This window comes from Streptomyces sp. 796.1 (genome assembly GCF_047525675.1).
Classification (GTDB): Bacteria; Actinomycetota; Actinomycetes; order Streptomycetales; family Streptomycetaceae; genus Streptomyces.
This window is the reverse complement of sequence record NZ_JBLIWA010000011.1, coordinates 1-57,220: the sequence shown is the minus strand read 5'-3', so window position 1 is coordinate 57,220 and position 57,220 is coordinate 1. Positions and strand designations below refer to the sequence as shown.

Annotated in this window: 47 protein-coding genes and 2 pseudogenes (1 of these 49 cut by a window edge); 18 read left to right on the top strand and 31 right to left on the bottom strand. The window is 72.9% G+C overall.

Translation table 11 applies throughout. The features are described 5' to 3' along the window. The 5 genes from ACMA1D_RS09880 to ACMA1D_RS09860 all read left to right on the top strand — a co-directional run. On the top strand, positions 1–275 hold the final stretch of the coding sequence (locus ACMA1D_RS09880) for a DJ-1/PfpI family protein (protein WP_414723499.1). It extends 436 nt beyond the left edge of the window; only the last 275 of its 711 coding nucleotides appear in the window; its start codon lies beyond the left edge, outside the window; the stop codon is at positions 273–275. 203 nt (positions 276–478) lie between these two features. Further along, positions 479–946, top strand: coding sequence for a MarR family winged helix-turn-helix transcriptional regulator (locus tag ACMA1D_RS09875; RefSeq protein WP_414723498.1), 468 nt, complete (start codon positions 479–481; stop codon positions 944–946). After that, positions 943–1,266 (top strand): hypothetical protein, encoded by a 324-nt coding sequence (locus ACMA1D_RS09870; protein WP_414723497.1) that lies wholly within the window; start codon positions 943–945, stop codon positions 1,264–1,266. The genes ACMA1D_RS09875 and ACMA1D_RS09870 overlap by 4 nt, the downstream gene beginning before the upstream one ends. Beyond that, on the top strand, positions 1,254–1,547 hold the full coding sequence (locus ACMA1D_RS09865; protein ID WP_414723496.1) for a hypothetical protein: 294 nt from the start codon (positions 1,254–1,256) through the stop codon (positions 1,545–1,547). The genes ACMA1D_RS09870 and ACMA1D_RS09865 overlap by 13 nt, the downstream gene beginning before the upstream one ends. A 127-nt stretch (positions 1,548–1,674) precedes the next feature. Beyond that, the gene (locus ACMA1D_RS09860) at positions 1,675–3,183 is read left to right on the top strand and encodes a PLP-dependent aminotransferase family protein (protein ID WP_414723495.1); all 1,509 of its coding nucleotides are present in this window, start codon (positions 1,675–1,677) and stop codon (positions 3,181–3,183) included. Between the two features lie 7 nt (positions 3,184–3,190). On the opposite strand, the gene ACMA1D_RS09855 is transcribed toward ACMA1D_RS09860, so the two are convergent. The 10 genes from ACMA1D_RS09855 to ACMA1D_RS09810 form a co-directional block, all read right to left on the bottom strand. Next, positions 3,191–4,675 (bottom strand): UbiD family decarboxylase domain-containing protein, encoded by a 1,485-nt coding sequence (locus ACMA1D_RS09855; protein ID WP_414723494.1) that lies wholly within the window; start codon positions 4,673–4,675, stop codon positions 3,191–3,193. After that, positions 4,672–5,076 (bottom strand): chorismate mutase, encoded by a 405-nt coding sequence (locus ACMA1D_RS09850; protein WP_414723493.1) that lies wholly within the window; start codon positions 5,074–5,076, stop codon positions 4,672–4,674. The genes ACMA1D_RS09855 and ACMA1D_RS09850 overlap by 4 nt, the downstream gene beginning before the upstream one ends. Continuing rightward, positions 5,073–5,417, bottom strand: coding sequence for a cupin domain-containing protein (locus ACMA1D_RS09845; RefSeq protein WP_414723492.1), 345 nt, complete (start codon positions 5,415–5,417; stop codon positions 5,073–5,075). The genes ACMA1D_RS09850 and ACMA1D_RS09845 overlap by 4 nt, the downstream gene beginning before the upstream one ends. A gap of 82 nt (positions 5,418–5,499) precedes the next feature. After that, positions 5,500–6,255 carry a flavodoxin family protein gene (locus ACMA1D_RS09840; protein ID WP_414723491.1) on the bottom strand — a complete coding sequence of 252 codons (756 nt, stop codon included), beginning with the start codon at positions 6,253–6,255 and terminating at the stop codon, positions 5,500–5,502. Positions 6,256–6,322: 67 nt separating this feature from the next. After that, entirely contained in the window at positions 6,323–7,627 is a 1,305-nt protein-coding gene (locus tag ACMA1D_RS09835) for a TrpB-like pyridoxal phosphate-dependent enzyme (RefSeq protein ID WP_414723490.1), read from the bottom strand. 277 nt (positions 7,628–7,904) lie between these two features. Beyond that, positions 7,905–9,155, bottom strand: coding sequence for an MFS transporter (locus ACMA1D_RS09830; RefSeq protein WP_414723489.1), 1,251 nt, complete (start codon positions 9,153–9,155; stop codon positions 7,905–7,907). Positions 9,156–9,158: 3 nt separating this feature from the next. Further along, complete coding sequence (locus ACMA1D_RS09825) at positions 9,159–10,376, bottom strand: ATP-grasp domain-containing protein (RefSeq protein ID WP_414723488.1); 1,218 nt, start codon at positions 10,374–10,376, stop codon at positions 9,159–9,161. A gap of 49 nt (positions 10,377–10,425) precedes the next feature. After that, on the bottom strand, positions 10,426–11,229 hold the full coding sequence (locus tag ACMA1D_RS09820; RefSeq protein ID WP_414723487.1) for a B3/4 domain-containing protein: 804 nt from the start codon (positions 11,227–11,229) through the stop codon (positions 10,426–10,428). 365 nt (positions 11,230–11,594) lie between these two features. Next, a complete protein-coding gene (locus ACMA1D_RS09815) occupies positions 11,595–12,242 on the bottom strand; it encodes an anthranilate synthase component II (protein WP_414723486.1) in 648 nt (215 codons plus the stop codon). Then, positions 12,239–14,020: an anthranilate synthase component I family protein gene (locus tag ACMA1D_RS09810; RefSeq protein ID WP_414723485.1), complete on the bottom strand. Its 1,782-nt coding sequence runs from the start codon at positions 14,018–14,020 to the stop codon at positions 12,239–12,241. The genes ACMA1D_RS09815 and ACMA1D_RS09810 overlap by 4 nt, the downstream gene beginning before the upstream one ends. 258 nt (positions 14,021–14,278) lie before the next feature. Here ACMA1D_RS09810 and ACMA1D_RS09805 point away from each other — a divergent pair, with 258 nt between their 5' ends. Then, positions 14,279–15,694, top strand: a complete 1,416-nt coding sequence (locus tag ACMA1D_RS09805; protein WP_414723562.1) for a PLP-dependent aminotransferase family protein — start codon at positions 14,279–14,281, stop codon at positions 15,692–15,694. A gap of 490 nt (positions 15,695–16,184) precedes the next feature. Continuing rightward, complete coding sequence (locus ACMA1D_RS09800) at positions 16,185–16,475, top strand: DUF6087 family protein (RefSeq protein ID WP_414723484.1); 291 nt, start codon at positions 16,185–16,187, stop codon at positions 16,473–16,475. A gap of 256 nt (positions 16,476–16,731) precedes the next feature. On the opposite strand, the gene ACMA1D_RS09795 is transcribed toward ACMA1D_RS09800, so the two are convergent. The 4 genes from ACMA1D_RS09795 to ACMA1D_RS09780 form a co-directional block, all read right to left on the bottom strand. Next, entirely contained in the window at positions 16,732–17,991 is a 1,260-nt protein-coding gene (locus ACMA1D_RS09795; RefSeq protein ID WP_414723483.1) for a Ca2+-dependent phosphoinositide-specific phospholipase C, read from the bottom strand. Positions 17,992–18,145: 154 nt separating this feature from the next. Further along, the gene (locus ACMA1D_RS09790) at positions 18,146–18,778 is read right to left on the bottom strand and encodes a hypothetical protein (RefSeq protein WP_414723482.1); all 633 of its coding nucleotides are present in this window, start codon (positions 18,776–18,778) and stop codon (positions 18,146–18,148) included. A gap of 359 nt (positions 18,779–19,137) precedes the next feature. Beyond that, complete coding sequence (locus tag ACMA1D_RS09785; RefSeq protein WP_414723481.1) at positions 19,138–19,821, bottom strand: TetR/AcrR family transcriptional regulator; 684 nt, start codon at positions 19,819–19,821, stop codon at positions 19,138–19,140. 2 nt (positions 19,822–19,823) lie between these two features. After that, entirely contained in the window at positions 19,824–20,522 is a 699-nt protein-coding gene (locus ACMA1D_RS09780) for a hypothetical protein (RefSeq protein ID WP_414723480.1), read from the bottom strand. Between the two features lie 629 nt (positions 20,523–21,151). Between ACMA1D_RS09780 and ACMA1D_RS09775 the strand changes: the two genes are divergently transcribed. Next, positions 21,152–21,352 carry a hypothetical protein gene (locus ACMA1D_RS09775; RefSeq protein WP_414723479.1) on the top strand — a complete coding sequence of 67 codons (201 nt, stop codon included), beginning with the start codon at positions 21,152–21,154 and terminating at the stop codon, positions 21,350–21,352. A 409-nt stretch (positions 21,353–21,761) separates the two neighbouring features. Then, complete coding sequence (locus ACMA1D_RS09770) at positions 21,762–23,900, top strand: ATP-binding protein (RefSeq protein ID WP_414723478.1); 2,139 nt, start codon at positions 21,762–21,764, stop codon at positions 23,898–23,900. Here the strand turns inward: ACMA1D_RS09770 and ACMA1D_RS09765 are convergent. From ACMA1D_RS09765 to ACMA1D_RS09735, 7 genes and pseudogenes are all read right to left on the bottom strand, one after another. Continuing rightward, on the bottom strand, positions 23,827–25,596 hold the full coding sequence (locus ACMA1D_RS09765; RefSeq protein WP_414723477.1) for a hypothetical protein: 1,770 nt from the start codon (positions 25,594–25,596) through the stop codon (positions 23,827–23,829). The genes ACMA1D_RS09770 and ACMA1D_RS09765 overlap by 74 nt on opposite strands. Positions 25,597–25,866: 270 nt before the next feature. Beyond that, entirely contained in the window at positions 25,867–27,297 is a 1,431-nt protein-coding gene (locus ACMA1D_RS09760; protein ID WP_414723476.1) for an MFS transporter, read from the bottom strand. A 2-nt stretch (positions 27,298–27,299) separates the two neighbouring features. Then, the gene (locus ACMA1D_RS09755; protein WP_414723475.1) at positions 27,300–28,031 is read right to left on the bottom strand and encodes a GNAT family N-acetyltransferase; all 732 of its coding nucleotides are present in this window, start codon (positions 28,029–28,031) and stop codon (positions 27,300–27,302) included. Between the two features lie 218 nt (positions 28,032–28,249). Continuing rightward, positions 28,250–29,428 (bottom strand): annotated as a pseudogene (locus tag ACMA1D_RS09750) (type III PLP-dependent enzyme); the annotation flags it as partial. Positions 29,429–29,452: 24 nt separating this feature from the next. Next, entirely contained in the window at positions 29,453–30,763 is a 1,311-nt protein-coding gene (locus ACMA1D_RS09745; protein WP_414723474.1) for a DUF6271 family protein, read from the bottom strand. Positions 30,764–30,777: 14 nt separating this feature from the next. Continuing rightward, positions 30,778–31,809 (bottom strand): phytanoyl-CoA dioxygenase family protein, encoded by a 1,032-nt coding sequence (locus ACMA1D_RS09740; RefSeq protein ID WP_414723473.1) that lies wholly within the window; start codon positions 31,807–31,809, stop codon positions 30,778–30,780. 992 nt (positions 31,810–32,801) lie between these two features. After that, positions 32,802–34,313 carry a glycoside hydrolase family 3 protein gene (locus tag ACMA1D_RS09735; RefSeq protein ID WP_414723472.1) on the bottom strand — a complete coding sequence of 504 codons (1,512 nt, stop codon included), beginning with the start codon at positions 34,311–34,313 and terminating at the stop codon, positions 32,802–32,804. A gap of 884 nt (positions 34,314–35,197) precedes the next feature. Between ACMA1D_RS09735 and ACMA1D_RS09730 the strand changes: the two genes are divergently transcribed. The 5 genes from ACMA1D_RS09730 (at position 35,198) to ACMA1D_RS09710 (ending at position 41,752) form a co-directional block, all read left to right on the top strand. Then, positions 35,198–35,662 carry an SgcJ/EcaC family oxidoreductase gene (locus ACMA1D_RS09730; protein ID WP_414723471.1) on the top strand — a complete coding sequence of 155 codons (465 nt, stop codon included), beginning with the start codon at positions 35,198–35,200 and terminating at the stop codon, positions 35,660–35,662. Between the two features lie 630 nt (positions 35,663–36,292). Then, on the top strand, positions 36,293–37,084 hold the full coding sequence (locus tag ACMA1D_RS09725) for a DUF4232 domain-containing protein (protein WP_414723470.1): 792 nt from the start codon (positions 36,293–36,295) through the stop codon (positions 37,082–37,084). Positions 37,085–37,513: 429 nt separating this feature from the next. Next, complete coding sequence (locus ACMA1D_RS09720; RefSeq protein ID WP_414723469.1) at positions 37,514–39,739, top strand: MMPL family transporter; 2,226 nt, start codon at positions 37,514–37,516, stop codon at positions 39,737–39,739. Between the two features lie 5 nt (positions 39,740–39,744). Continuing rightward, positions 39,745–40,950: a sensor histidine kinase gene (locus tag ACMA1D_RS09715; protein ID WP_414723468.1), complete on the top strand. Its 1,206-nt coding sequence runs from the start codon at positions 39,745–39,747 to the stop codon at positions 40,948–40,950. A gap of 91 nt (positions 40,951–41,041) precedes the next feature. Further along, complete coding sequence (locus tag ACMA1D_RS09710; protein WP_414723467.1) at positions 41,042–41,752, top strand: response regulator; 711 nt, start codon at positions 41,042–41,044, stop codon at positions 41,750–41,752. A 1,567-nt stretch (positions 41,753–43,319) separates the two neighbouring features. Here ACMA1D_RS09710 and ACMA1D_RS09705 read toward each other — a convergent pair. Continuing rightward, a pseudogene (locus ACMA1D_RS09705) lies at positions 43,320–44,076 on the bottom strand (serine/threonine-protein kinase); the annotation flags it as partial. 555 nt (positions 44,077–44,631) lie between these two features. Here ACMA1D_RS09705 and ACMA1D_RS09700 point away from each other — a divergent pair. Both ACMA1D_RS09700 and ACMA1D_RS09695 read left to right on the top strand, forming a co-directional pair. Continuing rightward, a complete protein-coding gene (locus ACMA1D_RS09700) occupies positions 44,632–46,014 on the top strand; it encodes a PP2C family protein-serine/threonine phosphatase (RefSeq protein ID WP_414723466.1) in 1,383 nt (460 codons plus the stop codon). 202 nt (positions 46,015–46,216) lie between these two features. Then, positions 46,217–47,551, top strand: coding sequence for a serine hydrolase domain-containing protein (locus ACMA1D_RS09695; protein WP_414723465.1), 1,335 nt, complete (start codon positions 46,217–46,219; stop codon positions 47,549–47,551). Between the two features lie 800 nt (positions 47,552–48,351). Here the strand turns inward: ACMA1D_RS09695 and ACMA1D_RS09690 are convergent. Beyond that, the gene (locus ACMA1D_RS09690; protein ID WP_414723464.1) at positions 48,352–48,528 is read right to left on the bottom strand and encodes a hypothetical protein; all 177 of its coding nucleotides are present in this window, start codon (positions 48,526–48,528) and stop codon (positions 48,352–48,354) included. 779 nt (positions 48,529–49,307) lie between these two features. Continuing rightward, positions 49,308–50,324, bottom strand: a complete 1,017-nt coding sequence (locus tag ACMA1D_RS09685) for an AraC family transcriptional regulator (RefSeq protein ID WP_414723463.1) — start codon at positions 50,322–50,324, stop codon at positions 49,308–49,310. A 93-nt stretch (positions 50,325–50,417) separates the two neighbouring features. Here ACMA1D_RS09685 and ACMA1D_RS09680 point away from each other — a divergent pair, with 93 nt between their 5' ends. Then, positions 50,418–51,359 carry an NAD(P)H-binding protein gene (locus tag ACMA1D_RS09680; RefSeq protein WP_414723462.1) on the top strand — a complete coding sequence of 314 codons (942 nt, stop codon included), beginning with the start codon at positions 50,418–50,420 and terminating at the stop codon, positions 51,357–51,359. Positions 51,360–51,454: 95 nt separating this feature from the next. On the opposite strand, the gene ACMA1D_RS09675 is transcribed toward ACMA1D_RS09680, so the two are convergent. The 5 genes from ACMA1D_RS09675 to ACMA1D_RS09655 all read right to left on the bottom strand — a co-directional run bounded on the left by ACMA1D_RS09675 (position 51,455) and on the right by ACMA1D_RS09655 (position 55,263). Continuing rightward, the gene (locus ACMA1D_RS09675) at positions 51,455–52,489 is read right to left on the bottom strand and encodes a methyltransferase domain-containing protein (protein WP_414723461.1); all 1,035 of its coding nucleotides are present in this window, start codon (positions 52,487–52,489) and stop codon (positions 51,455–51,457) included. A 140-nt stretch (positions 52,490–52,629) separates the two neighbouring features. After that, a complete protein-coding gene (gene tgmB, locus ACMA1D_RS09670) occupies positions 52,630–53,595 on the bottom strand; it encodes an ATP-grasp ribosomal peptide maturase (protein ID WP_414723460.1) in 966 nt (321 codons plus the stop codon). A gap of 7 nt (positions 53,596–53,602) precedes the next feature. Beyond that, on the bottom strand, positions 53,603–53,899 hold the full coding sequence (tgmA, locus tag ACMA1D_RS09665; protein ID WP_414723459.1) for a putative ATP-grasp-modified RiPP: 297 nt from the start codon (positions 53,897–53,899) through the stop codon (positions 53,603–53,605). Positions 53,900–54,214: 315 nt separating this feature from the next. Further along, positions 54,215–54,415, bottom strand: coding sequence for a DUF397 domain-containing protein (locus ACMA1D_RS09660; protein ID WP_414723458.1), 201 nt, complete (start codon positions 54,413–54,415; stop codon positions 54,215–54,217). 11 nt (positions 54,416–54,426) lie between these two features. Then, complete coding sequence (locus ACMA1D_RS09655; protein ID WP_414723457.1) at positions 54,427–55,263, bottom strand: helix-turn-helix domain-containing protein; 837 nt, start codon at positions 55,261–55,263, stop codon at positions 54,427–54,429. Between the two features lie 235 nt (positions 55,264–55,498). On the opposite strand from ACMA1D_RS09655, the gene ACMA1D_RS09650 reads away from it, so the two are divergent. Beyond that, the gene (locus tag ACMA1D_RS09650; RefSeq protein WP_414723456.1) at positions 55,499–55,945 is read left to right on the top strand and encodes an ATP-binding protein; all 447 of its coding nucleotides are present in this window, start codon (positions 55,499–55,501) and stop codon (positions 55,943–55,945) included. 112 nt (positions 55,946–56,057) lie between these two features. On the opposite strand, the gene ACMA1D_RS09645 is transcribed toward ACMA1D_RS09650, so the two are convergent. Together ACMA1D_RS09645 and ACMA1D_RS09640 are read right to left on the bottom strand one after the other, a co-directional pair. Next, on the bottom strand, positions 56,058–56,567 hold the full coding sequence (locus ACMA1D_RS09645) for a DUF6879 family protein (RefSeq protein WP_414723455.1): 510 nt from the start codon (positions 56,565–56,567) through the stop codon (positions 56,058–56,060). A gap of 47 nt (positions 56,568–56,614) precedes the next feature. Next, a partial coding sequence (locus ACMA1D_RS09640) for a GNAT family N-acetyltransferase (RefSeq protein ID WP_414723454.1) occupies positions 56,615–57,220 on the bottom strand: 606 nt, incomplete at its 5' end.

Here is a 57,220-nt window from a genome sequence, read left to right as displayed (position 1 = left end):
AGGACCGGAATCGGATCACCTCGGGCCCGGCGACCGGAAGTTTCGAGATCGGGCTGCGCCTGATCCAGGCGCTCTTCGGCGACGACGCCGCACGGGAGATGGAGTTGCTGGTGGAGTACGCGCCGCAGCCCCTCTTCGGCGTCGGAACCCCCGAACTCGCAGGACCCGAACTCACCGACCGGGTAAGGGCGATAGCGCCCGAAGAGCGGGTGCCGTACGACGAGGTGGCGGAGCGGGCGGCGAGGCGGCTCGGCATACGCGCCGAATCCGCCTGATCGACATGGCCGGCCTGACCGGCCGAGCCGGTGCAAGAGGCCCAGCCGATGCAGCCGGCCCCACCGGTCTCATCGGCTGGATCCGGCTGATTCGGCTGAGCCCGTCGATCCGGCTAATCCGGCTATTCCGTACGTGATGGCCCCTTGGCTGCAAGACTGGTGGGGAATTCCAGCCGTCCTGCACGCCATCAAGGAGAGCCGCAGTGAACACAGCGCCCGAGATGCCGTGGTCGACGGTGATGCTGTTGATCAGCGCTGGACACCACCTGCAACGCCAGATCGAATCCGACCTCGCCGACATCGGCCTGTCCTTACGCCAGTTGGGCGCGCTCGGCCACATAGCGGGCAACCCCGAACTCTCCTACAGCGACCTGGCCCGCCGCGCCGGAATCACCACCCAGAGCATGCGCGCCACCATTCTCATGCTGGAGGAACAGGGCGCCGTTCGCTGTGACCTCGCCGGTCAGGGCCGCCGCGCCCACCTCGAACTCACCCAGGACGGCGAGCGCCTCCTCGCCGAGGCCCGCCGCATGATCTCGCTGCGCGACCGCACCTTCGCCGAGGGCCTCGAAGCCGAGGAGGAGGCGGCTTTGCACGCCGCCCTGCACCGGGGGTGCAGGACCCGGCGGGAGCGGGGGGTTCGTGGGTGGGGTGAGGGGGACGCACGATGAGCGAGGTGGGGACGCCCGGCGGGCAGCAGGACGGCACCTTCACTCTGTCGCGTACGGGGTCGGGTGCGTACTTCGCGCGTACGGCGCAGTCCTATTCCTGGTCCGGCACGGTGGGTGCCTGGGGCGCCGTCGAGTTGCTGTACCCGACGGAGCGCAGCGTGGGGGCTAGCGGGGTGAGCGTGCGGGCCACGGTGGCAGGACCGCAGCTGGCGGAGTGCTCGTACTTCGGACTGCTGTACGGTGGCCGCCCCTCGCTGACCGACGGCGAACTGTGGGTAGCGGGCGGCCTCGCAACCTGTCGCGGCGGGTGTGGGGGCTGACCCGGCGCTCCCGGGCCTTGCGGATCGAGGTGTTGGGGCGCGACTACGTGTACGTCGAACTCGGCCGCAGGCGCCGCCACGAGCTGCGCCGGGACGGGGCGCGGGTGCGGATGACGCGGTCGAGTTGGCACCTTCCGAAGTCCGTCGGCGGCACTTGGCACGGTCCGGTGGACGCGGTGGACATCGGTCTTGCGATCCTGTTCGAGGCCGTCAACACCCGCAGTCTGTCGGGGTGGGGTGCGGTGGCCTCCGGCCCAGGGCGCTTGCTGAGCAGGGTCTAGTAGGCGGGGGAAGCGTAGTGCTGTCGACGGCGGACCCCGGCCCGGCACACACCCCCGTGACACACTCGACCCCCACCCCGGGGCCCGTCCGGGGCCGCTCCGTGGGTGGTGGGGGCTGGGGGAGGCCGTGGGTTCTTCTGCGTTGTTGATCGTGTTGGAGCGGGGGAGCGGTGTCCCCTTGCAGCAGCAGGTGTGCGATCAGGTCACCGCGCTGGTGCGGGCGGGGCAGTTGCGGCCGGGGGACGGGGTGCCGGCCTCGCGGGAGTTGGCCGCGCAGCTCGACGTGTCGCGGACCGTGATCACCCGGGCGTACGAACTGCTGCGGGCGCGTGGGGTGTTGACCGCGCGGCGTGGTTCGGGCACGCGGGTGGCGGCGCGGGCGGACCAGGTGGCGGACGGGGCGGGTGGGAAGCCCGTCGCACTGCCGGTCCTCGCGCCGCAGCCGCCGCGGGACACCGACGGCACCGACGCGCTGTGGCAGCCGTGGGAGCCGCCGCCCGCCGGGCGGGCCGGAACCGCGTTGGACTTCCGGCACGGGACGCCCGCCCTCGCGGCGTTCCCGGTGGCCCGCTGGCGGCAGTCGCTGCACGACGCGTACGGGCGCGCGGACGTGGACGCGCTCGGGTACGGGCCGGCCGAGGGGGCGCCCGCGCTGCGGCGGGAGATCGCAGCCCTGGTGCGGCGCAGCCGGGCGCTGGACGCCTCGCCGGACCGGGTGGTGGTGACCGGCGGCGCCACCCAGGCCCTGGACATCCTGGTGCGGGCGCTGGTCGCGCCCGGTGACGTGGTGGTCATCGAGGACCCGAGCCACACCGTGTTGCGGCAGGTCTTCGGCTGTTCGGCCGCCTCCGTGGTGCCGGTGCCGGTGGACGGCGAGGGACTGCGGGTGGCCGACATCGACGGCTGCGTGCGGGCCAGGGGGCTCGATCCGGGGCGGGTGAAGCTGGTGTACGTGACGCCGTCGCACCAGTTCCCGACCGGCGTCATCCTCTCCGAAGGGCGCCGCCGCGCGCTGCTGGCCTGGGCGTACGCGCACGGGGCGACGGTGCTTGAGGACGACTACCACAACGAGTTCACCTTCTCCGCGGAGCGGCTGCCCGCGCTCGCCGCCGAGCGGCACCGGGACACCGTGGTGTACGTGGGCAGCTTCAGCAAGACGCTCTTCCCCGCGCTGCGCATCGGGTACGCGGTGCTGCCGGCGCACCTGGTGCGGCCCTTCCTCGGCATCAAGTGGATCACCGACCGGCTGACGCCGACGGTCGCCCAGGAGGCGCTGGCCGACTTCATCGCCACCGGCGCGTACGCCCGCCACATCAGCCGCATGACGCGGCTGTACCGGCAGCGCAGGGGGCGCCTCCTGGAGGCGCTGTACGAGCACTTCGGGGCCGAGGTGCGGATCTCGGGGGAGGCGGCGGGGCTGCACGTCCTGGTCTCCCTGCTCGGTGCGTGCGGGGTGTCGGAGGAGGAGATCGTGCGCCGCGCCGCCGCCCGCGGCGTACGGATATACCCCGCCTCCGGATATTTCGTCCAGGGCCCGCCGGCCGAGCCGACGTTCCTGATGGGGTACGCGGCGCTGTCCGTCGCCCGGATCACCGAGGGGGTGGCGCTGCTGGCCGCGGCGGTGCGGGAGGGGTGAGGGGTGGTTACCGGGTGGGTCGGGTGCTGGGGGTGGGCGGCGGTTGTCGGGGCGGGTGGGGCGCGGGCGGGTGGGTGAAGTGGGGGCGGCGGAAGCGGGGGCGGTGGGCGTGCGGGATCGTGCAGTCGAAGTGGGTCTTGGCGGTGTGGCCTTCGGCGGAGAGGGCGGCGGAGTAGGCGGGGGACTGGGTCGGGTCGAGCGGGAAGCCGGGGCGGTCGGGCAGCACCGTGATGTCCTGGTCGGCCTGGAGCCTGGTGGTCATCGCCCACCACAGGTCCGCGTCCGACTCCAGGTCGACGTCGTCGTCGACCGAGACCACCAGCTTGGCCATCCGGAACTCTTCGAGCACCGCGAGCGCGGCCGGCTGGATCGCCGCGTCGTCCGCGGCCGTGCGGTCCGAGCGCCACTGGAGCACCACCATGAGCTGGCCGCCGCCTGCCGTGTGGCAGTGCACGCCCGCGATCGGCGCGCCCCGGTCGCGCAGCCGGGCCAGGACCGCGGCTTCCATGCCGTACCCGAGGAGGATCGACTGTTCGTGCCCGGGGCCCGAGCAGGTCTGGAGGATGGCGCCGTCGCGGGCGGTGATGCCGGTGATCCGTACGGTCGGCAGGGCGGGGTGGGCCCGCCCCTGGTAGCCGAGGAACTCCGGGGTCGCCGCCGGGCCGCGCGGGTTCTCCGGGACCGGCTCCGGCCGCAACTCGCCCTCCAGGACGTACTCGGCGTGCGCGATGCACTCCGCGTCCACGGTCAGGCAGTCGGCGAGCTCGACGGGCGCGCCGGCGAGGCCACCGGCCACCGCCAACTCGTCCGTGCCGCGCGGCACCAGCGAGGTCGGGCAGCAGGAGGCGAGCAGTACGGCGGGGGCCAGGCCCAGGTGGATGGCGACCGGCAGCGGCCGGCCGGCGCGCTGGGCCGCCTGGTGGGCGGCTTCCAGGTCGCGGCCCGGCACCATCCACAGGGTGAGCAGGTCGGGCCCCTGGACGCACATCCGGTGGATGGAGAGGTTGCGCACCCCCGTCTCGGGGTCGGTGGCGAGCACCGCGCCGAGGGTCAGGTACGGTCCCGCGTCCTCGTCGGTGAGGACCGGGAAGGGCAGTGCGGTCAGGTCGGGGGCGAGCCGGATGCGGCGCGGGGCGGCCGGGCCCGACGGGGGCGCGGGGACCGGCGGTACGGGCGCCGCCACCGCTTCCAGCAGGCGGTACGGGAGTTTGGCCGGGGTGGTGTCGAGGAGGGCCGCGGCGCGTTCGCGGGTGCCGTAGAGGCCGATGAGGACGGCTCGCGGCGGCTGGCCGGCGGCGGGTGGGGTGACGCGTTCGAAGAGGATGGCGGGGCCGGGGCCGGTGGGCGGCGGGGCCGGGGTGCCGGCCCACCGGGCGTACCGGGAGGAGACCCCGAACGCGGCCGGGACCTCCTCCCGCTCCCGTACCAACTGGCCGGGCCGTGCGTCCAGCCCGGCCAGTGCGGTGCGGAGGTCCGCGAGGCGGCTCCTCACGCCGCGCCCTCCCGGGCGGGTTGCGCGGTGCCCGCGGCCTCGGCGGCGGGTCCGGTGCCGGCGGGCTCGATGCCAGCGGGTTCGGCGTCCGGTTCCGGGCCGAGGAGGCCCGCGGCCTTCCGCTCGGCGAGCCGGACGAGTTGGAGCTCGGTCAGCTCGTGGATGAGGGCGCGGTACGTGCCTTCGGCGACGCCGGGCGGCATGCCGTGCTCCGTCGCGATCCGCCGCACCTTGTCGATCACCTGCTCCACCCGGCCGGGGGAGCGGACGGTCGCCTCGTCGCGCTTGTGCTCGGTCAGCTCCATGACGATGGCCGTGCGCTGCGCGAGCAACTCGATGATCTGCCGGTCGAGCCCGTCGATGGAGCCGCGCAGGGCCTCGATGCGTTCCATGCCGGTCATGCCGCGGGCACCTCGTCGATCACGTACACGACGGTGGGTTCGTCGTTGGAGCCCTGCGAGCGGTGGCGTTCGTCGCCCGGGATGATGAAGCCCATGCCGGGGCGGCAGGCGACGGAGCGGTTGTCGAAGTGGATGGTGAACTCGCCCTGGAGCACGTAGCCCTGGTGTCCGCGCTCACACCATTCGTGTTCGTCGAATCCGGCCGGCAGCTCCATCAGCCGGACCCGCAGCCCACCGGTGTAGGCGATCTTCACGCGCCCGTCGGCGCCGGGCTTGTGCCACTTCTCCCAGGGGATCTGGTCGAAGTCGATGCCGACGAGGGTGGCGGGTGTGGTCGTCATGTCTGACACGCTCCTGGGTTGCTCGGTGGGTTGTTCAGTGGGTTGCTCTGTGAGTGGGTGGGCTGGCGGGGTGTTGGGTTGCTCAGTGGATTGCCCGGTGGGTGGGTTGCCGGGTGGGTGTGGGTTGCTCGCCCCGCACCGGCTGCTGCTCGATCTGCGCGGCGCCCTGCCTCCCGCGCGTGCCGCGTTCGACCCGTTCGTTGCGGTCGTCCAGCGGGAGGATCGGGCTGCCGCCGGCGGCGCGGGCGGCGCGCAGCAGCAGCGCCATGTCGATCATGCGGTGGGCCATCCGCTCCAGCGCGTCCAGCCCCTCGGCGTCGTTGAGCCCGGGCTCGCGCGAGGTGTTGCGCAGCAGCGCCGGGAACCCGCTGCCGACCAGGATCATGCGGTTGAGCAGCAGGTTGTCGACGAGTTGGTTGTGTACGGAGGCGTCGCTGTAGCGGCGTCCTGTGACGATGATGCCGCCGACCTTGTTGGCGAGCGGGCGGTCGAAGCGCAGGAAGCCGACGCCGGCCCGTTCGATGAAGATCTGCATCAGGTGGGCGAGGCCGAAGCCGTGGACGGGGACGGCGTAGATGATGCCGTCGGCCTGGCGCATCTTCTCCACGATGCCGGGCATGTCGTCCGCGAGCGCGCACGGCGTGGGCCGGCTGTTGCAGTCGCCGCACGGGCTGCACGGCGAGATGCGGTGGTCCCGCAGGTAGACGGTGTGGAATGCGGCGCCGCGGCTCCGTACCAGGTCACCCGCGTACGCGAGTGCCAGATCGGTGTTGCCGCCGGCCCGCTCTGACCCCGAGATGCCGAGGATGACCGGTCGTGCTCCCCCTACTCCGTGCATGACGAACCCCCCTTGAATCACAGGCTGTTCCGGGGCCGACCGGGTGGCCAGCCCCGTCGTGCGCCGATCAGTCGGTGAGCTTCCCTGCGAAGTAGTCGATGTACGCCTGCATGTCGAAGTGGCCGTGGCCGGAGAGGGAGAACAGGATGCTCTTCGCCTCGCCGGACTCCTTGCAGGCCAGCGCCTCGTCGATGGCGACGCGTACGGCGTGTGTGGACTCCGGCGCCGGCACGATGCCCTCGTGCCGGGCGAAGGTCACCCCGGCCTCGAAACAGGCGGTCTGCGGGATGGCCCGGGCCTGGAGGTAGTCGAGTTCCTTCAGGGCGCTGATGATCGGCGACATGCCGTGGTAGCGGAGGCCGCCGGCGTGGATGCTGGGCGGTACGAAGTCGTGCCCGAGGGTGTGCATCCGGGTCAGCGGCGTCATGCCCGCGGTGTCGCCGAAGTCGTAGTCGTAGCTGCCCTGGGTGAGGGTCGGGCAGGAGGCGGGTTCGACGGCGATGGCCTGCACGGCGCGCCCGCCGCGCAACTGCTCGCCGATGAAGGGCAGCGCGAGCCCGCCGAAGTTCGAGCCGCCGCCGGCCGCGCCGATGACCACGTCCGGGTAGTCCTCGGCCAGCTCCATCTGGAGCTGCGCCTCCTGGCCGATGATCGTCTGGTGCAGCAGTACGTGGTTGAGCACCGAGCCCAGCGCGTACTTGGCGCTGCCGCCGCTGGCCACCGCGGCCTCCACCGCCTCCGAGATGGCCAGGCCCAGGCTGCCGGGGGAGTCCGGGTCGGCGGCGAGCGCGGCCCGGCCGGCCTCGGTCAGGGTGCTGGGGCTGGCCGTGACGCTGGCGCCGAAGGTCTCCATCAGGCCGCGCCGGTAGGGCTTCTGCTGGTAGCTGACCTTGACCATGTAGACCTCGCAGACGAGGTCGAAGTACTGGCAGGCCAGGGCGAGCGAGCTGCCCCACTGGCCGGCGCCGGTCTCGGTGGTGAGCCGCTGCACGCCGGCCCGCTTGTTGTAGTACGCCTGCGGGACGGCGGTGTTGGGCTTGTGGCTGCCGGCCGGGCTGACGCCCTCGTTCTTGAAGTAGATGCGGGCCGGGGTGTCCAGCGCGCGCTCCAGGCGGCGGGCCCGCACCAGCGGGCTCGGCCGCCACTGGCGGTACACGTCGAGCACCGCGCCGGGGATGTCCACGGTGGCGTCGGTGGTGAGCTCCTGGGCGATGAGCTCGGGCGGGAACAGCGGCTCCAGATCGGCCGCGGTGATCGGCTCCCGCGTTCCCGGGTGCAGCATCGGGTCCAGCGGCTTCGGCAGGTCGGCGACGATGTTGTACCAGGTGGTGGGCGTGCGGTCCTCGGACAGCAGGAACTTCGTCTGGTTCATGAGCACTTTCCTGTGAGTGGGTGGGGCGGATCGTGCGGATGGTGCGGATCGTTCGGGTGGGGCGGCTTGGGTGGTGCGGGGCGTACGGGTGGTGCTGGTCGCACCTGGGTGGTGCGGGGCGTACGGGCTGTGCGGGTGGTTCCGGTGGGCCCCGTCGGCAGCACTTGCCGTGCTGCCGACGGGGCGCCCCGCGCGAGGGCACGGGTGGGGACGGAGGCCGGGGCCGCGCTCCCGCGTCGTACCGTCGTGCGCGTGTGATGGTGCGGCCGTGGAGCGGTCAGGTGCCGGGACTCAGGGCGTCGCTCACCTGTGTGGGTGACGTGGGCGGGGTGGGCGGCTTCGGTGGCGTGTCTGCCGTCGGCCGCGGCCTGATCCGCAGCAGCGCGTACCCGACCATGCCGACCAGCGGCGTGACCAGCAGCACCGTGAAGACGGGCTCGTGGCCGTGGGCGGACCACAGGGCGCCGAGGCCGGCGGGGACGGCGAGTCGGGCGAGGCCGAGGACGAAGCCGTTGAGCGCCATGAAGCCGCCCACCCGGTCCTCGCTCACGTGGTCCGCGATGTAGGTGGGCACCACGACCGAGACGATGATCTCGCCGAGCGTCCACACCGCTGTGGACAACAAGATGGCCGGCAGCGAGAACGCGAAGACGATCACCGCGAGCCCCGCCGCCCACAGCGCCCCGGCCACCTGGAGCAGCAGCTTGGTGCCGTACCCGCCGAGCTGTTTCTCCAGCACGAGCCCGAGGCTGACCACGACCACGCTGTTGATCGTGTACACGATGCCGACCATGCTCGCCGAGTCGTCCAGCACGGTCGTCACGGCCAGCGGCAGCGCGTACTCCAGGCCGATCAGCGGCACCACGTAGCAGAACGAGATCAGTACGAGCAGCAGCACGTGGCCGTGGCCCAGCGGCCCGGTGGAGCGGCCGGCGGTGCGGCCCGCGCCGCCCTCCCTGCGGTCCCGCGGCACCCAGATCGCGATCATCGCGGCGCAGGCGAGGCCGGCCGCGATGTTGCCGGCGAACATCACGGAGTACGAGTACGCCGCGGCGACACCGCCGAGCAGCGGCCCGACACCCATGCCCAGGTTGTTGCCGACGTAGCTGATCGTGTAGGCGAAGGGGCGCTGTTCGGGCGTGGTCAGGTCGGCGACCAGGGTGTTGGACGCCGGGTTGAACATGCCCATCCCGACCAGCGCCACGAACAGCAGCCCCGCGTACGTCCACGGCGGCCCGTCGAGGACGGCCAGCCCCAGGTAGCCGGCCGCGTTCAGCAGCAGCGCGGCCAGCAGTGCGGTGCGCCGCCCGCGCCGGTCGCACACCGGGCCGCTGAGCAGGCTGCCGACCAGGAGTCCGGTGCTGCCCACCGAGATGAGCAGGCCGGCCTCGCCGGGCCCGAGCCCCTTGCCGCGCACCAGGTAGAGCGCGAGCAGCGGGAAGACGAACATGCCGGCCCGGTTGACGAAGGAGGCCAGGAACAACACCCGCAGTGCGAGCGGGAGTTCCTTGAACCGCGTCCACCACATGGCTCAGACCTGCTCGGTCGTCACGCGGAAGGAGTCGCGCACGGTCTTGAAGCGGGCCCGCACGTCGTCGAAGTCGCTGCCCTCGCACACGTACCAGCCGAGCACGTCGTTGGAGCGGGTCGGCGGCGCCAGCACGTCGCCGACCTCCTTCCACACGTCCGCGTCCAGGACCGCGTCCAGCGCGGTGAGCTCGGCCGGCGTGGTGATGGCGGTGATCGTGCCGTACGCGCCGGACGCCAGGTACTCGGTGCCGATCTCCGGGCCGAGGCGGGCCGCCGGGCGGTGCTGCGGGTCGAGTTCCAGGCGGCACCACTCGCCGGCCAGGTTGATGCCGCGGCCGGCCTCGATGGCCGGCACGATGGAGCCGCCGCCGGCCCGCGCGCCGGCCTCGCCGAAGACCACCTCGCCGTCGTCGAGCAGGAAGAACTCGGCGTGCACCACGCCGGTGTCCAGGCCGAAGCCGCGCAGCACGACCGTGTTGAGCGCCACGATGCGCTGTTCGGCCGGGGTCAGGTGGTGCTTGCGGGAGATGGTGCCGCCGGGCTCGTCGCGGTAGTCGAGCACCGAGTACGTGTACTGCGAGAGCTGCTCGAAGACCGGATCGCCGCCCTGGAAGAGCGAGTCGACGTGGTATTCGGTGCCGCGGATGAACTCCTCGACCCGGTATTCGTGCCGGTCGTCGCCCATCTCGGACCAGACCCGGTCGAGCTCGGCCCGGTCCTCGACCCGGTAGGTGTTGCCGCAGGCCCAGCCCGCGTACGGCTTGATGACCAGCGGGTAGCCGGCCGTCTCGGCGAACTCGGCGACCGCGCCCACCGTGTCCGGCCGGCAGGACCTGGCCACCCGCACGCCGAGCTCCTCGGCCCTGCGGTGCATGACGTTCTTGTCGCGGAAGTTGAGTGCCTGGTCGGGAGTGAGGCCAGGGATGTCGTGGTCGCGGCGGCAGCGGCTGGCGGGCAGCACGTCGCCCTCGAAGAGCGGGAAGATCCGCTCGATGCGGTGCTCGGCGACGATCGCGGCGACGGCGGCGCGCACCGCCGCCGTGTCGTCCAAGTCGGCGTAGTAGCAGGGGAATTCGTCGGCCTCGGGGGCGGACTCGCCGCGCGGCAGCAGGACGACGGTGTCGACGCCGAGTTCGGCGGCGGCGCCGGCGACGCTGCGGAACTGGGCGGTGTAGCGGCCGGCGGCGGGCCGGTAGACGACGAGGATGGAACGGTTCATGCGGGGCTCCTCACACGGGTGGGCGCGGCCTTTGGGGCAAGGCGCGCGGTCAGCCGACCGCGTCCTTCGGGGCGTCCTGTGGGGCGCCCTTCCGGGTGTCCTGCGGGGTGTCGAACAGCACCCCAAACGACGCGGTCCGATCCAGCACCAGCGGTTGCCCCGGGGCGCCGCCGAGGTCGGTGAGCGCCTTGGTGAGCAGGCCGAGCGCCTGCTCGACGGCGGCGCGCCCGTCCTCGTGCGCGGACTCCACGGTGAGCACGATCCGGCGCCGCCCCACGTCCGTCCCCACCACCGCGCCCTGCCGCCAGTTCCAGCGGCGGGAGTGCGCGCGGCCCTGCCGGTCGGCGTAGACGACCTCGCCGGGCTCCGGCCGCTCGGGCGCGTCGGGCGCGCCCAGCGGCAGGTACGTCTCGTCGCCGTGGGCGAGCCGCACGTCGAGCCGGTCCGCGATGTCGTCCACGGTGCAGGCGGCCACCGGCAGGTGGCTACCGAGCGAGATGGCGTTGCAGAGGTCCACCAGGGAGTTGATGCGCGGCAGCCGGTCCCCCTTGGCCACCCTGCGCAGGACCGATTCGGCGGCGCAGGGGAAGCGGTTGGGGTTGACGTCCACGGCGCGGTAGGCCTCCCGCCAGGCGGCGATGGCCGGCAGCGCGGCCACGTCCGCCTTGCTGAGCTGCGCGGCGTGCAGCGCGTCCTCGGCGGCCGTGAGCCGGTCGGCCACCGCCGGCACGGACCGTACGACCTCGACCTGCGGTACGGCGATCAGCCCGAGCACGTAGCCGGGCACGCGCTCGGTGAGCTGCGGGTCGATGGCGACGGTGAGCGGGCCGGTGGCGGTGGCAGTGCTGTCCATGGGGCGGTGTTCCTTCTTCTTCCGGGTCGGTGACGGGCCGGGCCCCGGGCCGGTGCCCGGGTCCGGTACGCGGGGCCCGGCCGGCCGGTGGCCGATCGGACCGCTGATGACGCGACTGACGGTAGGGAGCGGAGGTGCCCTGGGCTGTGGCCAATTCCGAGGAATTCCGGTGGACCACTTGGGGTGGGCGGGGGTGTGGTGGGGCGCGGGTGTGGTGGGGCAGGTGTGATGGGGCTTGGTGCGCGACGGCGCGCAGGGTGTGTCGGCCCAGGGTGTGATGGGGCTTGGTGGGTGGGCGCGCAGGGTGTGATGGGGCTTGGTGTGTGCGGGCGCGCAGGGTGTGTCGGGGCTTGGCGCCCGGCCGATCAGCGTGCGGCGCGCTCACCAGCAGGTACGGGCGCGGCTCCAGCCTCAGCCCCGGCATCGGCCTCGGCGACGGCCCCTGCCCCGGCCCCCGCCAGGAAGTTCGCGAACAGCCGTAACCCGTCGTCGGTCAGCACGCTCTCCGGGTGGAACTGCACGCCCTCCACCGGCAGCGAGCGGTGCCGCAGTCCCATCACGTAGCCGTCGTCCAGCGCGGTCGCGGTGACGACCAGTTCGGGCGGCGGGTCGGTGACGATCAGCGAGTGGTAGCGGGTGACGCTCAACTCCCCTGCCGCGCCGGCAAAGACGCCCGCACCGTCGTGCTCGACGGGGCTCGACTTGCCGTGCATCAGGTGCTTCGCCACGGCGACCCGCGCCCCGTACGCGAGGCCGATCGCCTGGTGCCCGAGGCACACCCCGAGCAGCGGCACCCGCCCCGCGAAGGCGTGCACGAGCTCCACGTGCCCGGAGTCGGCGGGGTGCCCAGGGCCCGGCCCGAGCACCACCGCGTCGGGCGCGGACGCCACCAGTTGGTCCACCGTGCGGGTGCCGGAGCGGACCACGTCGGTGGTGGCGCCCAGGCTGCACAGGTACTGGTCGATGATGTGGCTGAAGCTGTCGTACGCGTCGACGAGCAGCACCTTCGTCACAGCAACTCCTCACCGGTCAGGGCCCAGTGGGTGGCGTTCAGCTTGGCCAGCGTCTCCTGCCACTCGGCGGCCGGCACCGAGTCGGCGACCACCCCGGCCGACGCCTGGGTGCTGTACGTCTCCCCGTCGTACACGGCGGTGCGGATGCACAACGCGAACACCGCGAAGCCACGCACGTCGACTAGTCCAATGGCGCCGGCGTAGCAGCCACGCGGCTGCTCCTCGATGGCGTGGATGAGTTCCATCGCACGCAGCTTGGGCGCGCCGGTCATGGTGCCGGCCGGGAAGCTGGCGCAGATCGCCGACCAGACGTCCGTACCGGGCCTGACCTGCCCGGACACGGTCGAGACCAGATGGTGTACGGAGGCGAAGGGCTCGACGTCCATCATGGTGTCGACGGCGAGCGTGCCGGGCACGCTGACCCGCCCGATGTCGTTGCGGCACAGGTCGACCAGCATCACGTGTTCGGCCTGTTCCTTGGCGCTGGCCCGCAGTTCGGCCACCCGGCGGGCGTCCTCGGCCGCATCGGGCGAGCGGGGCACGGTGCCGGCGATGGGCCGCATGGTGAGGGTGTCGCCGCTCAGCCGGAGGAAGAGCTCCGGACTGGCGCCGATCACGGTCCGCCCCGCCCACGGCGCCAGGTACATGTACGGCGACGGGTTGCGGTGCCGCAGCCTGCGGTAGACCTGGAGCGGCGTCAACGCGGTCCGCACGTCGATGCGGTGGCCGATCTGGATCTGGTAGACGTCGCCGACCTCGATGTGGCCCAGGCACCGCTTGGCGTGCGCGATGAAGGTTTCCTTGTCGACGGTGTCCTGCACGGAGTCGGGCCGCGGGGCGGCCGGCGGCGCGTCGTCGACACCGGCACCGGCACCGGCACCGGCATCGGCACCGAGACCGGCATCGACACCGTTCGGCGGCTCGGCGACGAGCCGGACCAGCACGGCGGATAACGGCTCGGGTGCTACGGCAGACGCTTCGGCGGGGAACTCCGCGGCGCTGGCCGCGAGATGGTGAACCGTTCCGCCCCGCAGGTCGTACCAGACCGTGTCCCGGAACAGGGTCAGGCTGCACCGCGGCAGATCGGCCGGCCGCCGCTCGGCGGGCAGCCGTTCCATGGCCCACGCCGCCTCGTAGGAGAGCGTGGTCAGGAACCCGAAGGCGAAGGTGTCGGCGGGCACGTCGGTACTGACCGTGAACGCACCCTGTGCGGCGCGGACGAGGCGCCAGGCGGTGGGTTGGTCGGGCACCGGCCAGCACAGCCGGTCGCCGTGCGCGGGCCCGGACCCGGATGGGGAGGCGCTGACGCCGGCCCCGGCGGCCGTGGCGTCGGCCCCCGCCGCGCCCCCCGCGGTACGCGGCACCCCGGCCGCCTCATCCAGGGCGGCGGCCAGCCGGTCCCGCAGCGCACCGGAGGCGACAAGTTCCACATGATCGGCGAAGAGGTGCAGGTCAGCGAGGCGATCACAGCCGACGGCGGCGAAGTGCCGGTCGGATTCCGGCCCGTCCAGGCTCTCGAAGAGATAGCGGTCCGCGGAGCTGCGGGTGGTGGCGCCCAGCGCCTCGTACAGCCGCAGCGGGTGCAGCGGGTGGCGCGGGTCGTCCGGACGTGGGTCGTCCGGCCGCGGAGCATGCTGTGCGTGAGGCGTGTGACGTGTGTGGTGCGGTGCGGTGGATGGCAGTGCGGTCGTGGCAACGTGCACCCGGATGGGGCCGGAGCTCTCGTGCGGCTCGGGCGCCCCGGGTTCGGGCAGGTTGAGCTCTGACAGCAAAGACACAACGAAAGCCTTTCTGATCCAAGCGGACCGAAGGGGTTTCGAGGAATGCACAATGACGCCCATGGCGCGCAGATGATCACCGGTGCCCGCTACCCATGCGGGCCCTGCTCGCCTGGCTCCCCCCGTACCACCTCGCCACCAGATTCCCCCCGGTGACGATTGTGTGTGCAAAAGGAGTTCATCAGATGTGAGAATGCGTGGCCATACCACTTCGACGTCTGGGGGGAAGACCACTTGTCGTGGCTGCTGCACCTCACGGTGGAACGGGAATCACGTATTCCGTTGGCCCTTCAGATACGGAGCGCACTGCGGGATTTGATTGAGAGCGGCACTCTGTGGCCCGGAACGCGCATTCCCTCAAGCCGTCAACTCGCGCTCGACCTGGGGGTATCCCGCAGTGTGGTGGTCGAGGCGTACGAGCAGCTCACGGCCGAGGGGTACCTGCACACCCGGCACGGTTCGGGCACCACCGTCTCGCTGCGGGCCAGGCCGGCCGGGTCCACCGCCTCCACCCTCGTACCACCCGACCCCGAGCCGGCCCCCGAGGCGATGTGGGACCTGCGCACCGGCACCTCCAACGTGCTGGACTTCCCCCGCCAGGAGTGGGTGCGCTGCGTCACCGCGGTGGTGAGCGGCGCGGGCCCCGACGAACTGAGCTACGCGCCCCCGTCGGGCGTCCCCCTCACCCGCCGCGTCCTCGCCGGCTACCTCGGCCGGGTCCGCGGGGTGCGCAGCTCGCCGGAGAACCTGATGGTCACCTCGGGCTTCGCACAGGGCCTGGCGCTGGTCTGCAAGGTGCTGGTGGACCGCGGGCACCACACGCTCGGCGTGGAGGACCCGGGCCACCCGGCCGAGCGCGAGTTCGTGACGAGTTCCGGGCTGCGCCCGGTCGGCATCCCGGTGGACGAGGACGGCCTGTGCGTCGACCACCTGGAGGCCAGTGGCGTACGGGCGGTGCTGGTCACGCCGGGCAACCAGTTCCCCACCGGCGTCCGGCTCAGCCAGGAGCGCCGCGAACGGCTCATCGCCTGGGCCCGCGCCGTGGACGGCTACGTCCTGGAGGACGACTTCGACAGCGCCTTCCTGCACCGTACGGACCGGCTGCCGGCGCTCCAGAGCCTCGCCCCCGACCGCGTCATCTACGCCGGCAGCGCCAGCAAGACCCTCGCCCCGGCGCTACGGCTTGGCTGGCTGGCGGCGCCGTCCGAGCTGATGTCCTCGATCGAGTACGTACGGGCCGGCTGGGACATCGGCTGTTCGGGCCTGGAACAGTTGGCGTTCGCCCGCTTCATCGACACCGGCGCGCTCGACCGCCACCAGCGCCGGCTGCGCACGGAGTTCTACCGCCGCCGCCAGCTCATCCGCCGCCAAGCCGCGGACGCCCTCCCCGGCACCCGGGTCATCGGCCGCAACAGCGGCCTCCAGACCTATCTGGAACTCCCCCCGACCATCCCCGAACCCGCCCTGGTCCGCGCCGCCCGCACCCGCTCCGTCCTGGTCCGCGGCGGCACGTTCTACGCCTGCACGGACACCCCCCGCCCACCCGCCCTGGTCCTCAGCTACGCCACGGTGAACTGCACGGGGCTGGCCCAGAGCCTCGTCGCACTGGGCACGGAATACCGCCGGTTGGCGGCGGGAAACGGGCCGGGGGAGGGCCGCCGGACGACCCTCTGAATTCCGAGTTCCGAATATCGAATACGGAATGGGGGGCCGGGGCGGGGGCGAGGCTGCGCCCCGGGCATTTCCGGTCGGCCGGTGGGTGCGGCTGTGTGCGGCGCGTGCGCCATACGACCGGGCCGGCACACCCCGACTGACACGGCCCGGCGGGAGCCGGAGATCCGACGGCACGCATGCGAAACGTATTGCGGGAGAATTTCGGTGGGCCGGGGATTTCGCGGTGGGTGGGGGGTTTGGCGAAAGGAATGGGGTCGGGGTTCCCCTGGCGGCGGCCCCCGTGGGGCCGGGCCTGCCCTCGCACGCCTGCCGCGGGCCCCGCTCGGCCCGCGACGCCCCGCGCCGTACCGTGTCACAGGCAACGGAGCCGACCCTCAAGGCCACGGCGAGCGGAGCGGAAGAGGCTTCTGGGCCGAGGAGCGTACGGCGCGTGGCGGTCGTGTCTAAGCTGCCCGGAGATGTCAGATCGGCTACTGGGAGCATCGAAAGCATGGGCAAGCACTCCCGTCCCGGGCCCGTCAACCAGCCCTCCCGCGCGACGCCGCGCGTGGACCCGGACAATCCGCTCGCCGCGTACGAGAAGAGACGCCGCGCTCCGATGGGCGTCTACCGGCGCCACCGGCCGGCGGAGGGCGGCGCCGCGCACGTACGGCCCGATGAGCCAAGGGTGTTGGAGGAGTGGAACGGGTTTGCGTACGAGCCGGCGGGTACGGCTCCGAACCTCGAAGCCGCCCGGGTGTGGGCGAACGGGCCTCGGCTCGGGGACGATTCGGGGGCGTGATGCGCCGCAGACATGCGGACGGCGCGTGGGTTCCCCCCTCCGGGGGAGGGCGCGGGACGGCCGGGTAGGCGGTACTGGTCCCGCGCGCGGTAGGAACCTGTCGGCGGGGAGCCCCGTCAGATGCTGCGAGGCACCGGCTCCCGCCAGGGGGGAACCGGTGCCTCGTGTGGTGGGCCGTGACGGGTGACGACGGGTCGAAGGCGGTCTGCGCCTGGAGCCGGTTGCCTTGAGTACGGGCCCTGCACATCACCTCAGGTCAGGGACGGTAGGAGCCCCGGTGCCGGTGTGCCGGGTTCTCCACGTCGAGGGCTGTGCAGGAGCGCGGGGCGTTCACGGGGTTGCACCGGCCGGCGGTCCCTCCCGGCACTCGGACGCCGTACGTCGGGTTGATCCGCGGATCGGGCTCCGGGTAGTCGGTGTCGATGATCTGGGCTCCCGACGCGAAGGCGGCGTCGCGGCGCGTGGTGTCACCGGAGCGGGCCTCCGCCGTGTTGGCGTCGGTCCGGGTGCGGATGAGGTAGCCGGCGCGGACCAGCTCCTGCATCTTCGCGCGGTCCTTGACCGGGTCCTCCATCAGCACGACGGCCGCATCGGGGTTGCCCGGCTTCGAGGTCGGGAACATCACCCGGTCGTGCAGACTGCCGTCGGGCCGGAGGTAGTCGGTGCGGTGCCGGTCGTTGGCGAGGCAGTTGCAGTTGACGAACATGAACTTGCCCCGCGACTTCGCGAGGGTCGGCCACCCGTTGTCGAGCACGGCCGACTCCAGCGTGGGGTGGTTGCCCTGCACGTCGTCGGGGGTGATCAACTGGTCGTCGTTGAACACCGACCGGATCTCGGCGTCGAGGGCGTCGTAGTCGGACGCCTTCCACTGCGGCGGAGTCGGCATCAGGCCGCCGAGCAGCGGCGTGTCCTTGATCTCGACGAAGACGGTGAAGGGCAGGTGCCCCGGGTTGCGGTGCGACCACTTCTTGAGCTGGCGCAGGCAGTCGGTGAACCGGACGCAGGTGGTGCGCTGGTCGATCTGGGGAAGGTGGAACACCTTCATCCCGGGCTTGCGCCAGGCGGGGTCCTTCAGCCGCGCCGGGCCGCCGACCTCGGTGAGGAGTGGCGTGTTGACGTACCGGCCGCCCTTGGGGTCGGCGTTGACGTCGAGTTCCATGTGGCGCATCTGGAGCCGCCCGGCCTGTTCGGCCATCGGCCGGTGCCGGTAGTCGATGCTCGACTCGACGAGGTCCAGCGGGTAGGGCAGGTTCTCCTGGAGCGACGGCGGGAGCCCGCCGGGCTCCGGACCCGGCTTGTAGCTGTTGTGCGTACCCACACTCTGGATCTGGTTGAGGCGCAGCTCGCGGTCGTGCGGGTAGGGCTTCGCGCCGGGGCGGCCCTTGGCGGCGCCGTCAGGTGCGGCAGCGTGCGCCGCGGGCGGCGTGATGGCGAGCGCGGCGAGGGCGAGCAGGGCGGCGACCCCTCTGGCCCAGGCGCGGGACCCGCCGAACTGACGCATGCGAGATCGACTCATGATGCTCCTGAGTGCTGGTGGAGCAGGCAGCACACCAGGTGCCCGGCAACGGCAGGCAAATCCCCGGCGGCCCGCCGGGGAAGGGTGGGTTCCGCTTGTCGCATTGCGTGAGGTGTGATTCTCCCGCGCGATCCGCGACCACCTGCGCAATGGTTCAGTCGATAGCGGGGCGCCGGCCGGTGGTTCGACGTACGAAGCCGCGGCGGCCGGCCAGCAGAGCGACGCCAGTCCACCCGGCACCACCCATGATGAGCGTGCGGAGCTCGGTATCTGGAGCGACGTCGGAGGCTGCCTCCAGGGGGACGACGCCCTCTGGATCGCTGACGACCTCGATCCGATCGCCCACCTTCCACTGTGGGTGGTCACCGGAGTAGTTGAGAGTTTCCTTGAGCTTGCCGGTACGTCCGACCAGGGTGAAGCGGTGTCCCGAGTGGCTACCGGCAGTGCTGTGGTCTGAGATGCGGACAGTCTCGCGAACGCCGCGGTGATCGAGAGCGGCCTCGGGTGCGTACTGAACCGAGCCCACCAGAACGAATACAGCAGGTAGCACTGAGACGGCGGCAAGCCACCACGCGCAGTGGAGGAAGCGCACAAGAACCACGAAGATCAGGCACCCGATGACACCGGTGATGATCGGAATGACGTCCATGCCCAGTGCGAGGTACGAGATCCCAGCGTTGGCTGCCGCGATAACCCAGCCGATCCCCATCACCATCAGAGTGAACACAAAGTACGTACCGCGACCTATGGCCCCGCCCTGTGACTTCGTCATCACCACATCAGTCATCAAGGCAGCATAGAAGCCCGCCCGTGCGGCCCTGGAGGCCCGCACGCCGTGGAACCCTCCGCCACCGTCGCATGGGGTGCCGCCTCGATCACGCGTGAAGGCAGCCCCGGGTACGGCAGGCGGCCGTCGGTCGGCCATGCGCTCAGGCCGTGGACGTACATGCTCAACACAAAGGCCGTGGATGAGCCTGCATGCCCTCCGCGTGCCCCAACTCATCAAAGTCCCCTGCTCGCAGGGCACCTCGCGCACCTCTTGCACCAGCTGGACGCGAGAACGTCGCGTATCGCCCCCACAAACCTGCCGAGACGCTGATGGGCCAGAGGTGAACCCTTGCGCCCGCCGCCCCTAAGGCGGGCTCGTCACGAAGTGTGGGTCTTCAGGCCGTCGAGGACGAGATTGAGGCCGAAGTCGAGGGCGGGTCTGACATCACCGTCGTCTTCCACGGCTCCTGCTGTCATCAGGGACGCGAGGGTGGGGAACTGGTCGGGCTGGATGACCTGGGCGAGAAGGTTCGCGTAGTCGGAGCCGGACGGGACGATCTCGGTGGCGATCCGGGCCAGGTCGCGGACGGCGCTGGAGATGAACATGGCGGTGGCGACCAGGTTTTCGGCGGCGAGGCCGGACTGTGCCAGAGGCCGCAGGAGAGCCTCGAACCAGGCCAGCTCGTTGGGACCGATCGGGGCCCCGGTGGTCGCTACGCGCAGCATCCAAGGGTGGGCGAGATAGAAGTCCCAGGCCGCATCGGCCCAGTTCAGGATCTCGGTGCGCCAATCCTCCCCCGACTCTGCCGGGGGGTTGCCCTGTGCTCGGTCGACCATCAGGGCGACCAGCTGGTCCTTCCCGGGGACGTGCCGGTACAGGGCCATCGCGGTGTAGCCGAGTTCGCCGGCGACCCGCTGCATCGACACCGCACCCAGGCCCTCGGCGTCGGCCAGCGCGATGGCGGCCTCGACGATGCCGCCGACGCTGAGGGAGGACCGAGCGCTCTCTTTCGTTTCCCAGAGGAGTCGGAAGGTAGCCGCCGCGCTCTTGTCCGCTGACACTTCTACCGCCGATTCTCCGAGGTCGATCCCGGTTGCCCAGCATAGTGGTGGGCATTGCGGTGTCGGAGCACCGCGATGCCGACCGCGAAGACCCAGTACGCATAGAGGCTGGCGATGGTCGCCGTGGTGCCCCAGCCGTTGGCACTGAAGAACTGTCCGGTGTCGTTGCCGAAATAGAGCGACGGGACGAATGCGAGATTGATCAGGGCGATGACGTACGCCGACCGTGCGGTCCACTGAGACAGCAGTCCCGAGCGAACCGCGGCATACCCCGCGGCCACCAGGAACACCGCGGTGAGGATGCGACCGATCGAGCCGTACAGCAGATAGGAGCCTTCGGCGGTGATGGTCGGATCGACCGGTTCGTTGGCGGCGATGACCTCTCCGGCCTGTAGGGAGTGGGCAACGAAGGTGATCGTGATGTAGGCCAGTGCCGCGCCGTAGGCGAGATCCGCGACCCAGCCGCAGGCCGGGTCCGTCTGGCGGACGAGCTCGCGAAGCCCGGTGACAAAGCCGAGGAGCAGTACGAGGACGACAAGGCTGAGCATGATGCGGGTCAGCACGTTGGAGTCGGGCGGTGCCCCGTCATGGACGAAGTAGAGCGGCACCTCGATCACCTGTAGGACCGTGAAGGCCACGCCGGTGATTCCGGTGAACCTTCGCAGCGGTAGGCTGCCCAGACGCAATGTTGTATATGACATAAGCAGGAGTGTAGGGCGTATACATCGGCTGATTCGATCAGAACCCTCAAGGCCGGTTTCAGGTCGACCTCGACCGACCTGGATGCGAGTCATTCGGGCCCGTCTAGTGGTGTGACCGCCATCGGCCTGATCTGGCTCGCCCCCACCCTGCCCCGAATTGGCGCTGCGTGAAGCTTTCGCCAAACAGCAACGGCCGGGCAGGACCAAGGGAACGAACCTGAACTCGACCGCATCGTTCTCGTGCGTACATCAGACGACCTGACAGGGTTGGGCGGCCCCCATGCCGACTACCTGTCGCCCATCACCAGTTGCTTTCTCGCCTGCGACTGAACGGGCGCAACCGAGGCCCAAGCCGCCGCCCTGCTCGCGGTCGACCAGCAGCCCGCCACCGACGGTGAGCAGGATGAGGAAATCGCCTTCGTCTTCGACGGCGGCAGCGCGGCCGAGGACGCCTTCGCCAGCCTGCCCCGCGACCAGGTCGAAGTCGAGTGGTCGGCTGTGGAGAACCTGGAGCGGGTGGCCCCTCGTCCACGCCCTCCGCACCCGGCTGCTCGCCGTCGAGCCACCCGTGTTGGTCGAGGGGATGCCGCTGCCCGAGCCGAGGCGGGGGAAGGGTGACGGGGTGCGGGATGAGTAAGCCCCTCACCCGGTTGGCGCTGCGGCTGGTCGTCGATGCGCGGCAGGCCCGGGTGGGTGACCTGATCGAGTTGGGTGAGCTCACTCGGCGGGTGACCTGCGTCAACGGGTCCGACCATGACACGACACTGGTCGTACGCGACGGGTCGATCACCTTCGCCCACGGCGTCCGCATCGTCGTCCAACGACACTGACCCACCCATCCGGCCCCTGCGTGCGGGCCACGCCCAGTGGCCCGCCCGTAGGGACCAACCCACAACCGGCCAACCCTCGACCGGACCCGACTCGCATGGGTCCAACCCACAACGGACCAACCCACGCGCCCAAGCCCGGCCCGCAAGGGCCAACCCCACCCACAACCGGACCCCACCCACAACGGTCCATCCCCCACAACCAGGCCCCACCCACAACGGCCGAACCCCCACAACCAGGCCCCACCCACGACGGCACAACCCCCACACCCAAGCCCCGCCCGGCAGGGCAACAGGCCGGGAGGATTCCGCCGTGTGTGGTCGCCCGGATACAGTCGGCGAGGGCCCGGGGCCGCACGCGTGGTCGGGAGGGTGGGCCGACGATGCGGGGCTGGAGTTCGGAGGGGCTGGCGTGTTGGAGATCGTTACGGTGGGGGCGCTCGGTGCGCTCCTCACCGCGGTGGGCAATGGTGCCTCCGGCGAGTTCGGGCGGCAGCTCCACGTGTCCATGGGGGCGCTCGTGCGGCGCACCCTGGGACGGGAGACGGCCCTTCCCGCGACCCCGGAAGGGTGGCAGGCGCTGGCCGGGCAGCTCCATCCGGTGCTGCTGCGCGACGCCGGTGCGGCCGGGGCCTGGGGTGCGTTCATGGCCGGTGCCAGGCCCGGCGCGCCCGTGCTGCGGCCGGGGGCCGGGCTGCCGCCCGCCACCCGGTACTTCACCGACCGGGACGCCGTGCTCAAGCGGTTAACGCGGGAGGCGAGCCGGGCCGCGGCGGGCCGGCCGCGGGCCGCCCTGCTGTACGGGCCGGCCGGCATCGGCACCAGCGCCGTCGCGCTCGCCTGGGGCGCCAGGGAACACGGCCGCTACCCCGACGGCCAGTTCTACGTCGATCTGCGCGAGGGCGACGGGGACGGCCGGCCCACTCCGGCCGCCGTCGTACAGCGACTCCTGCTGAGCATGGGCGTCGAGCCCGAGCACCTGCCGGCCACCGAGGCCGACCGCGTCCAGCTCTACCGCACGCTGACGGCCGGCCGCCGGGCGCTGATCGTGGTCGACCACGCGACGACGGCCGCCCAGGTGCAGCACCTGGTGCCGGCCACCCCCGAGGTCTTCCTGCTGGTCGTCGTTACCGGGCCGGACCTGGGGTTGGAGGCCGAACGGATCGAGGTGGAGCCGCTGCGCGACCGGGACGCCGTGGAGTTGTTGCGCCGGGTGGCGCGGCCCGAGCTGGTGGCCGAGGCCAAGCCGGAACTGCCGGGGCTGCTGCGGCAGTGCGCCGGGAACCCGCTGGCCCTCAAGATCGCGGCCCGGCAACTGCTCGACCGGGTGCGGGTCGCGCCGGACGACGCGCACGGGGCCGTGAACGGTGGCGACCCGGTGCGTGCCATGGCCCGGCAGGTCAGCCGCGGGCTGCGGCCGGAGACCGCCAGGCTGTGCCGGCTCGTCGCGCTCGGCAACTGGCCCGCCGTCGATGCGAGGCTCGCCGCCGACGCGGCGGACGTCGCGGAGGACGCGGCGCGTGCGATGTTGGCCGAGGCGGCCGGCGCCGGCCTGTTGGAGCCGCTGTACGACGCGCGCTACCGGTTCCGGCCGGGGGTGCGCGGCCCGCTGGTGGAGGCAGCCGCGGCACAGGACGGCATCGCGGGGTGCTCCGTCGCCGTGGCCCGCGCCCTGGACCGGCTCGCCGACCGTGCCCTTGCCGCGGCCAGGGCCGCGCTGCCCGGGAGTTGGCGCACCGACCTCGGCCAAGGCCGCGGCCCGTACGTGGACGAGGCGGCCGGGCTCGCCGCGCTGCGCGCCGATGCGGGGAACCTGGTGCAGGCGATCCGGCTGGCCGACGAGTACGGCCGGACGGGGACCGCGCTGCGGCTGGCGCGGGCGCTGTGGCCGTACCAGCTCAAGGCGGGGAACTGGGACCAGGTGCTACCCGGGCTGCGCATCGCCAGCCGGCTCGCCGGCCGGCCCGGGGCCGGGTCGCCGGCGGACTCCCGGATGGCCGGCGCCCTCCACTTCCAACTCGGCTTCTGCCTCGGCGAACTCCGCCAGTGGGAGGAGGCCCGCCGGGCGCTGGACGCCGCGGCCCGCAGCGAGCAGGACGCGGGGCACCTGCTCGGCCAGGCGTCGTGCGTGGAAGGGCTCGGTCTGCACCTGCTCTACCGCTGGCAGTACCCGGAGGCGTACGAGCAGTTCGCCGCGGCGGAGGAAATCTACCGGCTGATCGGGCCGAACGACGCCGGCAGCTCCAGCCTGCGGCGCGCCCTCGCCCTGATCCAGCGCCACCAGGGGCGGGCGCTGCGCGGCATGGGTCAACTCGACGCAGCAGAAGCCAAGTTGGAGCAGGCGCGTCACTTCTTCGCCGGGGACGACGGCGAGGCGTACAACCGCGCCCGTACGCTCACCGACCTCGCCGAGGTGCGGATCGACGCCGGCGACCGGGCCGGGGCGCTCGCGCACATCCTGGCGGCCGAGCGGCTGCTCACGCCGGAGGGGGCCACTGCCCACCTGGCGTACCTCGCCGGGCTGCGGGAGCAGTGCGCGGCTGCGGCGTAGCGGCCCGCACGAGGAGCGGGTGCACGCCGCCGGCCGCGTGCACCCGCAGCCGGGTGCCGGCCGGGCCCGGCGTGCCGCCCGCCGTGAGCCAGGCGTGTAGCGCCGATGCGTAGCAAGCCGGGTCGAGATCCGCGCCCTGACCTGCGGTGATGCGGAGTACGCCGTGGGTGCGGCTGCGTGCCGTGCACCGGTCGGGGCCCGTCGCGTAGCCGGCCAGCGCACAGTGCGGGTAGCGGGCCAGGACCTCGGCCGTCCACGCCTCCGGGCCGCCGAACCGCGGGTCGTCCGCACGGCCCTCGCGCACGATCACATCGGCCGACGCCAGGTCGTCCGGGTCCCGGGTGTCCTCGTGCACGGCCAGGTGAGCGGTGCCGGTCGCCCCGTACGGGTGGTCGGTGGTGCGGACGATCCACGCGTCGTCGCCGTGGACTTCGGTACGGACGTGGAGCGGCGCGGTGCGGTGCGGCGGCTCGTACGGGGGCAGCGGCAGCGGTTCCAGGAGTGCGGGGGCGGCGGGTTCGGGCAGGTCGAGCAGGGTGTAGAAGTGGCGGCGCAGCAGGGCGGCCGAGCGGCCGGGCGCCGAGGTGGTGAACGCGGCGGGGGCCGGGTCGGGGCGGTGCTCGGTCAGCAGGCGCTCCAGTTGGTCGCCGAGCGGGGCGTGCGGGTCGAGCCGGGGCGCGGTGCGGACGAAGTCGGCGAGCGGTGCCTCGGGGTCCAGCCGTTCCTGCCCGGCGGCGGCCAGCAGGACGGGGGTGCCGAGGGCCGCCGCGTAGTAGCTGACCGCGCCGAAGTCGCCCAGTACCAGATCGGCGGCGAGTAGCGCCTGGCGCCAGGCGCGCACCGGGTCGATCAGCGTCAGCCCGCTGCGGCGGGCGCGGTCGAGCCAGACCCTGAGCTGCCCGGGGCCGTGTCCGTGCCAGACGTTGGGGTGCAGTACGGCCGCCAACCGGTAGTCATCGGTGGGGAGTTCGGCAGTCAGCCGGGGGAGCAGGCCGGGCAGGAGGTCCTGGCCGCCGCCGGTGCCGAACAGGCCCTCCGGGTTCCAGGTGGAGTTCAGGACCAGGAGTCGCTGCCCGGTGCGGACGCCGAGGGCGCGGCGGTAGCGCTCGCGGTGCGGGCGGGCGGCCAGCATCCGGTCGAAGCAGGGGTCGCCGGCGAGCACCGCCGCGTCCTCGGCCGCCGGGCAGGCCCGGCGCAGCCGTGCCAACTGCTCCGGGTGCGACAGCACGAGCCCGTCGACGTACGGGCGCCCGTCCGCCAACAGCCACTCCGCGTCGAGCCCGAACGTGGCCTCCCGGCTCCGCGCGGCTCCCGGCTTCGCCAGCTTCTTAGTATATCCAACCCCATGTGAGAGGACGCTCAACTTGCCCTGGATCAGCGGGAGTTGGCCGCCGAAGCTGGCGGATATCGCCAGGTCGACCGGGGTGGCCAGGGCCTGGTGCCAGGGGAGTACGGGCAGGCCCAGGTCGGCGAAGAGGTCGGGGAGGCCGCTGCGGAAGGCGGAGGAGCCCGGGGTGGTGACGAGCAGTTGGACGCGGAAGTCGTCGTGGAAGAGCGGTAGCACGTCGAGCAGGCGGCCGGCCGCGGTGACGTTGTGCGCGACGAGCAGGACCCGGCGGGAGGCGGCGCGGCTGGTCCAGCGTGCGGCGTCGGGGCCGACCGGGACCCGGATCTCCGAGGGGTCGGGCGCGTTCACGGGTCGCCTCCTCGGGGCTGCGCTGCGGTGTGGCCGAGTGATCACCCTAGCCAGCCGGGTGCGGGGGGCGGCGGCGGGCCCGTGGTGGCGGGGGATGTACTGCTGTACGGGGGCTTGGGTGTGTGGGTGTGTGCCGTACGGGTGCGTGGGTGTGTGGTCCCGCCGTACGGGGCGTTCCCGCCGCGCGAGGTGCCTGGGAACGCGTGCCGGCCCGGGCTCCTCCTTCGGAGCCCGGGCCGGTTGTGCGATGTGGTGGGAGGGTTGGGAGGGTTACGTGGCCGGGGCCTCGGCCTTCTCGGACTGCTCGGCCTTCGCCGGGGCGTCGGGGGCCTGGGGCGTGCCGGGCCCGTTCGGCTCCGCGGCTTCGGCCGATCCTGCTGACCCGGCCGCCCCGGCCGAACCCGCTGCCGGGGCCTGGGCCTCCGGGGTCGGCCAGTCGATGCGGGTGGCGCAGGCCGCCACCAGGGCGGCCGATGCGGCCACCGCGCCCATGCCCCACACCAGCGTGGAGCCGTGGGCGATGAAGCCGATGACGGGTGGGCCGGCGAGCAGGCCGGTGGTGCCCATCGCGGCGACCAGGGCCAGGGCGGTGGAGCCCTGGCGGGCCGCGGCCACGTACACGCAAGGCGTGACCGCCGCCATGCCGAGGCCCATGCAGGCGAAGCCGAGCAGCGCGGGGACGACGCCGCCGGCGAGCAGGGCCACGGCGAGTCCGGCGCCGGCGAGCAGGCTGCCGACGCGTACCACCCGGCCGTCGCCCCAGCGGGCGCGCCAGCCGTCGGCGAACACCCTGGCCAGCACCATCATCACCGAGACGACGGCGATGCCGAGCGGCGCGACCTGCGCGGACGCGTGGGCCTCCTCCTTCAGGTAGAGGGCCGACCAGTCGTTCATGGCGCCCTCGGTGACGGTGCCGAAGACCATCGCGCCGCCCATCCACAGGGTGGCCTGGGCGGGGAGGGACAGCCTGCGGCGCGGCTTGGTGGTCGAGGGTGCGTCGGCGGAGGCTTCGTCCGCGCGGGTGGGCGGCTGCGTGTCTCCGCCCGTCGCCTGCCCCTGCTGCCCGGCAGGGGCTTCGGCGGGCTTCTCGCCGGCCATCTCGCCGGCCTTCTCATCGGCCTGCTCGTCGGCCTTTTCGTCGGGCAGCAGGCCGGGCCGGCTGACGACGATGAGCAGGGCGATCAGGGCCGCGCCGGCGCCGAAGTGGGCGATCAGGGATGAGGTCAGCACGTTCATGCCGGAGGCCAGCAGGGCGGCGATCAGCGAGCCGGCGCTGAAGACCGCGTGCAGCTTGGCCATGGCGGTGCGCTCGTAGCGGGATTCGAGGGCCGCGCCCTGGGCGTTCATCGCGACGTTGAGGCAGCCGACGGCCAGCCCGTCCACGCACATCACCAGCAGGATGACGGGGTAGTTGGGCGCCGCGGCGAGGCCGAGCAGGACCGCACCGAGCAGCAGGCCGGACGCGATGGCCAGCAGCCGCGAACCCAGTCGCCGGGTCAACACCGCGACCAGCGGGAAGGAGACGGCGGCGCCGATGCCGGCGGCCATCAGCAACAGCCCGACCTCGGCCTCGCTCAGGTCGAGTTCCGCCTTGATGGTGGGCAGCCGTGCGGCCCAGGTCGCGTACTGGAAGCCCAGTACGCAGAACAGCGCCGCGATGGCCAGCAGGCCCCGGCGGAAGTCGTCGCGAACACCCAACATGCCTATCCGTCCACTTCGTCTTCGTCGATCGGGTCTATCCCGGGGCCCGGTGGCGGGGGGTCCGGGGGGTGGGTGCGGCTCGCCGGTACCGGCGCGGACATGTAGTGGGCGTCGGTGCCGTAGCTGTCGGGCAGCGGCACCTCCGGGCGCGGGCCAAAACCCTGCCCGGCCCAGAAGGGGGCGCTGCCCCCGACGGCGACCAGCGAGATCCGCTCGTACCCGGCCGCCCGCGCGCTCGCCCACACCTGCCGCAGCAGCCGCGCGGCGAGCCCCCGGCCGCGGTGTTCGGGGGCGATGACGAGGTCGTGCAGGTGGAGGTTGCGGGCCGGACCCGGGCGGCGGGCCGCATCCGCCTCCGTGCCCGCAGCCTCCGTATCCGCCCCCGCCGCGTCCCCGTCCCCACCCTCCACCGCCGCCAGGTCCGGGCAGCGGAAGGGCGGGTACGGGAGCGCCACCACATAGCCCGCCGGCGCCCCCGCGTGGTCGAGCACCGCGCAGGTGCCAGGGGAGAGCCGGGCCCGGGACCTGAGCGCGGCCTCACCCTCGCTCAGGCCGAGGGGCGCGTACGTACGGGACTCAAGTGCCGCGATGCCGGGCCAGTCCGCCTCGGCGATGGGGCGGATCTGGTGGGTGGGGTGGCTCGGGCTGTCGCCGGCTCCGCGGGTGGGCTGGGTGCCCGGGGCGCGGGCAACACCGTGCGCGGAACCGGGCCCCCGCACCCCGCGCGCGGTCACCGCGCACCACCCCCGATGGCCGTCCACTCACCGTCGAGGGCGGCCCCGGGGTACGCACCGGCCCCGGGCCCCGCCGCGTACCCGGCGTCCGCACCGCGCCCGGGCCCCGCCGGGTCGGCGTCCCCCGGCGCGTACGCAGCACCGCCCGCACCCGCACCCGCGGCCGGGTACGCAGCCCCCGTCGTAGCCGGCGCCCCCGCCGCGTACGGTGCGCCCCAGCCCGAGCGTTCGCCGTCCACCCAGGAGTAGGGCAGCGGGTCGAAGCCGTTGAAGCCGACCGTGGTGTAGCTGGTGGCGTACGCGCCGCAGGACAGCAGCCAGACCGGGTCGCCGGAGGCGGCCGACTCCGGGACGCGGACCAGGCCGCCTGCCGGGTCGTAGCCGTCGTCGCTGTCGCAGGTCGGGCCGGCGACCACGGCCGGCACGTAGCGGGTGCCAGCGCCGTGGGTGGGGAAGAGCAGCGGGTACTGGAGCCCGTCCATCTCGTACAGGCCGTTGAACTTGCCGCAGCTCAGGTAGAGCCAGTGGGCGCGTCCGCCGCCCAGTTGTTCGCGGCTGGTCAGCCGGGCGACGTGGGCGCGGATGGCGCCGTGGTCGGCGACCAGGTGGCGGCCGGGCTCGATGAGGAACGCCAGCGGGCCGCCGGCCGCGGCCCGCAACTGCTGCATCCCCTCGCGGATCACGGCGAAGATCTTGTCCAGCGGCGGGACGAGCGGCCGGCCGTGCCGGTCCCGGCAGTGCAGCGCGGGCAGCCCGCCGCCGAGGTTGACGTGGTCGAGGTGGATGCCGCGCCGGCCGAGCACGGTCAGCACGCCGGCGACCCGGTCGAGCGCGCCGCGCCAGGCGCCGGCCGTCATCTGTTGGGAGCCGACGTGGAAGGAGAGCCCGGCGGGTACGAGCCCGGCGGCGCGCGCAGCCTCCATGACCCGTACCGCGTCGGACGGGGTGCAGCCGAACTTGCGGCTGAGCCCCCACAGCGCCCCCTCGCCGTCGGTGGCCAGCCGGCAGAAGACCCGGGCGCCGGGCGCGTGCTCGGCCAGCGCCCGCACGTCCGCGACGCTGTCGGTCGCGAAGTCGCGGACGCCGAGCCGGTGGGCGTCGGCGATGTGCCGGTCGGACTTGATGGTGTTGCCGAAGTGGATCCGGTCCGGCGTCGCGCCGGCCGCGATGGCCTGCACGATCTCCGCCGGGCTCGCCGCGTCGAAGCCGGCGCCCTGCCCGGCGAGCCGGGCCAGCACCTCGTCGACCGGACAGGACTTCATGGCGAAGCGCACCGCGACGCCGGGCAGCTCCCGCCGTAACGTGGCGTGCCGCTCGGCTATCCCGGCGAGGTCGAAGACGATCTGGTCCTCGGTCGCCGCGGCCAGCGCGGTGCGCAGTGGTGTGGTGACGTACATGTGGCTGGTGCCCCCGGGTTCTGGCTACCGCGGCAGCGGTCGGACGGGCGTGGCGCGGCTGGCTTCCACCAGTGGCTGCCAGGCGTCGATGAGCCGCGCGAAGTCCTCCATGTCGTGCCGGGCCTCGTCCAGCAACTGCTGCCGGCGCGGTGCGATGGCGTCGGCGAACGCGGCGTACCTGCCGCCGAGCCGCCGGTAGGAGCGGTCCAGGACGTCGAGCCTGGTGGCGTTCTCGACGGTGTCCAACCGGGTGCTCTCCCACACCAGTTGGCTGATCCGCTCGGCGTCCACCTGGTGCGCCCCGTCCAGCAGGGCGCCGCCGGCCTCGGCCATCGCCGCGTACACGGCGTTCAGGTAGAGCATCGACAGGAAGAACTTCGCGAACCGCAGTTGGTACGCGGCGAAGCCGGCGTCGGTGCGCCGCTCCTTGGTGTAGAAGTTGACGATGTGCCGGTTGTGCAGCACGCCCGGCAGCGCCGCGTCGTGCACCAGGTGCATCAGGAAGTAGTCGCTGCCGATGGTGTCGGTGGCCGGTGGCAGCGGCACCCGCTCGTGCACCTGGTGGAAGCTGATGTTGCACATGTCCAGGCGCATCGGGTCCACGACGGTCAGCAGCGCGTGGTCGCCGGCGAACGGCTCGGTGCCGGCGCCGGTGAAGGACTCGGCAACCAGCTCCCGCTTCTGCTCGGCGCTCCAGTCGGTGGGCGCCCACAGGCTCACCACGTCTTGGTAGACCTCGGCGTCCAGGTCGCGTATCTCGCTGATGTCCACCGAGAGTTCGCCCACGAACGAGGCGCCCACCAGCACCACGGGCCGCTCAAGCAGCGCCGCGTCCAGCGCCACCTCGTCCACTCGCGGCGCCGCGGCGCTGGCCGGGACGCCGATCGAGGTCAGCTCGTGGTGGATGGGGTAGACGGGCCCGCCGGCCCACTCCTGGTAGCGGCTGTCGGAGTCGCGGCGGTGCACCGAGGTGCAGCCGAGGGCCGCGGCGATGAGGAACGCCCGGTTGGTGCAGGCGCCGTAGGAGACGCCGGCCGGCAGCATCAGGTCGAGCAGCAGCTCGGGCTTGGGCAGGGCGGCCCGCTCGATGACCCGGCGCAGGAAGTCGCGCTGCGCCGCCTCGTCGAGGTGGTGCACGACGACGCCGGGCACCGGCTGCACGCCGGCCAGCGCGCGGGCGTGTTCGGCGTACGCGGCCGGCTCGGACGAGTCGAGGATGAGGGCGTGCACCTCGACGGGGAAGTTCCGGGCCGCGTGGGCGGCCTCTTCGCACAGGGCCGTGACCATGGGGGCGGACGGCCGGTTGGTCGGGAGGGTCAGGCAGATGGTGCGCATTCCGTCTCTCCGGTTCACCGCTCGGTCGCTATGCCGTTCCAGGGCGTCAGGCCGAGCAGCCGCTCGCCCAGATCGGTCAGTTCGGCGGGGCCGTAGCGCAGCGACTCGTGCCGCGTGGCGTCGCCGAGCAGGGTCTTGTTCCACTCGGGCGTGGACAGGTGGCGCCAGGAGTTCACGCGCGAGGCGCGCAGCTCCTCGTGCTCCTCGATGGCGGGCATCATCGACAGGTACTGCACCGAGCGCACCCCGCGCTCGGAGGTGTTGGGCGCCACTCCGTGCGCCAGCATCCCGTTCCAGATCAGCAGGTCGCCGGCGGACAGCTCGGGCCGCACCACGGGGAACTCGGCCCGGTCCACGGCCGGCCGGATCGGGTCACGGTCGGCGGGCTGGTCCAGCTTCCACCGGTCGAAGCGGCGGAAGAGCTCGGGCGAGCACTGGAAGCCGCCGAGTTCGGCGCTGGTGTCGTGCAGCGCGATGATGCCCTGGACGCGCTGCGGCAGCACGCCGCGCGTGGAGTCCACGTCCCAGTGCAGCTCGATGTCGAAGCCGGTGTCGGTGGGTTCGATGAGCGAGCGGGAACGGTTGCCCACGTTGGGCGGGTTGAGGTTGAGCCGGTCGAGCGTCACCCACAGCTCTTCGCAGTCCCACACGTCGACGAACGCGTCGTACACCCGCTGGTGCTGCCGGCTGTCCCAGATCAACTGGTGCTGGTACGCCTCGACGAAGCCGTAGACGTACAGGTCGCGCTCCAGGTCGGTGGCGAAGGTGCGCTCCGGGTACCAGGTCTCCGGGCGGTCCCGGTCCAGGCCCTGGAACTCCCAGGCGAAGTCGAGCAGCGCGGCGGCGGACGCGGCCGGGATGGCCTGCTTGACGATCACGTAGCCGTACGTCTGCCAGTGCGCCAGGTCCTCCTTGGAGAGCACGCGCAGCGGCAGCGACTTGTCGATGTCCTTCAGTGGCGTCTGCGCCAGGTAGGTGTCGCCGTCCGCGCTGAAGTAGGGCCGTTGGGAGGCGGCCCGGTAGAGATGTCCGGCGGGCTTGGGCATGCAAGGTCTCCGATGCGTGGTGTGCGGGGCCCGGCCGTGCCCGGGAGCCGCGGCGTCGTCCCCCGGTGCCGGCGCGGCGTCCTCCCGCGGGTCGGGCGGGGGCGCGCGTGGGCGCGGCGGAGGCCGGTGACGCGTACGGCCGGCAGGTCGCGGCGGTGTCACCGGGTCGGGAACGTCGCTGTTCACCCGCCCGGCACCGGTGTCGGCGCCGGGCTGGGGGATGCGGCGAGCAGGGGCCGCGAGGGGCCGGTGGCGGTCGGGCGCGCGCCGCGTCCCGGGCCGCCTGGCGGGCGACGGGAGGGATGGGCGCAGGACGGTGGTCGATGGCGCCGGTACGCCGTACGCGGCACTGCGCACGGCGGGCCCGGCCGGGGGCGCGCGTGCGTCGCGCCGGCGTGGATGTCGCCGGCTGCGGGCCGTTGCGGGGGATCGTGGCGCTTGGGTCGCGCACCGCGGTCCTCGCGTCTGGGGTCCGCCGTGGACGTTCGCGCGAGGTGCGGGGCTAGCCGGCCACCCGTAACACGGGGACCGTGCCGCGTAAGCCGGTCGTGGAGCTGGTGGTTCGCCGTGGCACTGGAGCCGGCCTCCTCAACCTCGTGGTACGCGGCGTCCGTCGCGGGCGTGGCACGCGCCGGCGGCGGAACGGTGGCGCCGATCGGCCGGTTTCGGGGTGCGGCGGCGCCGAGCCCAGGTCGGCTCGCCCGCCGTGCCGATCGCGCTGCCCCATAATGTGGACTAGACCAACTTTGAGTGTCAACCCCCGCCAACGGCCCGGGAAGTGACGTTTCGACAGTGCGCTGTTCTGTCCTGGTACGAGGTGTCTTGCCGGGTGGATGGGGTGGGCGTGGGGGTGGTGTTGGGGTGATGGGGGACTGGTACCGGGGCGGGCGCGGGGCCGGTGTCGGGCCCGGCGTGGAACCGGGCGTGGGGCCGGTTCCAAGGCGGGCGTCGGGCGGCCCCGCGGCGCGTTGCCACGGGGCCGCACCGCGGGCTCAGACCGCGCCGGTGAGGACCTCGGCGACGGCGATGCCGGAGACCCGGGTGGCGCCGAAGGTGGCCAGGTGGGCGGCGCCGAAGTGGTCGTCGGCCGGCACGCCCATCTCCACCACGAGGGCGTCCGGGCGGCGGCCGACGAGGCCGGCGAGCGCCTGCGACATCCAGCCGTGCCGGGCCGCGTCACGGACCACGATGACCAGCTCGCGCCCGTTGGCCGGGCCGAGCGCGACCCGGTCGAGCAGGTCGGCGGCGCCGGCGAGTTCGGACTCGGTGATGCGCACCGACGTGGTGTCGGGACGCAGTGCGCGCAGCGGGTCGGCCACGCCCCAGGGGGTGCGGCCGTCTATGGCCAGGCTCATCGTCGGGGACAGCTCGACCACGTGCGGGGCGCCGGCCAGCGGCAGCCCGGCGGCGCCGTCCTTGCGGCGCACCCGCACCGCGCGGCGCGCGGCGACCAGGCCGATGTCGGAACCGTCGGTCAGGGTGTCGGCCTGCCGGGCCAGGTCGGCCGACCAGCTCGCGAACTTCTGCACCCGGTCGGCCGCGTCCGCCAGCCGCTCCTGCGGCAGCGTGCCGTCCAGCACCGCGTCCACCAGGGCCTGCGCCAGGTCGACGGTGGTGGACTCCTCGGCGCTCTCGCCGCCCACACACACCGCGTCGGCGCCGGCGGCCACCGCCTTGACGGTGGCGCCCGTGATCCCGTACTTCCGCGATACGGCGCCCATCTCGATGCCGTCGGTGACCACCAGGCCGGTGAAGCCGAGCTGGTCGCGCAGGATGTTGTTGATGATGGCCGGGCTGAGGGTGGCGGGCAGCTCGGGGTCGTAGGCCGGGGTGAGCATGTGCGCGGTCATGACCGTACGGGCACCGGCCTCGATGGCGGCGGTGAACGGCGGCAGCGCGACCCGGGCGATGGTCTCCGCGTCGGCGAGGAAGTTCGGCAGGTCGTGGTGGGAGTCGACGTTGGTGTCGCCGTGGCCGGGGAAGTGCTTGGCGCAGGCGGCGACGCCCGCGCTCTGGAGGCCGCGCACCCAGGCGCCGGTGTGCCGGGCCACCAGGTCGGTCTCGGCGCCGAACGAGCGCACGCCGATGACCGGGTTGGTCGCGTTGGAGTTGACGTCGGCACTGGGCGCGTAGTCGAGGGAGACGCCGATGGCGCGCAGCGCCCGGCCGATGTCGCGGGCCACCTGCTCGGTCAGGTCGGTGTCGTCGATCGCGCCGAGCGCCAGGTTGCCCGGCCAGGAGGCGCCGGTGCGCACGTCGAGCCGGGTGACGTCGCCGGCCTCCTCGTCGATGGCGACGATCAGCTCGGGGTTCTCGGCGCGCAGTTCGGCGGTGAGCGCGGCGACCTGCTCGGGGGTCTCGATGTTGCGGCCGAAGAGCACCACGGACCCGAGGCCGTCGGCGATGCGGCGGCGCACCCAGTCCGGCGCGGTGGTGCCGACGAACCCGGGCTGGAGCACGGTATTGGCCAGCCTGGTGAGTTCCGGGTGGCTGCTGCTTGCCATGAGGGGACCTCCGAGATGCGGGTGGTGGGGCCGACGGATCGGACGGCCGGGCGACTTGGAGCAGACCAGGCGGATATTGGCCTGTACCAATCCGGGATGTCAAGGAAGCTGCGGGCCGGGAATTGCCGGGAAAGGGGAGGTCAGAGTGGGGGTTTGAGCAGGGGGTGGGGCGTGCGCCGCGCTGGCCCACCGGCCCGCACCCGCCCCATCCGGCACCGGACCAGCGCCTCCCACCGGCCCCGCGGTCCGGCGCCCGGGGTGCGCGCTCGACCGGGGCGCGGAGCGCGGGCGCGCCACCGGGGCGCCGCCCCGCCACCGCCCGGACCGGTGTGCGCCGGCGCGCGGACGGCACCGGCAGGCGTCCCCCGCGGGGGCGGCACGGTGTGCGGGTACGGGGCGTACGGGCCGCGCGGGGAGTGCGTACGGGCTGGTGGGCGGGGTCGCGAGGGGTGGGCCGCGGCGGGCTGGGGCCGGCTGGGGCGGGACCTGTACGGGCCGGCGGCGGGGTGCGGGGCGGGCCGTCGGCGGGAGCGGGGTGCGGGGCGTACGCGGCGGCCGGGGTGTGGCCGGTGGCGGCGACGGTCGCCGTGGGGGTGGCGGTGATCCGCCGGGCGGGGCCCGTGATCCGCCGGGCGGGCCGTGGGCGCGCGGGCGGACGGCGGCGGCCGACCGGGGTCGGCGGGGCCGTCCGACCGGGCCCGGTCGGGCGGCCCCGCGCGGGCGCGAACCGCCATGGAGCGTTCACCGAACGACCACGGGGTGGACATGCTCGCCCCGGTGCGGGCGGGGCTGCCCGCATCGGTCGCCTGACGGTAGGGCTGTTTCCGACCCGGCCGCCCGCGTTCCTTGACCTGAAGTCAAGTTGAAGTCCTAGCGTGCCGGGCATGGACACCACTTCAGCAACCACAGCCGTATCCGTATCCGTATCCACAGCCGCAACCGGGGGCGCCGACGCCGCGACGGGCGATGCGGAGAGCGAGGCGATACGGGCGATCGAGGCGGTCGTGGCCGCCGTCGAACGGACGCAGCGCGCCAAGGACGCCGAGGGCTTCATCGCACTGTTCCGGCCCGACGCGCTGTGGACGACCGCGCACGGGAAGGTGCTCGTCGGCCTGGACGCGATCGCCGAGTTCACCCGCGCGGTGCTGCCCCAGTCGAGTTGGGACGGCGACGTCACCTACCGGGTCGTCCACGTCCAGTTCCTGCGGCCCGACGTGGCCGCCGTCAAGGTCCGGCAGGTCTACCACGAGCCCACGGGCGACACCGAGGGCGCACCGCTGTACGTGATGACCAAGGGGGAGGACGGCTGGCTGCTGCACGTGGGCCAGAACACCTTGGTGGCGGCGTGAGGTCGGCTGGGCGCCGGGACGACAGCGCACGGTGGCGGGCGGTGGCGGGCGGTGGCGGGCGACAGTGGGCGGTGGTGGGCGGTGGCGGTCCACCGCCGCCGCACCTGGCGCGGCAGGGCGTGAGCCGGCCCCCACCAACCCGCCTGCGCGCCAGCCCGCTAACCCGGCCACCCGCTAACCGGGCCACCCACTAACCCGGCGCCACCTACTAACCCACCGACGCGCCGACCCACCCCACCCACACCCACCACACACCCACCCCCGGACCCAGCCCCCACCCCCGAACCCAGGACCCCGTACCCAGAACCCGGGTCCCAGCGCGAGCCGGGCGCCCAGCACGCCACTCCCAGGCCCCGCCCCCGCCCCAGGCCCCAGGCCCCAGGGCCCGCCCACGCCCCAGGGCCCTGGGCCCGTCGTCCCGTACGGCTCGCGCCTGACTACGCAGCGTGTGGATCGCGGAGCGTTAGCGGGGGGCCCGGAATCGCGGAGTCCGCACGTCAGCGGAACGTCAGCGGTGCGGCAGTGGAACGTGAGCGACGCCCCGCAGAATCGTAGATGTCAGCAGGTCAGGGGCGGATGCCAATGACCGGGCAACCACCGTTCCGACCTTCCTTCTGGGGGAAAAACACCATGCGCACCTTCCGTAACCGCACCGCCGTCCTGACCGCCGCCACCGCCGCGATGCTCTCCCTGGCGCTCACCGCCTGCAACGGGGAAGACTCCAAGGACACCAAGTCCGCCTCGCCGGCCGCCAGCGCCCCCGCGGAGAGCGGTGGCCAGGACCAGGGCACCGACAAGGGCCAGGGCTCCACCGAGCAGAGCGGCGGCCAGCAGCAGAGCACGTCCGGTGGCCAGAGCGGCGAGCAGAGCCAGGGCGGCGGCAGCAACAGCAGCGCCGGCGGCTCCAGCCAGGGCGGCAGCGACCAGGCCCAGACGCCGAGCAAGAGCGGCGGCAGCGACCAGGCCACGACCTCCGGCGGCAAGGGCTCCAGCAGCAAGAGCCCCGCCCCGTGCCAGGCCCGGCAGCTCACGGTCAGCGCCGCCACCGTCGACGGCCCGCCCTACACCCACCTGACCCTGACGGCGAAGAACCACACCAGCAGCCCCTGCCTGATGGTCGGCTTCCCGAAGATCCACTTCCTGGACAACGCCCGCGGCATCGTCCCGGCCGTCGCCAAGAGCAAGCCGGCCGGCCAGGTCGTCGTGGAGCCGGGCGGCTCCGCCTACGCCGCGGTCCGCCTCTCCGAGGGCGGTCGGAAGGAGAACACCGAGGCGGTGAAGGAGTTCACCGTCACGCTGGAGGGTGGCGCCGGCATGGCCAGTGTGACCGCGCCCGGTGCCGAGGGCATCGCCGTCGACCCGGCCAAGTGGGCCACCGGCTACTGGACGCCGGAGCTGCGCAACGGCGCCGACGAGTTCTAAGCCCTCCCCCAGTCGTCGGGGCCCGACCCAGCGGGCCCCGGCCACTCCCCACCTGAGCGGCCCCGCGCCGCTCCACCCGACCGCCGCCCCCGCGCGAGCGCCCCACCAGCAGCCAGCCTGCGGGGAGCGCCACCGCGGGGGCGGCGGTCGCGGTCGTTTCTGGCCGCGGGCCGCGTCCGTATCAGGTGGCGGGTCGCGTCCGCACCCGCCCGACCCCGGGGCGCCCCCGATCCCCGGGCATCCGAAACACCCCGCGATCCCCGACCCTCGACCTCACGCCGTACGAAGACGACCGGCCGGGCCCCCGAACTCCGACCCGCCGTCGCCCACTTCCCCTGCCCGGGAGGGCTTTGTCCACCGACCGGTGGACCCCAAGTTCCACCGGTCGCTGCTGCCGCCGGCAACCCCCCGCCGACCAGCATCGATGCCATGAAGAATCTCTCTGTTCGGATGGCGGGGTGGAGCGCCGGGCACCCCTGGCGGGCGGTGGCCGGCTGGCTCGTGTTCGTGGCGCTGTGCCTGGGGGCGGGGATCGCGGTCGGTAGCAATCCGGCCGCGTCCGAGGACTTCCGCATCGGCGAGGCGGGCCGGGGCGAGGCATTGGCCGCCGACGGCGGGTTGCAACAGCGGCCCGTGGAACACGTACTGATCACCTCACGGAGCGGCCCGCTGGCCCGGGACGCGGCGGACGCGGCGGCCCGCGAGGTGGTGACGCGGATGCGCGCACTGCCCGAGGTGCGCACGGTCGCGGACCCGGTGCGCGCCGCGGACGGGTCCGCGGTCCGGGTGCGGGTCACCATGGAAGGGCCCGAACTCGACGGCAAGAAGCACGTCGATCCGCTGCTCGCGCAGACCGCGGCGGTGCAGGAGCACCACCCCGACCTGCGCGTCGAGGAGACCGGTTCGCCCTCGATCGGCAAGGGCGTGGACAAGCTGCGCGGCGACGACCTGGCCCGTACGGAGCTGATCGCGCTGCCGGTCACCCTGGTCACGCTGCTGTTGGTGTTCGCCTCGGTGGCGATGGCGCTGGTGCCGCTGCTCCTCGCGCTGACCTCGATCGCCGCCTCCATCGGCCTGTCGATGCTGGCCTCGCACGCCTTCCCCGACGCGGGCATCGGCACCAACGTCATCCTGCTGATCGGGCTCGCCGTCGGCGTGGACTACACGCTCTTCTACCTCAAGCGCGAACGCGAGGAACGGGCCCGCGCGGGCGGCAGCCTCTCGCCGCGGGCCGTGGTGGAGTTGGCCGCCGCCACCTCCGGGCGGGCCGTCGTCCTCTCCGGCCTCGCCGTCGCCGCCTCCTCCGCGACGCTCTTCCTCGTCGACGACGTCATCTTCTCCTCGATCGCGGTCGGCGCGGTCGTCGTCACCCTGGTCGCCGTGGTCAGCTCGCTGACCGTCCTGCCGGCCCTGCTGGCACTCCTCGGTGCCCGCGCCGAACGCCGCGCCCAGCGCCGGATCGCCCGCGGCAAGACCGCCACCCGCACCGGCCGGCAGCGCCGGACGGGACCCGGCCGGACCACCACCGCGGTGCTGGCCGCGGTGGCCAGGCGGCCGGCCGCGGCGCTCGCCGCCACCGTCGCCGCGCTGCTGGCACTGGCCGCCCCCGCGCTCAGCCTGAACCTCACCGACCTCGGCCGCGAGACGCACTCCAGGTCCATCACGGCCATGCAGGGCTACGACCGGCTGACCGCCGCGTTCCCCGAGCTCAAGGCCATGCACCAGGTGGTGGTGCGGGCGGACGCGGAGCGCGCCCCCGCCGTCACGAAGGCGCTGCGCGACCTGGCCCGCGACGTCGCGGACGACCCGCGGCTGAACGGCCAGAGCTCCCTGGCCACCTCGGAGGACGGGCGGGTCAGCCTGCTCCAACTCCAGGTCCCGCACTACGTCAGCGCCGACGAGTCCAAGGACTCGCTGCGCTCGCTCCGTACCGAGCACGTGCCGGCCACCGTCGGCCGGGTCGCCGGCGTGGAGGTCGCGGTCACCGGCGACGTCGCCAGGTACGCCGACTACCCCACCCACCAGAAGGAGAAGCTGCCGCTGGTCATCGTGGCGCTGCTGGTGGTGACGTTCGCGATGACGGTGTGGGCGTTCCGCTCCGTGGTGCTCGGCCTGGTGGGTGTGGTGCTGAACCTGCTGTCGGCCGCCGCATCGGTGGGCGTGCTGGTCCTCACCTTCCAGCACTCCTGGGCCGAGGGCCTGCTCGACTACGAGTCCACCGGCTCGATCGGCTCCCGGGTGCCGCTGTTCCTGCTGGTGATCCTCTTCGGACTGTCCATGGACTACCAGGTGTTCGTGGTCAGCCGGATCAGGGAGGCGGTACTGGCCGGGACCCCGACCCGGCAGGCCGTGATCGAGGGCATCGGCCGCTCGGCGACCGTGGTGACCAGCGCGGCCGTGGTCATGGTGACGGTCTTCGCCAGCTTCGTCGGCCTGCACCTGATGGAGATGAAGCAGATCGGCTACGTGCTGGCGGTCGCCGTACTCCTGGACGCGTTCGTCATCCGGATGCTGCTGCTACCGGCGCTGATGCTGCTGCTCGGCGAGGCCAACTGGTGGCCGTCGCGCACCGCGCGCAGGTCCCAGGGCGCGGCGGGACCGCTGCCGGGCGGCCAACCGCAGCAGGCCACCGACGACCTGGGAACCGTAGGCTGACCAGCATGGTCCCGCTGCCGCAGCCCGCCGACTGGTTCCTCACCGTGCGGTTCCACCTCTGGTACGGCATCGGCTGGTTGCTCTTCGGGCTCGGCCCGGTCGCCGTAGCGGTGCGGGACGCCGGGCCGGTCAGGCTGTGGACGGCGGTCGCGCTGCTGGCCCTGCTGGCCGCGGGCTACGGCGGTCTGCTCGCGCTGCGCAGCCGCCCGGTGCTCAGCGCCCGTGTGTTGCTGATGGGCATCGGCCTGCTGGTCGGGGGCGTCTCGTACGTGCTGGGGGGCGCCGCCGCGCTGTACGTGGCGGCGCTCCCGCAGTTCTGGGTCTTCGCGGACGGGCCGCGCGCCGCCATCAGGCTGAGCGGCTTCGCGGCGCTGGTCACCGCACTGGCCGGGGTGTTGCCGCAGGGCTGGAGCCCCAACCTGCTCAGCGGCAACTTCCTCGCCACCCTCATCGGCTACGCGGCCGGCGTCGGGCTCGGCCTGCTGGCCTACCGCTTCATCGGCCTCACCCGGGCCAGGGCCGACGCGCTCGCCGCGGAACTCGCGCAGGCGCAGGCCAGGTTGGCCGAGGCGCACCAGCGGCAGGGCGCCGCCGACGAACGCGAACGCCTCGCCCGCGACATCCACGACACCCTCGCCCAGGGCTTCGCCTCGATCATCGTGCTGGCGGAGGCGGCGCGCGCGGGCCTGACCGCCGACCCGGAGCGCAGCGCCCGGCAGCTCCGCTCCATCGAGCAGACGGCCCGCGAGAACCTCACCGAGGCGCGGGCGCTGGTGAGTTCGGCCCCCGGGCACAGCGTCGCGCCCGGCTCGCTGGCCGACGCGCTGCGCCGCACCCTGGACCGGTTCGCGCAGGACACCGGGCTCGCGGTGGTGGCGGAACTGCCGGAGGTGGCCTGCGACCAGCGGTCCAGGATCGCGCTGCTGCGCTGCGCCCAGGAGTCCCTGGCCAACATCCGCAAGCACGCCGGGGCGACCACGGTCGGCGTGGTCCTCGCGCCCCATCCGTACGGGGTCGAACTTGAGCTGACCGACGACGGCCGCGGCTTCGTGGTGGCCGCCGCCGAGGGCTTCGGCCTGGACGGCATGCGCCGCCGGCTCGCCGAACTCGGCGGCGAACTCCAGGTGACCAGCTCGCTCGGCGACGGCACCCGCGTCCTGGCGACCGTCCCCACGGCCGAGCCGTACGACGGAGCGGACGCACCCGACTGACACGCACAGGCACACAGGCACACAGGCACACACGGACAAGCGCAGACGCGTACAAGAGGTGACGCGTACGGCTGGCGGGAGGGAGCGCGGGATGGTGGCCAGGGCGGGCGGGGCAGCCGGGGAGGCGGGGGCCGGAGGCGCGGGCGGGCGGCGCGTCCGGGTCCTGGTGGTGGACGACCACACGGTGATGCGGGCGGGCGTGATCGCCCTGTTGGCGCCGGAGCCCGGCGTCGAGGTCGTCGGCGAGGCGGCGGACGGCGCCGAGGCGGTCGAACAGGTGCGGGCCCTGGAGCCCGATGTGGCCCTGCTCGACCTGCGGATGCCGCGGATGGACGGCGTGACGGCGACCGAGCGGATCATCGCCGGCGGGGCGCACACCCGGGTGCTGATCCTCACCACGTACGACACCGACGTCGAGATCGAGCGGGCGGTGGAGGCGGGCGCCGTCGGCTACCTGCTCAAGGACGCGTCGCGGGAGCAGTTGGTCGCCGCGATCGAGTCCGCGGCCCGCGGCGAGACGGTCCTCGCGCCCCAGGTGGCACAGCGGCTGGTCGCCAAGATGCGCCGGCCGGCCCAACCCGCGCTGACCGGCCGCGAGGTGGAGGTGCTGGGCGCGGTGGCCGACGGCCTGTCCAACGCCGAGATCGGCCGCCGGCTGGTCATCGGCGAGGCGACCGTGAAGACCCATCTGCTGCGCATCTTCGCCAAGTTGGACGTGAGCGACCGCACGCACGCGGTGGTGGTGGCGATGGACCGCGGGCTGCTGGTCCGACCCGACACGGGGGGCATGGGCCGGGGTTGAGGCGTACGGGCGCGCCGGCGCCGGGGCGGTGTGCCCCGGCGTAGCCGGCTCGCCGGTCAGCCCTCCTGCGGGTACGTGGAGATCACCTTGCCCTGCGGGCTGGCCTTCAGATAGCCGGAGCCGTACGCGTCGGAGAGGTAGACGCTCATGGTGGGGCCCTCGTTGAACGCCTTCGACGCGGGGCTGACGATGAGGTAGCGGCTGGTGGGCTGGTCGACGCCGAGCGTGCGGTCCGCCGTGCGCATCAGCTCGGGCACCGCGTCCCAGTCGAAGCCGTTCAGGTCGACCGGGGTCGCCCCGTCCAGCTTGGTCCCGCCGGCGCCGTCCCGGGTGGCGGACTCCCCGCCGCGGTAGGTGAACCGGTCGTACTTCTTGGTGCTGCCCTTCACCAGCGCCTCGGCCGAGATGTGTTCGGGATAGACCACGAGCTGGATGACCTTGCTGCCGCCCATCACGGGACGCAGCTTGTCGATGGCCTGCCGGATGCCGTCCGGGGTCAACAGGTCGACCTTTTCGGGCAGGTCCGCTGAGGCGGGCGCCGACGGCTGGTTCGCGGTGCCGGGCTGTGGCTCGGTGGGCGTCACGCTCTGGCTGGGCCGCGCGCCCGGGTCCGGCGTCTTCCCCCCGCCGTCGCCCGGCACCGGCAGCAGCCACCACAGCAGGATGCCGGTCAGCGTGGCACCGGAGACCGCGAGGGCGATGGCGAAGGTACGGTTCCGGCGCACCCGGCGCCGCGCGTCGGCCGGGTCGGGCGCCCCGGCCCCCGCCCCGATCCGGAACCGCCCGGCATCGGCCGCCGCACTCCGCCCGCTGCCGCGGGTGCCTCCCGTACTACCGGCGGCTCCCGTACCGGCCGTGCTCCCCGTACTGGCCGCGCCTCCCGTACCGGCCGTCCCGTACGCGCGCCCACCGGCCGCCGCACCCGCCGCCGGCCGCGGCGCCGCGGAACCCGTGCCCGTGCCCGTGCCCGTGCCCGTGCTCGCACCCGGGCCGGGCCGCGCGGTGCCGGCCGCGCCCGCAGCGCCACCCGTACCGGCCGCGCCCGGTGAACCGCCGTTACGGGCCGCGCCGTTCGCGCCCGAGGCGCCCGCGCTTCCCGAACCAGCCGGTGCGTCCGATATGCCTGCCGTACCTGCCGTACCTGCCGTACCTGCCGTACCTGCCGTACCCGACGTGGCTGGCGTACCCGCGGCGTACGGCCCCGGTGGGGTCGGTGGGGCGAGGTGGAAGGAGGTGGGGGCGGGTTCGCCGGCCGGCCGGTCCGCCACGGAGTGCGCGCCGGATTGGCGCCCGCCCGAGCCGGGCGTGCCGTGGGCGTCCGCGACGCCGGCGGCCCCGGACCCCCGACCGGTGGCGGTGCCGGTGGCGGCGACGCCAGCGCCCGCGCCCGTGCCAGCACCCGTGCCCGTGCCCGTGGCGCCCGGGCCGTCCCACGGCGCCGTCTCCCCGGCCGCCTCGGTCGTGTCCCCGGCGGCCACGCCCGCCGCCCCCGCGGCGCCGTCCGCACCGCCGGCAGCAGGCCCGAACGACCCGCCGCCCGCGCCGCCCTGCGCGGCGTCCTGCGCACCGGCCGCGGTCAGCATCCGCTCCAGCGTGCCGACGTCCGGGCGCGCGCCCGGGTCCCGTACCAGCACCAGCCGCAGCAGTTCGGTGAGCACGCCGGCCCGGCGCGGCGGCGGGACCTCGTCGTTGAGCACGGCGGCGAGGGTGGCGAGGGTGTTCTCGCGGCGCAGCGGGTGGTAGCCCTCGACGGCCACGTACAGCAGCATGCCGAGCGACCAGAAGTCGGCCGCGGGGCCGCCGGCCCGGCCGCGGACCCGCTCGGGGGCCATGTAGTCGGGGGAGCCGATGATGGATCCGGTGGCCGTGAGGCTGGTGGATTCGCGGATGGCGGCGATGCCGAAGTCGGTGAGGACCGGCCGGCCGTCCTTGCGCAGCAGCACGTTGGCGGGCTTGACGTCGCGGTGCTCGATGCCGACCGCGTGCGTGGCGCGCAGCGCCGCCAGGATGCCGCTGCCGAGCCTGGCGGCCTCCGGCGGCGTCATCGGCCCCTGGTCGAGCCGGCCCTGGAGCGAGCCGCCGGTGACCAGTTCCATCACGATCCACGGGTACGCGTCGTCGCCGCCGTCCACGATGTGGTGAATGGTCACCACATTGGGGTGGTCGACGCGGGCCAGGGCGCGCGCCTCGCGCAACACCCGGGCGCGCAGCAGCCTGGCCGCCTCCGGGTCGTACTCGGCGAGCGCCGGGTCCGGCGGGCGCACCTCCTTGAGCGCCACGTCACGGTGGAGCGCCAGGTCGCGGGCGCGCCACACCAGGCCCATGCCGCCACCGCCGAGCCGCTCCAACAGCTTGAAGCGATCGTCGATCACTCGTTCCACGATTTCCCCCGGGTTTTCCGCGGTGCGCCAGCGACGCCAACAACGCCAGGAAAAGGATGCGGCATCGCCAGCCAGGGCCGGCAAGGGGGTGGGACGCCCGGAAGCCGACCTTCCGCCCGGCGGCCCGCATTCCGGCCACGGAACCGGCCCGACGAGGGCGCCGACCGACCCCGGGGCAGGCTACGGCGCCGACCGCGCAGGGGTCACGACGCGGATCTGGTACGGGTCATGGGGTGGGCCGTCTCGTGCGGGCGGAGCCCGTGCCGGCGGCGCCCGTGCGAGCCGATTCCTTACGGGCAGGGCCTGCGCCGGCGGAGCCCGTGCCCGTCAGGGCAGCCGGCCCCCGGCCTGACGGCTTCTGGGGGAATGGGCGTGGTGTCGGCTGCTTCTGTCCGTAGCGGGTTCACAGAAAGTAAGAAAGTGACTACTTGTGTCTCCGGTGTCTGCGAGGGTGTCTAGGTCCGGCCCCTCCCCGGGGGCCCATCGCGGAGGTGTGCGGTGCGCTCGCACTGGGGCTGGCTGCTGTCGGCAGTGCTCACCGAGGGGGCCATCGCCCTGGCCGACGCCCTCGCCCGCGGGGTCTCGCTCGGCGGCCTGCTGATCGTGGGGCCGCTGCTCGCCGCGTACCGGCTGGGCGCGGTGGCCACGGCCGCGGTCGGCACGCTCGCGGTCCTGCTCGCGCTGCTGCTGCCCGGGGACGGCAGGGCCGGGGTGGCGACCGGGGCGCCGGGCGCCGACCACCTCGTGGAGATCCTGGTGGTGGCCGTCGGCGCGCTCTGCGCGACGGCCATGGCGCGGGCCCGCGGCCGTACCCAGCGGGCCCAGGCCCGTACGCACAGCGGCTACGCCCGGATGCGCCGGGCGCACGCCCGTACCCGGAGCGCCTACGCCCGCACCCGTGAGGCGTACGCCAGCACCCGGCACGCGCTGGTGCAGACCCGGCGCGCGCTGGCCCACCGGCAGCGGGTCCACGCGCGCACGAAGCACGCCTGCGCCGCGGCCCAGCGCGCGCACCGCGAGGCGCGCCGGGCGCTGGCCGGGATGACCCGGATCGCGCTCGTCGCCCAGCAGGCGATCGCCCGCCCGCTGCCGCCGGCCATCGGTGACCTGACGCTGGCCGTGCGCACCCGCTCGGCCACCGAACACGCCCTGATCGGCGGCGACCTGCACGACGCGATCCTGCTGCCGGCCGGCCCGCGGCTGATCGTCGGCGACGCCAAGGGGCACGGCCTGGACGCGGTCCGGCTCAGCGCCGCGGTGCTCGCCGCCTTCCGGCAGACGGCAGCCGCCGAGCCCGACCTGATCGCCCTCGCCCGCACCCTCGACGCCAGGATCGCCGCCGAACTCGGGGCCGAGGACTTCGTCACGCTGGTCCTCGCCGACTTCACGCCAGGCGAGGTGCGGCTCGTCAACTGCGGCCATCCGCCACCGCTACGGGCCGGCCGGTACCTGGAACTCCTGGAGTCGCCGGCCCCCTCGACCCCGCTCGGCCTCGCGCCCCGCCCCGTCCTGCAACGCATTGAACTCGGCCCGGATCAGCGGCTGTTGCTCTACACCGACGGTCTCGCCGAGGCCCGCGACGCCGACGGCACCCTGTTCCCGCTCGACCATGAGGTGCTCGCCGCGCTCAACGGGCCCACCCTCGACGCCTCGCTCGGCCGCCTCCTGGACCTGCTGCACGCCCACGCGGGCGCCGGCACCTCCGACGACCTGACGCTGATCCTCGCCGCGCAGCTCCCCGCGACACCTCCCGCGCAGCTCCCCGTACGCGCCGAACTCGCCCCGCCGGCGAGCGAGCCGGCGACCCCGCCGGCGACCCGGCCGCCGCATCCGCCGTGCCCCGCGTCCGCGCCGCCGCCGCGGCTGCCGCCGGCGCCCTGAGCGGTCCTGGCCCCGGGGCTGACCGGCCCATCCGCCCCAGGTGGCCGTCCGGCCATCCGGCCACCCCCCGGCCCGGTGTGGGGGCGGCGGGACGGCGGGTGCGGGGGACATTCGGATGGCGGGGGTTCCGGTAGGTCCACCAGGGTGGTGACGGCCCCGATCAAGGGTCCAACTCCCTTACGGCACGAGCCTGGAGCACGACATGCATGACGAACCGCAAGCCCGGCCCGAACCCTCCGCAGCCGCGCCGGCACCCGAATCCGCACCGGCACCCGTGCCCGTACGGGCCGCGGCGTCCCGCACCCCCACCGCACGGCGGCGCCTTTGGCTGGCCGGTGGCGCGGTGGCGGCGCTGGTGGCGACCGTGGGCACGGCGGGCGCGTCCGGCAGTGCGGCGGCGGCCGGCGGCGGCTCGCCCGCGACGGCCGGCCGCCAGCACGCGGGCCACGACCTCCAACGGGACACGGACGCGATCCGCGACGCCGGCGTCACCGGCGTACAGGTGCGCACCACCGGGCCCGACGGCCGGCAGCAGACCGCCACCAGCGGGGTCTCCGACCTGCGCACCGGCAGACCGGTCGCGCCGAACGGCTACTTCAGGACCGGCAGCACCGACAAGGCCCTGATCGCCACCGTCATGCTGAAGTTGGCGACCGAGGGCCGACTGTCGCTCGACGACAGTGTGGGGCGCTGGCTGCCGGGGCTGCTCTCCGGCGAGGGCTACGACGAGAACGCCATCACCCTGCGCCACCTCCTCCAGCACACCAGCGGCATCGGCGACTCCGGATACCCGCCGATGGAGACGCGCGACGAGTACTACGCGAACCGCTTCCACCCGCGTACGGCCGAGCAGTTGGTGGCCGCCGCGATGAAGGAGCCGCCGCTGTTCGCGCCGGGGCGGGGGTGGAGCTACGCCAACACCGGCTTCGTCGTCCTCAGCATGGTCATCGAGCGGGTGACCGGCAACCCGTGGCCGGAGGAGATCGAGCGGCGCGTCATCAAGCCGCTCGGCCTGCGCCACACCCGCTTCCCCGACGGGCCTCGGCTGCCCCGCCCGCACGCCAAGGGTTACACGATGTTCGCCGGCACCGAAGGGCCGGTGGACACCACCTTGTTGGACGACGCGGACGCCTCCGGCGGCCACCTCTCCACCACCGCCGACCTGACCACCTTCGTCCGTGCCCTGTTCGACGGCCGGCTGCTGACGGCCGCCGAGCGGCGCGAGTTGACCAGATCGGTCGCGGTCAGCGAACAGGTGACGAAGATCTGGCCGGGGGCGCGGTACGGACTCGGGCTGTTCTCGCGGCCGACGGCCTGCGGGGAACGGGTGTGGATTCCGAGCGGCGACATGATCGGCTACCGCACGCGCACCGGGGTGAGCGAGGACGGCCGGCGCAGCGTGGTGGTGTCCATGTCCACCCAGCGGCTGGACTCGTTGGTCGAATCCAAGCGCCAGGAAGACGCGTCGACCGCACTGATCGACGACGTCCTCTGCCCCGCCGGCCAGGGCCCGAAGGGTTCCCCGAGCCGAGGGTGATCACCTTCACAGGCGAGATGCGTTAGCGTCCGGTCATGCCGGGATTGCCTGGGGGCGCGGGGTGGTGAAGGTGGGGGCGCATAGTGTGAGCCACTGCACCCTATGTTTTCGGCCATGTGGTGAGGCGGGCTCACGGCCGGTTCACCGCCGCTGAGCCGTCCGTGACCCCCGACGGCGGCGGGCGGGGCGGCGCCACCCCGAGCGTCTGGTTCCCGCCATCCGCGGGACGGCCCGCCGTAACCCCTATCCGTTAAGTCGGAGATTTTCGCCGGGAGTTGGCGGATGCGTAGATCGATCGGTACCGATGGGTGGACGCGCCGGGTGGCAAAGCGGCCGAACCTCGCTCGTACCGGCGGCGGTTGACATACGACGGAGCTACCGCCGGTGAGGTACGCACGAGATCAGCCGCATGACCGATGCGGTCCGCGTGGCCAGGCCCGTAACGTGTTGGCCCCGCGTTCTTTTCAGGGCGGGCAACGGATCGGGTGCGCCCGCCACGCATCGGCTCCGTTGATTCTCCGGCCAGGTGGGGACACGTCGCCTCTCACCGGCCGGGGACGCGTCGAGGGTCCTGGCTACGCCTGCCGGGACCCTCAGTGCATTCCGGAGCCGCCCCGGGCCTGCCGCCCGGGCCTTCCGCCCCGGCCCCTCGCCGCCCGGGTTCCTCGCTGCGCCGGCTCTCCGCCTCGGCCCCTGCCGCCCGGCCTCCCCACCGTGCACCGCGCCCCTCGCACGCCGCCCCGGCCCGGCTGGAGCCCCGCTGGGGAGGGGCGGTGTCGCGCCGGTGCGCCGGCCGCTCGCTACTCCCGGTCCAGCAGGGGGCGCGCCCCGGTCACCCGGGCCGGCGCCCGATCGCCGTCCGGAACCGGGAAGCGGAGGCCGTCGGCGTCGGCCGTCCACTCGATGCCGCCGCCAACGGGTCGCAGGAACGCAATACGTTTTCCTTCGACTTCGGGATCGAACAGGAGGTCTTCCACTCCATGAACCGATTGGAGCACACCGATCCGTTCGGTGTGCGGATCGTAGACGTGCTCACCTGGCCGGGGTCGGCGGTATCCGGAATCACTCACTCTGGCGTTCATGCGTCCCCTCTCGCATTCTCTTCGCAGTCGTAAGGAGGTTCGATTGTGTTCTCGGGTCGGGTTCGCCATGTGGTCGGTATTCCCCGTCCGGAACAACTTCCTTCGAACGCACGCTGAATTGCGGGGTGCATTCGGCCGCGCGAAAGATATCCCACCACCCCCGCGCCCCGTACGCCCAACTCGCCACGCCGAGCCACTGATGCGCCGCTGACCAGCCAACTCGTGCACTGGCAGGGGTCTCCCGGGTGCTCGGCCGCCTCCTTCCGCGTGCCGGATAAACGGCCATCGTGTGGGGAAGTAGTGCGCGGTCAATAGGCGGGGACGGAAATGGCCAGGATATGCGGTCGGAGCGATCCCCTATGGGGGGACGTACGGGGCGTGGCGCGCGCAACGGAATGCGATGGGGTTCGCGCCGGCCAACGGTGAGCGAGACTTTCGGGATGCTCGGAAGGTACGTGAAGGAGTCGAATTCTCGCCCCGTTTCGCGCGGTCCCGCCCCCGCGGGCCCGTTCCGTACCGCCCCGTTTCACACGGCCCCGTGCTGCGAGGCTGTTCCGCGCCGCGCCGCGCCGCCCCCGCCGCGGCCCGTTCCCCACCACCCCACTCCGCGCGGCCCGCACACCCACCCACCCACGCCACCCCACACACCACCGCCCCGCACCCGTTCCCTCCGCTCACCGGGCCCGCCACGTAGGGGAGGGGCTGCGGTGGTCGCTGGGGCGGGTGCCGTGCAGGCGCTTGAACGCCGCGCTGAGGGCGAAGGCATGGGCGTATCCGACCTTCTTGGCGATCGCGGCGACCGTCTGGTCGGTCTCCCTGAGCAGGTCGGTGGCGAGCGCCACGCGCCAACCCGCCAGGTAGGACATGGGGGGTTCGCCGACCGCCGCGGTGAACCTGCGGGCCAGCGCCGCCCGTGAGACACCCACCTCGGCCGCAAGCCCCGCCACCGTCCACGGCCGGGCCGGCGCGTCGTGCAGCAGCCGCAGCGCGGGGCCGACGACCGGATCGTCCAGGGCGCGGCACCAGGCGGGGGCGTCCGCGTTCGGGTTGTCGAACCAGTGCCGCAGCGCCGAGACCAACATCAGGTCCAACATCCGGTCGAGCACCAACTGTTGCCCCGGCCGCTCCTTGCCGATCTCATCGGCCACCGTCTGCACCGTCGGGTACGGGCTGTCGTCCAGCGGCACCACCAGCACCGGGGGCAGCGCCCGCAACAGGCGTTCGCTGAGTTCACCGCGCCGCTCGAACGCGCCGCTGAGCAGGACGGCTGGCGTGCCGTCCGCGGCGGGGCCTGCCCCGCCGTCCGGAGTGCCGCAGGGACCATCGTCCGGAACGCCCCTCGGCGCGCCACCGGGAACACCGCTCGGCGCGCCCCCGGACCCGCCGCCCGGTGCTTCGCCCGCCGCCCCCGAACAGTAGTCAGCGCTGGTCACCACCAGCGTGGGGGCGGTCGCCGGGTCGTCGGCGACCACGTACGGCGCGTCGCCCCGTACGACCGCGACCTCCCCCACGCCGATCGCCACCGGCGGCTGCCCGTCGGGGACGATCCACGCCCGGCCGTGCACCATCGTGGCCAGCGTCAGCGGCGCCCCGCTGGCCATCCGCAGCGCCCACGGCGGTCGCATGACCGCCCGCCGGAACACGGCGCCGTGCGCCCGTACCTCCGCCAACAGCTCCGATACGGCATCCATGCGCGCAGTGTAGGCACCGATCGAGACGCCCGAATATCAAAGGGAGCTTTCTGTCTATGGATGCACTCACCTCCCGCGGCTTGACTGGCGGGCATGTCTGAACAACCCACTCCACACCAGCCCGTGCCCTCCGCCCCTGCCCAGGCGAGCGCCCCCGCCCAGCCAGCCGCCCCCGACCGGCAGCCCCCCGAAGCCGACCGCCCCATCCTCGTGACCGGCGCCACCGGCAAGTCCGGCCGCCGCGTGGTGGCCCGGCTGCGGGCCCGCGGCCTGCCGGTGCGGGCGGCGGCGCGGCACGGGGAATTCCCCTTCGACTGGTCCGACCGCACCACCTGGGACGCGGCCCTGGCCGGCGTACGGGCCGTCTACGTCGTCCAGTTGGACGGTACGAAGCTGGTCCGCCCCTTCGTGGAGCGGGCGGTGGCGCACGGGGTAGGGCGCCTGGTGCTGGCCTCCGGGCGCGGCATCGACGACCCGAACTACGCGCAGGACAGCGCCGGCGTGCTCGACGGCATCCTGGACAGCGAGGCGGCGGTGCGCGAGAGCGGCGTGGCGTGGACGATCAGCCGCCCCGGCTGGTTCGCGCAGAACTTCAGCGAGGGCTTCTTCGCCGACGCCGTCCGCACCGGTGAACTGCGCCTGCCCGGCGGCGACGGCGCGGCCAGCTTCGTGGACGCCGATGACATCGCCGCGGTGGTGGCCGCGGCCCTGACGGAAGACGGGCACGCGGGCCAGACGTACGAACTCTCCGGCCCCGCGGCCCTGACCCTGCACGAGGTGGTAGCCACCATCTCGGAGGCCGCCGGCCGCACCGTCCGCTACACCCCGCTCACCGTCGACGCCTACGTCGCCGAACTCGTCGCCCAGGGCCTACCACCCGCGGACGCGGAAGCCTTCGCGCACGTCATCGCCCCGCTGCGGAACGGCACCGACGCCTATCTCTCCGACGGCGTCCAGCGTGCGCTGGGCCGCCCGCCCCGCTCCTTCACGGAGTTCGCCAAGACGACGGCAGCGGCCGGAGGCTGGAGCGTCTGACCGGCCCGACCCCGGTGCGTACGGCTGACCACACGGCCGCCCCCGAGCCGTACGCACCGGCCCCCGCGACCAACCCACCCCCCGCCGCGCTGCACTCACGCACCCACACCCCACCGCCGCCCCGTCCCCAGGTGCCATACGCGCACGTCACCCCCCACATCCTGCGCATACCCGAACTGTTCCTGAGTCGGCCGCCCCTGCGCACACCACCACTCCCAGAGGGCCTCAACCTCCCCCCAGAGGTCGCCCCCACCGCCGTACGCGACCTCGGCGCCCTCACCGCTCAGCGGCGCGCGGGCCCAACTGCCGTCGGAGGCGTGGAGTTGGAGGGAGAGCGGCTGTTCGTCGGTGTGGTGGTAGGCGAGCTGGGCATCGGGCAGCTCCAGGGCGAGCAGGAGCCGGAAGGGGTAGTGGGCGCGGACGTCGGCCGCGCTGACCGCGGTGGGCCGCGTCCCGCGAGCCGCGGCGTACGGGACGTGCGGCTCGGGCGCCGGGTAGCCGCTGGCGTCGCCGCGGGCGGCCATGAAGCGCCCCGAGGTCTCCGCGAACCGCCCGCGCGCATGCCTCGCCCCGTCCACGCGCACCCGTACGAGCCCGCCCTCGATGCCGAAGTCGACGTCGGCGAGGACCACCGCGTCGGGCTCGGCCTGCTCGATCCAGGCATCCGGGAGCCGACGGGGCACGGAGCAGGTGGCGATGATCCGCTCGAACCGCCGGCCCGAGGGGTGCCCGCCCCGCCCGTCGCCGACCACGAGATCCGGCTCGTACCCGAGCTCTGCGAGCCGTCCGCGGGCGCTGGCGACCAGACCCGGGTCGATGTCGACGGAGTGCACGAGCCGATCACCGAGCCGCGCACAGAGCAGCGCCGCGTTGTACCCGGTCCCGGTCCCCACCTCCAACACCCGCTGCCCGTCCGCGACCCGTAGCTCTTCCAACATGCCGGCCATCAGGCTCGGCAGGGTGCTTGAAGAGGTGGGCACACCGGTCCAACCCCCACCACCAACCTGCTCGGCCGTACTCGGGTCGAGCGCGGTGACGAGGGTGACGTCCCGGTACACCTGCGCCAACTCTGCCTGCCCCCCCACCCGTTGATCGCGCCAGACGGCGACCCCCCGCTCATCGGTCTCCATCTCGTACCACCGAGGAACGAATACGTGCCGCGGCACCACGGCAAACGCCTCGGCCCACTCATCGGACCGAATGGCCCCAGCTTGCCGAAGCAGCTCGACTAGGGCGGCGAGGCGGGGGTGGGCTGGGTTGGGTGGGGTGGTCATACGGCTTCCCCCAGGAGGTCGGCGGCGATGGATTCGGCGATGGGGTGGCCGGTGGCGTGTTGGATCCAGTCCCACTGACCGCAGGGGTTGACCTCCAGGAAGGTCCATTCGCCAGAGGGAGAGACGACGAAGTCCAGGGCTCCGAAGCGGAGGTGTAGACGCTGCATGAGGGATCGGACCTTGCGTAGCACGTCTTCGGGCACCTCGATGGGGCGGTAGCGAAGTGACCGGTAGTCGCTGCGCCAGTCTGTGTGACCGGCCTCGGTGGTGGACCGGATCTCGGCCGCGAAGGCCCGCTTGCCGACCATGGTCAGCCGCACCTCATAGGCCTTGTCCACCCAGGCCTGGAAGAGGTGGGCGGTGGTCTCGATGCCGGTCAGGTCCGCCAGGTCGTCCGAGTCCAGTACGTGGGTGTAGACCGTCTTGAGCTGGTCGTCCTCGATGAGTACGGGACTTGCGACGGGCTTGCAGATGACCTGCCCCGGGGTACTGCGGGCGAAGGCCTTCACCGCTACGGCGCGGTTGGTGATCAGAGTCGGAGGGATGGTCAGGCCGCACTGGCGCGCCACGGCGAGCTGGTACGGCTTGTACTCGGCCCGAGACATGGCTGATGGGTGGTTGACCCACCGGCATTCGAGCGCGGTGAGTACGCCACCGAACCCCGCCCGGGCCTGGGCGGCGGCGAACCGCTGCTCGGCGTCGGACATGCCGGTGGGGAAGCGGAACGGATTGGGTGCGCGGTAGTAGCAGGCGTCGACATCGCCGAGGGCCAGGACGTGATGCTCGTTGAGCATGCTGCCGTCCCACGGGTGCGTCCCGTCGATCCGGGCGGCGACCCCCACCTCTTCGGGGAACTCCGCTGCATCCATGCGGAATACGGTGGCCTGACGCTCCTCCAGGGCCTTGATGACGCGGTCTGTCGGCCAGTCGTCACGGGCGGCGATGACGAGGACGGTGGGCATGGCGGCGTCAGTCCTTCGGGCCCTCGTCGAGCGGCGGTGGATTCTTCGCGTCACCGTCCGGGACGGTGGGGCGGTGCGTGACCATGTACGGCAGTACGTCGGTGTCGACGCCGACGGAGATCTGACGAGCCGCGTCGTACACGGCAGATGGGCGCACGGTGGCTTGCAGCGGCTCGGGTGCTACCGCGTAGCGGAGGATCCAAGGACGCGTGTGTGGGGCTTTCGGCTGCTCGCTGCTGTGCGGGAGGGGGGCTCCTGCGGAGGCGAGGGGGAAGGCTTCGTGAGGGTGCGCGATGGTGGTCACGGTGTGTCCTATCGCCGGGTTGGTGACAAGGGGCGGCGCCGCTCTGCGCTCGGAGTTGGTGACCCTCCCTGATGTACGCAGAGGCATCCCGTGAAGCCCTCAACTCCATGGCCAGTAGCTTGAGTTGACGTGGCAGTGCGGTCCTGACGGGCCGGGGGTTCGTCGCGGAGCGGCAACGCGCCGCAACCGTAGCGTCACGCAACGGGTGGGAGCAATAGTGATTCCGCGTCTATGTTGACCTCGCTGGAAACTGGCATATGCCTACACGCCACAGCCCCCGGACCGTTGGGTGCGGGGGCTGTGGCGTGGGGTTGGTCAGATGAGGTGGTCGTACTCGCCGGCCTTGACGCCCTGGATGAAGGCGGCGAGCTGTTCCGGAGTTGCGGCGATGGTGGCTTCGGGAACCTGGCTCTCGCGCATCAGGATGATGCCGTCCTGTGGCTGTAGCAGGGTTTCGATGCAGTTGTTGCCGCCTCCGCCGCAGAACGAGGACCGCTGCCATGCGTTTTCTGACATCTTCTGCCCTTTCACAACTTGTGCGCGATTTCTCTTATGAAGTCCCGCGACTGTGCGGTTTCCAGGCTACGGGACTCCACTTCGGTCAATAGGTCTCGGTAAGTGTTGAGCTGTGCTGCCGCGTCGAGAAAATCTGCGCCATGTGCGGAGTCGATCTGAACGGTGTCGAGCTGCGGGACATCGCCTTGGGCGAACAGAACGGCTTGCCCTGAGCCCGCGAAGCCGCCGGCGTCGAAAGTGAGAATGCGGATCGTGCAGTTCGGCCGCTCTGAGAGCGTGAGCAGGTGCTCAAGCTGCGCCTTCGTGGTCGCCGTGCCGCCGAACTTCATCCGCAGCGCGGCCTCGTGGATCACGGCGCTGAAGTGCGGCCCGCCCTTGCGGTCGAGGATGTGCGCTCGCCGCATCCGATGCTCGATCCTTGCGTCGATGTGGTTCTCTTCGAGGCGAGGGAAAGTGAAATTGAAAACCGCCCGTGCGTAGTCCTCGGTCTGCGCGAGGCCCGGTAGATGCGCGATCTGATAGGTGCGTAGGCCTTTGGCTTTCGCCTCAAGTTCGGACAGGTCAAGGAATCCGGCGGGGAGCATTCCGCGGTACTCCTCCCACCAGCCGTGATCACGCTCGGTGGCCATGGAAATGAGGGCCTGCAAGTACGCTTCGTCGGTGCATCCGTAGCTGTTTGCCAGCACGCGCAGCCGATCGGAGCCAACGCCGGTCCGCGCCGTCTCTATGTGGCTGACCTTGGTGTAATCGATGCCGAGCGCTGTTGCGGCTTCTCGGGCGTTGAGGCCGGCGGCCTCCCGCATCTTGCGCAGCTCGGCGCCGAGTCGACGTTGACGTGCGGTCGTCACTGTCCTTGGTGGCATGGCGCAAGTCTGCATCCGGGGAGTGACGCCAGTCCACAGGGATCAACATGGATCCGCGAGGGTAGCTATGTTGATCCCGGTGGGCTATGGTCCTCCCAGCACCGCGCACCGCCGGTAAGCCCCGAAGTGCAGTCATCTGCACGCCTGTTGATAAATCGCGGATGCCCAGGGCCATGGACGGCGGTGCGGCCGGCGCTCACGTCACGTTGGGAGCCTTGACATGAGCCATGTAGCAGCCCCGCCCCTCACCGCAGCGACGGCGACCCGCCTGGTCGTGCCGAACTCTGAGTTCGCGCCCAGGATCATGCGCGATCTCGTCTCGACGCTGCTCGTCATGACCGGGCACGGGAGGGTCGCTGGAGATGCCCGTGCATGCGTGAGCGAGTTAGTCACGAACGTGTACTGCCACACCTGCACGCCCCTGGTCTACCTCGATGTCTCGCTGCATCCCGGGCGGGTGCAGGTCACCGTTTGGGACGACGCCTGGGACGAGCGTCCCACGCCGCACCCCGAGGTGCCGATGGACAGTCAGGGAGGCCGTGGCCTGCTGCTCGTGGGGGAGCTGTGCGCGGAGTGGGGCGTTACCTGGCCAGCCCGGCGGGAACAGGCCCACAAACAGGTGTGGTTCGCGCTCGATGAGCCGGCCGGGCTCGGGAACGGTGGGTGAGTCTTGCTGTCCGGCCACCCGTTGGGAGTGAAGAAAGCCCCACGGGCCACTGCGTCCCCCGTGCGACCGGAGGCGTGACGCAGGGCCCGCAGGGCCGTCCCCATCGAGTCGGTCAGTGGTGGCGCTCCCAGTAGTCCACGAACGGCACGGCCGCGGCCAGCGCGCGGTCGCGGTGGCCCTGGTACGCGGCGAGGGCGTCGGGCGGCAGTAGTTCGCCGCCGATGAACGCCCCGGCCGCGGTGTAGTGCATGCGATAGACGTCCCGGTCGTCGAAGAGCCAGAAGTCGTGGTCGGGGAGTTCCGGCGCCACCAGCTCCGACCGGTCGATGACGCCGATGGATTCGCCCGCGGTGACGTTGCCGGGGTACGCGGACAGTTCGTACCTGAGGTAGTCCGTCAGCGGCGAGCTGAGCACGTGGACGCGCGCGACCTGCTTGCCCTTGTCGGTCATCGAGCGCACCCAGGGGTTGTCCGCCCACTCCGGGCCCATGTCCGCGCCGGCCAGGAACCGCGCGATCTCCTCCTGCTCCTCCTCGACGTCGTACGCGTCCAACGTCTCCAGCCGGAACGCGGTCCGCTCGAAGTCCTCGAAGAGACGCCCGAACTCTTCACCGGCGAGCATGGATCTCCTTGGGTGTTGTAGGGGGCGGGGCAACGGCTGTTGCCCGCCTACCGCCCCAACCGCCGCCCCCACGCCTCCCGGCCCCCGGTCGGCTCCCCAGCGGTGGGTGGGGATTCGGGGAGTAGGGGGCCGATGGGGGTCCAGCCCCAGTGGGTGAGGGTGTGGTGGGCCGGGTGGTTGGTGGTGTCGATGGTCGTCGTGGCCAGGGGGCCCGTCGCGCGGGTGAGGAGTTGGTCGAGCAGGCGGGTGGCGACCCGGGTGCGGCGGTGGGTGGGGAGTACGCAGAGTTCGGCGACGGTGAAGACCGGGCTCGCGTACGTCAGTTCGTCGATCTCCGGCGGCAGTCCGTCGCGGAAGCCGGGGTGCCAGACCCGGGCCCGGTCGGCCTGGTAGCCGTAGACGAAGCCGACCAGGGTCGGGGTGCTGGCGATGATCATGTCGAAGCCCGGTTCGCCCGTGTGGTCCTCGAACCGGTCGAGGAAGGCCCGCCGGTCGTACCGGCCCGCCGGGCGGTCGCGGTCCACCAGGCCGCTGCCGGCGAGCCCGCCGCCCAGGCGGTTACCGGTGAGGTCGCCGCCTGCCCGGCCGTTGCCGGCGAGCCCGCCGCTCGCCGGGCCGGCGCCCGCGAGCCCGCCGCCCGCCGGGCCCGCGCC

Coding starts and splice junctions, on each gene's coding strand:
- ACMA1D_RS09800 (WP_414723484.1), top strand. CDS start 16,185: ATGGGCAAGCACTCCCGTCCCGGGCCCGTCAACCAGCCCTCCCGCGCG.
- ACMA1D_RS09680 (WP_414723462.1), top strand. CDS start 50,418: ATGTCTGAACAACCCACTCCACACCAGCCCGTGCCCTCCGCCCCTGCC.
- tgmB (WP_414723460.1), bottom strand. CDS start 53,595: ATGCCCACCGTCCTCGTCATCGCCGCCCGTGACGACTGGCCGACAGAC.
- ACMA1D_RS09725 (WP_414723470.1), top strand. CDS start 36,293: ATGCGCACCTTCCGTAACCGCACCGCCGTCCTGACCGCCGCCACCGCC.
- ACMA1D_RS09715 (WP_414723468.1), top strand. CDS start 39,745: ATGGTCCCGCTGCCGCAGCCCGCCGACTGGTTCCTCACCGTGCGGTTC.
- ACMA1D_RS09825 (WP_414723488.1), bottom strand. CDS start 10,376: ATGAACCGTTCCATCCTCGTCGTCTACCGGCCCGCCGCCGGCCGCTAC.
- ACMA1D_RS09720 (WP_414723469.1), top strand. CDS start 37,514: ATGAAGAATCTCTCTGTTCGGATGGCGGGGTGGAGCGCCGGGCACCCC.
- ACMA1D_RS09835 (WP_414723490.1), bottom strand. CDS start 7,627: ATGAACCAGACGAAGTTCCTGCTGTCCGAGGACCGCACGCCCACCACC.
- ACMA1D_RS09845 (WP_414723492.1), bottom strand. CDS start 5,417: ATGACGACCACACCCGCCACCCTCGTCGGCATCGACTTCGACCAGATC.
- ACMA1D_RS09870 (WP_414723497.1), top strand. CDS start 943: ATGAGCGAGGTGGGGACGCCCGGCGGGCAGCAGGACGGCACCTTCACT.
- ACMA1D_RS09760 (WP_414723476.1), bottom strand. CDS start 27,297: ATGTTGGGTGTTCGCGACGACTTCCGCCGGGGCCTGCTGGCCATCGCG.
- ACMA1D_RS09830 (WP_414723489.1), bottom strand. CDS start 9,155: ATGTGGTGGACGCGGTTCAAGGAACTCCCGCTCGCACTGCGGGTGTTG.
- ACMA1D_RS09675 (WP_414723461.1), bottom strand. CDS start 52,489: ATGGAGACCGATGAGCGGGGGGTCGCCGTCTGGCGCGATCAACGGGTG.
- ACMA1D_RS09820 (WP_414723487.1), bottom strand. CDS start 11,229: ATGGACAGCACTGCCACCGCCACCGGCCCGCTCACCGTCGCCATCGAC.
- ACMA1D_RS09745 (WP_414723474.1), bottom strand. CDS start 30,763: ATGCGCACCATCTGCCTGACCCTCCCGACCAACCGGCCGTCCGCCCCC.
- ACMA1D_RS09840 (WP_414723491.1), bottom strand. CDS start 6,255: ATGCACGGAGTAGGGGGAGCACGACCGGTCATCCTCGGCATCTCGGGG.
- ACMA1D_RS09775 (WP_414723479.1), top strand. CDS start 21,152: ATGAGTAAGCCCCTCACCCGGTTGGCGCTGCGGCTGGTCGTCGATGCG.
- ACMA1D_RS09685 (WP_414723463.1), bottom strand. CDS start 50,324: ATGGATGCCGTATCGGAGCTGTTGGCGGAGGTACGGGCGCACGGCGCC.
- ACMA1D_RS09730 (WP_414723471.1), top strand. CDS start 35,198: ATGGACACCACTTCAGCAACCACAGCCGTATCCGTATCCGTATCCACA.
- ACMA1D_RS09660 (WP_414723458.1), bottom strand. CDS start 54,415: ATGTCAGAAAACGCATGGCAGCGGTCCTCGTTCTGCGGCGGAGGCGGC.
- ACMA1D_RS09740 (WP_414723473.1), bottom strand. CDS start 31,809: ATGCCCAAGCCCGCCGGACATCTCTACCGGGCCGCCTCCCAACGGCCC.
- ACMA1D_RS09780 (WP_414723480.1), bottom strand. CDS start 20,522: ATGTCATATACAACATTGCGTCTGGGCAGCCTACCGCTGCGAAGGTTC.
- ACMA1D_RS09650 (WP_414723456.1), top strand. CDS start 55,499: ATGAGCCATGTAGCAGCCCCGCCCCTCACCGCAGCGACGGCGACCCGC.
- ACMA1D_RS09790 (WP_414723482.1), bottom strand. CDS start 18,778: ATGACTGATGTGGTGATGACGAAGTCACAGGGCGGGGCCATAGGTCGC.
- ACMA1D_RS09735 (WP_414723472.1), bottom strand. CDS start 34,313: ATGGCAAGCAGCAGCCACCCGGAACTCACCAGGCTGGCCAATACCGTG.
- ACMA1D_RS09850 (WP_414723493.1), bottom strand. CDS start 5,076: ATGACCGGCATGGAACGCATCGAGGCCCTGCGCGGCTCCATCGACGGG.
- ACMA1D_RS09695 (WP_414723465.1), top strand. CDS start 46,217: ATGCATGACGAACCGCAAGCCCGGCCCGAACCCTCCGCAGCCGCGCCG.
- ACMA1D_RS09645 (WP_414723455.1), bottom strand. CDS start 56,567: ATGCTCGCCGGTGAAGAGTTCGGGCGTCTCTTCGAGGACTTCGAGCGG.
- ACMA1D_RS09710 (WP_414723467.1), top strand. CDS start 41,042: ATGGTGGCCAGGGCGGGCGGGGCAGCCGGGGAGGCGGGGGCCGGAGGC.
- ACMA1D_RS09795 (WP_414723483.1), bottom strand. CDS start 17,991: ATGAGTCGATCTCGCATGCGTCAGTTCGGCGGGTCCCGCGCCTGGGCC.